Annotated in this window: 41 protein-coding genes and 1 tRNA gene; 21 read left to right on the top strand and 21 right to left on the bottom strand. The window is 41.8% G+C overall.

All coding sequences use genetic code 11. From position 1 onward, the window contains the following. Positions 1 to 164: 164 nt before the first annotated feature. On the bottom strand, positions 165 to 848 hold the full coding sequence (locus tag JMX91_RS11395) for a cupin domain-containing protein (protein WP_201549226.1): 684 nt from the start codon (positions 846 to 848) through the stop codon (positions 165 to 167). A 92-nt stretch (positions 849 to 940) separates the two neighbouring features. Further along, entirely contained in the window at positions 941 to 1,804 is an 864-nt protein-coding gene (locus tag JMX91_RS11390; protein WP_057760594.1) for a universal stress protein, read from the bottom strand. A 391-nt stretch (positions 1,805 to 2,195) separates the two neighbouring features. Here JMX91_RS11390 and JMX91_RS11385 point away from each other — a divergent pair, with 391 nt between their 5' ends. From JMX91_RS11385 to JMX91_RS11355, 7 genes are all read left to right on the top strand, one after another. Then, on the top strand, positions 2,196 to 2,729 hold the full coding sequence (locus JMX91_RS11385) for a DUF2058 domain-containing protein (RefSeq protein WP_102078489.1): 534 nt from the start codon (positions 2,196 to 2,198) through the stop codon (positions 2,727 to 2,729). 455 nt (positions 2,730 to 3,184) lie between these two features. Next, complete coding sequence (locus JMX91_RS11380) at positions 3,185 to 3,589, top strand: hypothetical protein (RefSeq protein WP_201549225.1); 405 nt, start codon at positions 3,185 to 3,187, stop codon at positions 3,587 to 3,589. 363 nt (positions 3,590 to 3,952) lie between these two features. After that, positions 3,953 to 6,001 carry an FAD-dependent oxidoreductase gene (locus JMX91_RS11375; protein WP_265089199.1) on the top strand — a complete coding sequence of 683 codons (2,049 nt, stop codon included), beginning with the start codon at positions 3,953 to 3,955 and terminating at the stop codon, positions 5,999 to 6,001. A 196-nt stretch (positions 6,002 to 6,197) separates the two neighbouring features. After that, the gene (locus JMX91_RS11370; RefSeq protein ID WP_201549223.1) at positions 6,198 to 7,496 is read left to right on the top strand and encodes an ABC transporter substrate-binding protein; all 1,299 of its coding nucleotides are present in this window, start codon (positions 6,198 to 6,200) and stop codon (positions 7,494 to 7,496) included. After that, positions 7,493 to 9,256, top strand: coding sequence for an ABC transporter permease (locus JMX91_RS11365; RefSeq protein WP_201549222.1), 1,764 nt, complete (start codon positions 7,493 to 7,495; stop codon positions 9,254 to 9,256). The genes JMX91_RS11370 and JMX91_RS11365 overlap by 4 nt, the downstream gene beginning before the upstream one ends. A gap of 115 nt (positions 9,257 to 9,371) precedes the next feature. Further along, complete coding sequence (locus tag JMX91_RS11360; protein WP_201549220.1) at positions 9,372 to 10,004, top strand: ATP-binding cassette domain-containing protein; 633 nt, start codon at positions 9,372 to 9,374, stop codon at positions 10,002 to 10,004. Between the two features lie 80 nt (positions 10,005 to 10,084). Further along, complete coding sequence (locus JMX91_RS11355; RefSeq protein WP_201549218.1) at positions 10,085 to 10,711, top strand: CDP-alcohol phosphatidyltransferase family protein; 627 nt, start codon at positions 10,085 to 10,087, stop codon at positions 10,709 to 10,711. A gap of 43 nt (positions 10,712 to 10,754) precedes the next feature. Here JMX91_RS11355 and JMX91_RS11350 read toward each other — a convergent pair whose 3' ends face one another. The 6 genes from JMX91_RS11350 to speB form a co-directional block, all read right to left on the bottom strand. Further along, positions 10,755 to 11,366 (bottom strand): TetR/AcrR family transcriptional regulator, encoded by a 612-nt coding sequence (locus JMX91_RS11350; RefSeq protein ID WP_201549216.1) that lies wholly within the window; start codon positions 11,364 to 11,366, stop codon positions 10,755 to 10,757. 248 nt (positions 11,367 to 11,614) lie between these two features. After that, complete coding sequence (locus tag JMX91_RS11345; RefSeq protein WP_227679395.1) at positions 11,615 to 13,126, bottom strand: aldehyde dehydrogenase family protein; 1,512 nt, start codon at positions 13,124 to 13,126, stop codon at positions 11,615 to 11,617. Positions 13,127 to 13,281: 155 nt separating this feature from the next. Next, positions 13,282 to 14,688 carry a YjiH family protein gene (locus JMX91_RS11340; protein ID WP_057760612.1) on the bottom strand — a complete coding sequence of 469 codons (1,407 nt, stop codon included), beginning with the start codon at positions 14,686 to 14,688 and terminating at the stop codon, positions 13,282 to 13,284. Next, positions 14,669 to 16,507, bottom strand: coding sequence for a D-lactate dehydrogenase (dld, locus tag JMX91_RS11335; protein WP_201549214.1), 1,839 nt, complete (start codon positions 16,505 to 16,507; stop codon positions 14,669 to 14,671). The genes JMX91_RS11340 and dld overlap by 20 nt, the downstream gene beginning before the upstream one ends. 103 nt (positions 16,508 to 16,610) lie before the next feature. After that, on the bottom strand, positions 16,611 to 18,314 hold the full coding sequence (locus JMX91_RS11330; protein ID WP_201549212.1) for a 5-guanidino-2-oxopentanoate decarboxylase: 1,704 nt from the start codon (positions 18,312 to 18,314) through the stop codon (positions 16,611 to 16,613). Between the two features lie 149 nt (positions 18,315 to 18,463). Continuing rightward, entirely contained in the window at positions 18,464 to 19,432 is a 969-nt protein-coding gene (gene speB / locus JMX91_RS11325) for an agmatinase (protein ID WP_201549210.1), read from the bottom strand. A gap of 212 nt (positions 19,433 to 19,644) precedes the next feature. Between speB and JMX91_RS11320 the strand changes: the two genes are divergently transcribed. Continuing rightward, complete coding sequence (locus JMX91_RS11320; RefSeq protein ID WP_227679394.1) at positions 19,645 to 20,547, top strand: LysR family transcriptional regulator; 903 nt, start codon at positions 19,645 to 19,647, stop codon at positions 20,545 to 20,547. Positions 20,548 to 20,563: 16 nt separating this feature from the next. Here JMX91_RS11320 and JMX91_RS11315 read toward each other — a convergent pair whose 3' ends face one another. From JMX91_RS11315 to JMX91_RS11305, 3 genes are all read right to left on the bottom strand, one after another. Next, positions 20,564 to 22,354, bottom strand: coding sequence for a potassium/proton antiporter (locus tag JMX91_RS11315; protein ID WP_201549208.1), 1,791 nt, complete (start codon positions 22,352 to 22,354; stop codon positions 20,564 to 20,566). A 275-nt stretch (positions 22,355 to 22,629) separates the two neighbouring features. Further along, positions 22,630 to 22,965 (bottom strand): GlpM family protein, encoded by a 336-nt coding sequence (locus tag JMX91_RS11310; RefSeq protein WP_227679393.1) that lies wholly within the window; start codon positions 22,963 to 22,965, stop codon positions 22,630 to 22,632. A 190-nt stretch (positions 22,966 to 23,155) separates the two neighbouring features. Beyond that, complete coding sequence (locus JMX91_RS11305) at positions 23,156 to 24,826, bottom strand: alpha-keto acid decarboxylase family protein (protein WP_201549206.1); 1,671 nt, start codon at positions 24,824 to 24,826, stop codon at positions 23,156 to 23,158. A 260-nt stretch (positions 24,827 to 25,086) separates the two neighbouring features. Here JMX91_RS11305 and JMX91_RS11300 point away from each other — a divergent pair. Next, a tRNA-Gly gene (locus tag JMX91_RS11300) sits at positions 25,087 to 25,161 on the top strand. A gap of 476 nt (positions 25,162 to 25,637) precedes the next feature. Here the strand turns inward: JMX91_RS11300 and JMX91_RS11295 are convergent. Continuing rightward, positions 25,638 to 25,874 (bottom strand): helix-turn-helix domain-containing protein, encoded by a 237-nt coding sequence (locus JMX91_RS11295; protein WP_201549205.1) that lies wholly within the window; start codon positions 25,872 to 25,874, stop codon positions 25,638 to 25,640. 122 nt (positions 25,875 to 25,996) lie between these two features. On the opposite strand from JMX91_RS11295, the gene JMX91_RS11290 reads away from it, so the two are divergent. From JMX91_RS11290 to JMX91_RS11275, 4 genes are read left to right on the top strand one after another with little or no spacing between them, the layout of a single operon-like run. After that, a complete protein-coding gene (locus tag JMX91_RS11290; RefSeq protein WP_045456309.1) occupies positions 25,997 to 26,212 on the top strand; it encodes a hypothetical protein in 216 nt (71 codons plus the stop codon). Between the two features lie 26 nt (positions 26,213 to 26,238). Beyond that, positions 26,239 to 27,483: an Arm DNA-binding domain-containing protein gene (locus tag JMX91_RS11285; RefSeq protein ID WP_201549204.1), complete on the top strand. Its 1,245-nt coding sequence runs from the start codon at positions 26,239 to 26,241 to the stop codon at positions 27,481 to 27,483. Beyond that, on the top strand, positions 27,480 to 27,773 hold the full coding sequence (locus JMX91_RS11280; protein WP_201549203.1) for a hypothetical protein: 294 nt from the start codon (positions 27,480 to 27,482) through the stop codon (positions 27,771 to 27,773). The genes JMX91_RS11285 and JMX91_RS11280 overlap by 4 nt, the downstream gene beginning before the upstream one ends. A 10-nt stretch (positions 27,774 to 27,783) precedes the next feature. After that, the gene (locus JMX91_RS11275) at positions 27,784 to 28,095 is read left to right on the top strand and encodes a hypothetical protein (RefSeq protein ID WP_227679392.1); all 312 of its coding nucleotides are present in this window, start codon (positions 27,784 to 27,786) and stop codon (positions 28,093 to 28,095) included. A gap of 187 nt (positions 28,096 to 28,282) precedes the next feature. Here JMX91_RS11275 and JMX91_RS11270 read toward each other — a convergent pair whose 3' ends face one another. The 7 genes from JMX91_RS11270 to JMX91_RS11240 form a co-directional block, all read right to left on the bottom strand. Continuing rightward, positions 28,283 to 30,916 (bottom strand): DUF262 domain-containing protein, encoded by a 2,634-nt coding sequence (locus tag JMX91_RS11270; protein ID WP_201549202.1) that lies wholly within the window; start codon positions 30,914 to 30,916, stop codon positions 28,283 to 28,285. Beyond that, positions 30,916 to 32,742 carry a DUF262 domain-containing protein gene (locus JMX91_RS11265; protein ID WP_201549201.1) on the bottom strand — a complete coding sequence of 609 codons (1,827 nt, stop codon included), beginning with the start codon at positions 32,740 to 32,742 and terminating at the stop codon, positions 30,916 to 30,918. Before JMX91_RS11265 ends, JMX91_RS11270 begins: the two co-directional genes overlap by 1 nt. Positions 32,743 to 32,871: 129 nt before the next feature. Further along, entirely contained in the window at positions 32,872 to 33,435 is a 564-nt protein-coding gene (locus JMX91_RS11260; protein WP_201549200.1) for a PD-(D/E)XK nuclease family protein, read from the bottom strand. 36 nt (positions 33,436 to 33,471) lie between these two features. Then, entirely contained in the window at positions 33,472 to 33,918 is a 447-nt protein-coding gene (locus JMX91_RS11255; protein ID WP_201549198.1) for a DUF1810 domain-containing protein, read from the bottom strand. A gap of 50 nt (positions 33,919 to 33,968) precedes the next feature. Beyond that, a complete protein-coding gene (locus tag JMX91_RS11250; protein WP_201549196.1) occupies positions 33,969 to 34,643 on the bottom strand; it encodes a hypothetical protein in 675 nt (224 codons plus the stop codon). Between the two features lie 27 nt (positions 34,644 to 34,670). Further along, positions 34,671 to 35,762, bottom strand: a complete 1,092-nt coding sequence (locus tag JMX91_RS11245) for a helix-turn-helix transcriptional regulator (protein WP_201549194.1) — start codon at positions 35,760 to 35,762, stop codon at positions 34,671 to 34,673. Between the two features lie 53 nt (positions 35,763 to 35,815). After that, on the bottom strand, positions 35,816 to 36,673 hold the full coding sequence (locus JMX91_RS11240) for a PP2C family protein-serine/threonine phosphatase (RefSeq protein WP_201549192.1): 858 nt from the start codon (positions 36,671 to 36,673) through the stop codon (positions 35,816 to 35,818). A gap of 185 nt (positions 36,674 to 36,858) precedes the next feature. Here JMX91_RS11240 and JMX91_RS11235 point away from each other — a divergent pair, with 185 nt between their 5' ends. The 8 genes from JMX91_RS11235 (at position 36,859) to JMX91_RS11200 (ending at position 43,599) form a co-directional block, all read left to right on the top strand. Further along, positions 36,859 to 37,509 (top strand): hypothetical protein, encoded by a 651-nt coding sequence (locus JMX91_RS11235; RefSeq protein WP_201549190.1) that lies wholly within the window; start codon positions 36,859 to 36,861, stop codon positions 37,507 to 37,509. 141 nt (positions 37,510 to 37,650) lie between these two features. Then, positions 37,651 to 38,004, top strand: a complete 354-nt coding sequence (locus JMX91_RS11230) for a WG repeat-containing protein (RefSeq protein ID WP_201549188.1) — start codon at positions 37,651 to 37,653, stop codon at positions 38,002 to 38,004. Positions 38,005 to 38,060: 56 nt separating this feature from the next. Continuing rightward, positions 38,061 to 38,720 (top strand): WG repeat-containing protein, encoded by a 660-nt coding sequence (locus JMX91_RS11225; protein WP_201549186.1) that lies wholly within the window; start codon positions 38,061 to 38,063, stop codon positions 38,718 to 38,720. Between the two features lie 216 nt (positions 38,721 to 38,936). Further along, the gene (locus JMX91_RS11220) at positions 38,937 to 39,890 is read left to right on the top strand and encodes a WG repeat-containing protein (RefSeq protein ID WP_201549184.1); all 954 of its coding nucleotides are present in this window, start codon (positions 38,937 to 38,939) and stop codon (positions 39,888 to 39,890) included. Between the two features lie 91 nt (positions 39,891 to 39,981). Next, entirely contained in the window at positions 39,982 to 40,758 is a 777-nt protein-coding gene (locus JMX91_RS11215; protein WP_201549182.1) for a hypothetical protein, read from the top strand. A gap of 34 nt (positions 40,759 to 40,792) precedes the next feature. Next, positions 40,793 to 41,518, top strand: a complete 726-nt coding sequence (locus JMX91_RS11210) for a hypothetical protein (RefSeq protein WP_201549180.1) — start codon at positions 40,793 to 40,795, stop codon at positions 41,516 to 41,518. Positions 41,519 to 41,557: 39 nt separating this feature from the next. Beyond that, complete coding sequence (locus JMX91_RS11205; RefSeq protein WP_201549178.1) at positions 41,558 to 42,823, top strand: CAP domain-containing protein; 1,266 nt, start codon at positions 41,558 to 41,560, stop codon at positions 42,821 to 42,823. A gap of 182 nt (positions 42,824 to 43,005) precedes the next feature. Next, on the top strand, positions 43,006 to 43,599 hold the full coding sequence (locus JMX91_RS11200) for a hypothetical protein (protein ID WP_201549177.1): 594 nt from the start codon (positions 43,006 to 43,008) through the stop codon (positions 43,597 to 43,599). A gap of 312 nt (positions 43,600 to 43,911) precedes the next feature. Here JMX91_RS11200 and JMX91_RS11195 read toward each other — a convergent pair whose 3' ends face one another. Beyond that, positions 43,912 to 46,389, bottom strand: a complete 2,478-nt coding sequence (locus JMX91_RS11195) for a type I restriction endonuclease subunit R (protein ID WP_227679391.1) — start codon at positions 46,387 to 46,389, stop codon at positions 43,912 to 43,914. Between the two features lie 30 nt (positions 46,390 to 46,419). Continuing rightward, positions 46,420 to 46,591, bottom strand: a 172-nt coding sequence (locus JMX91_RS11190) for an IS3 family transposase (RefSeq protein WP_201549175.1), incomplete at its 5' end; no start/stop codon positions are given.

Below are 46,591 nucleotides of genomic sequence, written 5' to 3'. Positions count from 1 at the left end.
TGTCATCGAAGCTTTTCATGCTACCAGCCATCTGCTGGGCCAGTTTTTTAATGTCGTTTTGGTTAGTCATTGCTTATTCTCCTGTTAATGGATTATAAGCAGTTACACAGTTTTTAGGAAACTCCCTGTATGTTTTAATAACTAGCTATTAATAACGAAGTCATTCAAGCCTCTTCAATGTCTAAACCGATGACATGGTTAAGATGGCCAGTTTTTAGATATATTGTTGCGCCCTCTGCTCCTGCCTTTATTTGTACATTTGCATCTATCGGTAGGCGTATCCAACTATCCTGTTGATATACCTGCTCACCTTCTATTAGCTTGCCTGCTACAACTAATATTTCTGCACCGCCATGAACTGTCTCAGTGAATAATAACTCGCCTGCATCGATACGCTGTAGACTAACGTGCTCTACCCCATCGGAAAAAAGCGGGCAGATAGTACGGTTGCCTTGTTGCTGCCAATTAGCATCATTATAAGTGTCGATAGCCACGTGCTGCGTTTCGTCAGACGACATTTGCCGTAACTTGACGAAAATAACAGCACCTTCGTCACTATAAGGCCGATGACCTGAAGACGGTGGATTACGTAAATACCAACCTGCTGGATAATGAGTGTCATCTGCAGAAAAAGTGCCTGATAATACCAATATCTCTTCGCCGCCTGGATGCAGATGGTGCGGAAAGTAAGAGTTTGGCGCATAGCGTACAAGACTAGTAGCGCGAGCCTTCTCCGCGCCTACACGATCAAGCATGACACGCTCCACACCATTTTGTGGTGACTTAATCCATTGATGTGCTTCAGGAGTCAGTGAAGCACGTTGTGAAAAATCTGCATTAATTAGCATAAAGTATTCCAAAGGTATTAAATGATTAGGGCGTACCCACAATATAAAGCTGAGGATACGCCCTAGACGATAAACACAAATATATGACGTTATTACCGCACTAGAATAACTGGTGATAACGTGCTAGCGATAATTTCTGTCGTTGTACTTCCGAGAAACAATTGCTGCCATTTCGAATGTCCGTACGCACCCACCACCATAATGTCGACATTGTTCTCTACCTGAAACTTTAACAATCCGTCCACCGCATCAGAAGCAGATAAGTGATGTGCTTCAACGACAAACCCAGCATCTTCTAACTGTGCGGCGGCGGCGCTCATACTTTGCTTGGCGGCGTCGTTATGATTGCCTACCATCACGATATGGCCTTTTAGACCTTTTAATAGTGGACTTTTTGACACCATTCGTGCTGCTTTAATAGAGGTTTTACTACCGTCAAAGGCAATCATATAGGAGCTTGGCTCTTCAAATTTCTCTGAGCAAATCAATATAGGAATATCTGACCCACGAGCGACCGTCTCGATCTGACTACCAATATTAATCCGACTGTTCTTATGATCCTCTCCGCGGCGTCCCATCACAATCGCACGATTTTCTTCTTTGAAATGCTCAATACTAGGAAGCAACTTGCCGTGGCGTTGATAAACGCGAACATTGACATCAGCGAAACTGCTTTGAATGTGGCTTTTTGCATCTTGTACCAATGCATTACTATAGCTGTTGACGACTTTTGCTCTTTGCTCATCCAATTGGGACAACTCTTCTAATAAAAACTGACGGCTATTTATGCCTATAGCACCTGATAAATCCCGTCTAGTCGATGCTGGTATGTCACTGACATGCAATAATCCAACAGGTACGTTTAGTTTACTGGCATACCACGCTGCATAGTCACAAACCGATTCAGTCACTGCCGAGCCGTCAATACAGGCCAAAATGTGCTGTGATGTTGTCATAATCTGTCCTTAAATTTAATTATTTAATCCTATACAGCTTGTTAGTTCTGACCAAGCTATGCTCTTTGGTTTATGTTCTTTGGCTTATGTTCTCTGACCGGGCTATGTTTCGTTTACTTCATAATAGTTATCTTTTAAAAATTATCTTATAAAGTACATTTACCTCTTCATTTGATAATAACCAATTTACACGGCTTCATCCAGCGATGTGTGCAACCCTTTTGCAATAATTGCAATTTGTTACTAACAGCCTTGTACTTGGCTTACCGCAGGCTGATATCTAGCTATATATAAAGTCTTATCATCGTCTGACCACATGCGCTAGCAAAGTTTGCTACAATGTATTTTTTAGCATTTATGATTTCGGTATCGTTATTTAGGTGATTGGATTATGGCAAAAAATGCCCTACAGGCTCAATTATTAAAGGCTGGATTGGTTGATAGCAAAAAGGCCAAAAAAATCAGCAAACAAACGCAACATGCCAAGCGTACTGGTGACTCAGAAAGCGTCGAAGCAAAAAAAGCGTTGGCAGAGGCGCAAGCTCAAAAGCTAGAAAAGGATCAAAAGCTTAATCAAGAAAAACAGCGCGTATTGGAAGAGAAAGCATTAAAGGCCAATATCGTCCAAATGATTAAGCAGCATCAAATTACTGAGACAGAAGGTGAGGTTAGCTATCAGTTTGTCGATGAGTCCAAGGTAAAAAAAATCGCTATCACTCAGAAACTCTATGATCAAATCGTGGCCGGTCATGTGGTTATCGCACGCTTGGAAGAGAGCTACGCGCTATTGCCTCGTCCATTGGCGGATCGTATCGATTCAAAAATGGAAGGCTTTATGGTTGTGTCAAACGACACTGCTGAAGAAGCATTGGCAGAAGATGATCCGTATGCCGCTTATGTGATTCCAGATGACTTGATGTGGTAAGGCATTATTTTACTGCTGTTGGCTTTACTATAGTGTTATAAGCATCCCCTCAAAAGCCCTTTATAGAACTTATGTTCTATAAAGGGCTTTTTGCGTTTATATGGGTTATGCAAATCTTTATAGCGCAAAATAAACGTTAAATGTGTCGATAGGCTCAATCAAACGTACACAAATCGGGCTTCTTTAACCTAACATTGCTGGTTTGGTTAAAGAAAGTAACCCAACCCTGTAATTGCCAGAACATGGATATAATCAACTTGAACAGTTATTCAATAACCACTACAATGCGTTTTTAGTACATTTTGTGGTAATACTTTGTTTATTTTTGAGTAATCACTCAACATTGTTCATATTTTACCTATGTTTGTTACCTGATAGTTCGGTGCCATCGTGCCCGTTTTATTTGCTTAATTTGTTCCAATTCACTTTTACTTTTTCTCAAACAGAGATAATCCATGCCAAAACATTTGCCACTCTCACTACTGTTTCTTCGCCTTGGTGTTTTCATCGTATTCTTCTTTTGGACACTCGACAAATTCGTAAATCCTGAGCATGCCGTCAATGTATTTGCTAAATTCTACGCACTAGAAAACTTGGGCATCACTATTGTTTACCTGATTGGTAGCTTACAAATCATTCTTATCTTCTCGTTTGTCATAGGTCTATTCAAAAAATGGACATACGGCATCATTTTATTACTACACGCCGCTTCTACATTTGCATCTTTTGGTCTTTATCTAACGCCTTTTGATAACTTATTGTTCTTTGCTGCATGGCCAATGCTGGCAGCCTGTTTAGCGCTGTTTTTAATGAGAGACTATGACACCCTAACATTGGGTAAAAATACGTCTCCAGTATAAATGCCAGCGGCAGTGCTTATTGCTACAGTAGTATAAACATCAGACAGCAAGACATAATTTATATACTATTAAGACTGCCGACTTAAATTTTTTATCGTAGTTGGGCGATTCAGACAATTCGATTTGATCGCCACGTTACTCAACTATAGTTACTTAAGTATTGTTACTTAAGTTTAGTTGTTCAGACGATGAGTATTCTACAGTTTGTAGTAATAACTACGATTTTAGCCTTCGCTCCCTTATTTGGCCGGACTTTTCATGATTAAAAGAATATTTTTAATACTATTAATATTGATATTAGCGGCAAGCTTTTTTTATTTTGACCTAAATCAATTATTGACGCTTGATGGCTTAAAAGGGTCGATGGCGCAATTTAATGAATACAAAGCGCAGTCACCGCTATTGATTATCGGTGGGTTCTTTTTGCTCTATGTCGTGGTTACTGCCCTCTCCTTACCGGGTGCTGCGATTTTGACATTGGCAGCTGGTGCTTTATTCGGCTTGGTACAAGGTTTGCTCGTTGCCTCATTTGCATCGAGTATTGGTGCTACCATTGCCTTCTTGGCATCGCGATATTTACTGCGTGACACCATCAAGCAGCGCTTTCCTGAGCGGTTGGCAGCTATTGATGCAGGCGTCGAAAAAGAAGGCGGCTTTTACTTATTTACCTTACGCCTAGTACCCATATTTCCATTCTTTTTGATTAACCTATTGATGGGTGTAACGTCTATTAAAACATGGACTTATTACTGGGTCAGTCAAATCGGCATGCTGGCTGGGACGTTTGTCTTTGTCAATGCAGGGACACAGCTGGCACAGATAGACAGCTTATCGGGTATTTTATCTTTCAACTTAATTGTCTCGTTTGCTTTATTAGGTTTCTTCCCATTAATAGCAAAAGGAGTGTTGAACATGTTTAAAAAACGCCGTGTTTATAAAAACCACACCAAACCTAAAAAGTTTGATCGCAATATGATTGTGATTGGCGCAGGCGCAGGCGGATTGGTCACAAGCTACATTGCCGCAGCGGTAAAAGCAAAAGTCACACTGATTGAAGCAGGTGAAATGGGCGGCGATTGTCTAAATTATGGCTGCGTACCAAGTAAAGCCATCATTAAGAGCGCAAAAATCGCTGATCAAATTCGTCATGGGGAAAACTACGGTCTAGAGAACACCGTACCGCAGTTTTCATTCAAAAAAGTGATGGCACGCGTACAGCAAGTAGTGGCTGATATTGCCCCGCACGATAGCGTTGAACGTTATACCAATCTGGGCGTCGATGTGGTCAAAGGCTATGCTAAATTGATTGACCCGTGGACAGTAGAAATTCAGCTAAATGGCGGCGGCATGCAGACCCTAACAGCGCGCACCATCGTCATTGCCACTGGTGCCCGTCCATTTGTACCACCTCTACCAGGTATAGAAGAAACGGGCTACGTAACCAGTGACACGCTATGGACCAAGTTTGCTGAACTAGAAGAAGCTCCGAAAAAGCTAGTAGTACTGGGCGGTGGTCCAATCGGTAGCGAGCTTGCTCAAAGCTTTGCTCGATTGGGTTCTAATGTGACGCAAATTGAGATGAGCGATCGCATTATGGGTAAAGAAGACCTCGAAGTCTCTGCCTTTGCTCACCAGTCGCTCACTGATAGCGGTGTCAATATTTTGACTTCGCATCAAGCAATGCGCTGCGAGATGCGTGATGGTAAAAAATACATTATCGTCAAACACAATGAAACAGAAATCGATATCGAGTATGATGAGCTTCTTTGTGCCGTTGGTCGTAGCGCACGCCTCGAAGGTTATGGTTTAGAGGCGCTAGGTATCGAAACCAATCGTACTATCGTGACCAACGAATATCTCGAGACGTTATATCCCAATATCTTTGCTGCAGGCGATATTGTCGGTCCCTACCAGTTTACTCATGTCGCTGCCCATCAGGGTTGGTACGCTGCAGTCAATGGCTTATTTGGCAATCTGAAGAAGTTTAAAGTAGATTATCGCGTCATTCCTTGGGTTACGTTTATCGACCCCGAAGTCGCTCGTGTCGGTATCAACGAGCAAGAGGCCATTGATAAAGGCATCGATTACGAGATTACTCGTTTTGAGTTTGAAGAGCTGGATCGCGCCATTACGGATAGCGCAGCTAAAGGCTTTATCAAAGTCATCACACCAAAAGGTAAAGACAAAATACTGGGCGTTACGGTAGTGTCTGAACATGCAGGCGACCTAATCGCTGAGTTTGTACTGGCCATGAAACACGGTCTGGGTCTTAATAAAATATTGGGCACCATTCATAGCTACCCTACTTGGGCAGAAGGCAACAAATACGCCGCTGGTGAGTGGAAACGTGCTCACGCCCCTGAGACCGTATTAAGTTGGTTAGAAAAATACCATACTTGGCGTCGCGGTTAATTAATGATAGTTAGTTAATATCAGTTAATTAAGGGCAGTTTGCTGATCAACGTCATTAAATGACGCGACTGGTAGCAAAGTGTTAAAAGACTCCAATAAAGCTGGTTTAAATTTCGTAGTATCTGTTTGGTTTGACATGGCAGACTATGAAATCTTTACCAGCTTTACTAACATTTAAATCATAACGGAAACTTGAATGCGCGTTATTACCACTTTACCGATGCTCAAACGTCTTACGCGATATAGCACCTACGCTATGGTGATGAGCATTTGTATTGGTATATCAGCGAGCACAGCATCGCCAACTACTGCCAATATTAACCAAGACTTATCACCTTGGCAGCAGATAGAAGCCCAAGGCAGCAACCAAGACGTTTACTTTTATGCATGGGGCGGTGATCCACAAATTAACGCCTATCTACAATGGGTCGCCGATCAAGTCGATGATAAATACAATATCAACTTAGTCCATGTTAAATTGAGCGACACCAGTGAAGCAGTCAGTCGTGTACTTGCAGAAAAATCTGCTCATAATGACGATCAAGGCAGCGTTGATTTGGTCTGGATTAATGGTGCTAACTTTGCCACCATGAGTGAGAACTCATTGCTACTTAAGCAATGGGCAAACAAGCTGCCCAATTTTGCGTTGACTGACCCAGAGAATAATCCAACTGTAAATTTCGACTTTGGTGTGCCGACCAACGGCATGGAAGCACCGTGGGGACAAGCCTCTCTGACGTTCTATTACGACAGCTTATCGACCAGTAAACCGCCAACAACGCTAACTGAACTGACCACTTGGACAGCACAAAACCCTGGCCGTTTTAGCTACCCCAAACCGCCTGATTTTTTAGGTATGAGTTTCTTAAAGTACGTCTTAGTTATGCTGCATGAGCAACAAGACGCTCAAACGGGTAAAGACATTAGTGCGCAGCTCAACTTGCCTGCCACTGAAGAAAACACCGCACTCGTATTAGATCCACTATGGGCGTTTTTGGATGACTTTCATCCAACCTTATGGCGTAATGGCGAGCAGTTTGTACAGACAGGTGCGCAGATGCGGCGCTTGGTCGATGATACGGAGCTGAGTCTCGCGTTTACCTTTTCAGCACCAGAAGTTCCTGCAGCCGTGCAGCGCTATGACTTACCCCAGAGCATTCGCAGCTATGCCATGAGTGACGGCAGCTTAAGCAATACTCATTTTGTTGCTATCCCTTATAACGCTAGCCATCCTCAGGCGGCACAATTAGTAGCCAACTTTTTGATGAGTCCAGAAGCCCAAGCAAAAAAACAAACCCCTTCGGTATGGGGTGACAAAAGCGTACTGGTTCAATCTACACTTAGCCCTGCACAACAAGCATTATTCAAAACCAAGCAGCCCCATCCAAGCGCCCTGCCCTTTGATAGTGTCAAACGCACGGTAAGCGAGCCGCATCCAAGTTGGGTAGAGGCCATCCAGCAAGGCTGGCAAGCACGTTATGGGGTGAGTCCATGAGCCCAGGTTTTGATAAAATAACGAAAAAAGGTGATAGCCCTAGACCGATTACGCTTGATAAGAAAGACCTGTTTACGCGTATCGTGTCTTTTAGTCCCAAACTCTTAATTCTCATACTAATACTACCGGTACTCTGTGGCCTCATCTGTGTACTGTTGCCTGCCCTGAGCTGGCTTCCTGCCCTAGAAAAAACGACCTTGAATCTACAAGGGTTTATAGACCTGTGGCAAACGCCTGGCATCATGCAGATGGCTGCATTAAGTCTTGCTACAGGACTTATCAGCACCCTACTCGCTTTTGTCATTGCCCTGATGATATTGGCCGCGTTTTTTAACAGTGTTTGGTTGCAGCGTATTGAGCACTTACTAAGCCCTATCTTGGTCATTCCTCATGCAGCTGCAGCCATTGCCGTTGGGTTTTTGATTGCGCCGTCTGGTATGTTTGCACGGCTCATCTCCCCGTGGCTAACTGGTTGGGAGATGGCACCCGATGGTATGTTTCCGCATGATCCATACGGTATCAGTATCATCTTGGGTTTAACATTAAAGGAGCTGCCGTTTTTATTATTAATGGCACTGGGCGCGCTTGCTCAGCCTGAGCTTGGCAAAAAATTGCGCCAACAATATACCGTTGCACTCAATTTAGGTTATTACCCAATTACTGCATTTTTTAAGGCGGTATTGCCCCTGTTATATCCTTTTCTACGTTTACCGATTTTGGCCGTGTTGGCCTATGCCAGTGCGAGCGTTGAGATGCCGTTGATATTGGGCCCTAACACACCACCAACGCTTGCTGTCTCTATCATACAATGGTTCAATGATGTTGATCTTACTCTACGTATTAAGGCATCAGCAGGCGCATTATTACAACTCGTACTGACAGCAGGTTTAGTCGCCTTTTGGCTGGGTGGCGAAAAAACGATCAAAGCAATATTTAGTGTTTCGTCAGTTAATGGCAAACGTCATTATGCAGACGCTATCTGGCAAAAAGTCACCGCTATGCTTACCGTAGGCGTGATTGGTTTTATGCTACTGTCACTTGCTGGTCTTGTGTTATGGGCATTTGCAGGATTTTGGCGGTTTCCTGCGATGCTACCAGAGCAATTCGTGCTACTACATTTTCAAAGTGCCTTTACCCAAATGAGCACACCATTGGTCAATACGCTTAGCATTGGGGCCGTCAGTACTGCCTTTGCTGTTTTTCTGACTTTGCTATGCTTGGAAGCTGAGCAATTGAGTGCTAAACCACTGTCACACTTCACCAGTTTTATTATTTACTTACCGCTCTTGGTACCAAGTATTGCGTTTCTATTCGGCTTAGTATGGTTACAGCAGTTGGCCAATTATCAATCAGAATTTTTTAACGTGGCGTTTGCCCATCTTTTATTCGTGCTACCGTACGTGTTTTTATCACTGGCCAGTAGTTATCGACGCTTAGACTCACGTTTCGCTCATGTGGCCGCCAGCCTTGGCGCTGCTCCTATTAAGATATTCTTTCAGATAAAGCTGCCGCAGCTATTTGCTCCTATTTTAATTGCCATTGCTCTCGGTCTAGCGATCAGCTTTGGTCAGTATTTGCCAACTCTATTGGCGGGTGGCGGACGTATTGCCACTATCACAACAGAAGCGGTGACACTGGCGAACGGAGCCAGTAGGCGCACTAGTGCCGTCTATGCCATCATGCAAATGGCGCTACCGCTCATCGGTTTTATATTGGCTTGGGTGCTACCTAAATACTTCTTTAGAAGTGGCACGCGGTAGCAGGTTGACCACGAATAAGAAAAGTAGTGAAAGTAGCTGTTATGAAAAAACTAGCCACTAAAAATACTCAATATTAAAATAATCAGTCGTAAAAAACGCAAATAAAGGGTTCCTGATGCCATCATCTTTACAGATAAAAGACTTACAACTGTTTCGTCAAAACGAGCAGTTATTGAGTATCAATGAGCACATTGCTGGTGGCGACATCCTAACCGTGATGGGCCCTTCTGGTAGTGGCAAGTCCAGCTTACTGAACTGGCTAACAGGCACTTTAGCGAACGATTTTTCCGCGACGGGTACTGTGTGGTTAAACGATGAAAACGTGACTCACCTGCCAGCGCATTTACGCCGTATTGGTGTACTGTATCAAGACGCACTGCTGTTTTCGCATCTATCCGTTGCAGGCAACATTGCTTTTGCCATGCCAAAAGGAAATAAAAAACAGCGAGTTGAAAAAATAGCGCAGTCTTTAGCGCAAGTGGGTTTAGAAGGGATGGGAGATCGTCATCCTGATAATCTATCAGGTGGTCAACAAGCACGTGTCGCCCTACTGCGCACGCTGCTGAGTGAGCCCAAAGCGATACTACTTGATGAGCCGTTTAGCAAACTTGATACCCAACTGAGAATGGATACGCGGCAATTGGTATTCGATCAGATTCGTACTCATAAGTTGCCTGCTATTATGGTCACGCACGACCAAAGTGACGCTGAAGCAGCCAATGGCAAAGTTATCTATGTAGGACGATAATTTTAGATATCAGAGTCAAATATCAACGCTAAATACCCAGTCAAAGTATCAAAACAAGCAAAATATAAAAGGCAGCTCGCATGCTAGACAAGTTTATTACGCCCGTCATCAAGCCGCTGCTAACCCCAATAGTAGCGACATTGCATAAGCTCGGTATTACGGCTGATCAGCTTACGGTAGCTGGATTCTTGGTTGGTATGTTGGCATTACCACTCCTCGCGTTTGAGCTATGGTATGGCGCGCTAGCAGTAATTATATTGAATCGTATCTTTGATGGGCTGGATGGCGCAATGGCACGCTACGCACAGCAAAGCACAAGCGCTGGCGGCTACTTAGATATAACCCTCGATTTTTTGTTTTATGCCGCTGTGCCACTTGGGTTTATTTTGGCCAACCCTGAACAAAACGCTATTGCAGGTGCCTTGTTATTAGCGGCATTTATCGGTACAGGTTCGAGCTTTTTGGCCTTTGCCATCGCTGCAGAAAAGTTTGCACTAGACAAGCCTCAGTTTAAGTATAAAAGCTTTTATTATCTTAATGGTCTCACAGAAGGCACTGAGACTATTGCTCTGTTTATTGCTCTCTGTATTTGGCCGCAACATTTTGTGCTACTTGCTGGCATCTTTGCTATTGCCTGCGCTGTTACTATTTTTACTCGTATACATGGTGGGTATCATACCCTCAAGCAGCTCGAATCTACCAAGTAAGCGTCTGAGATATACGCCGTATCAAAACCCAGACATCATACCGCTAAGCATTTACCGAATCATCGAGTCGCAGTGCTTCTATAGATAAGGCCATATCTTCAGCAAGGGCGTGTACCGTCGAGCTCTCTATGTCACGCTGTGCAAAGGCACGTAATCCCATGACTTCTGCTTGTAAGCGGCGTCCAAGCCTAACCGGGTCAAGCTCACTATCCATCTCACCGACATTCTGCGCTTCTCTAAAGCATTCTATAAATCGCGTCTCCATACCTGCCAACAGCATTTCCACCTTGGTTAACGCTGTCTGCTCACGCGTACCCAGCTCTAGTAAGCTCTTGACCAACATACAAGCTCGGCTCGGTAACGCCTTATCACGAATCCCGCCAAGCTGACGTATATAAGCGGCTAGTCCTAATAAAGGCGTTTCATGATGGCTCAACACTCGCTCAAGCTCGGTCAATCCTAAACGCGCATAGTATTCTAGCGCTTCTTGAAACAGGCCTTCTTTATTACCAAAAGCGGCATAGATACTACCTGGGCGCATATCGAGCGCTTGCTCAATATTTTTTAGAGACGTGGCATGAAAGCCCTTTTGCCAAAAAAGCTGTAGCGCACGCTCCAAGGCGTCATGACGGTTGTAAAGTGCGGTGCGTGACATAATGTGCCCCATTTAAAAAGCCGTGACCTCATATGAAAATGGGCACGGCTATAAAACTTGAATGATTGCTCAATTTTATCCTGAATGGGTGCGACAGTAAAGTTAATATAAGAAACGGTCTGGTAAACAAAGGTAATGCTAGGGCGCGATCTAGCTATCAACAATCAGTCAACAGTCAGTCAACAGTCATGCTGATAGCTAGTAAATGGCCTCTACAGTGGCTAATGACAATCTAGTTAAGAATCCAATTAATCGGTCAACAATACATGTTTGCTCTTCTGATAAGCGGACAAACCATCACTGCCCAACTCACGGCCGATACCACTTTGCTTAAACCCACCCCACCCTGCTTCTGGCAGTACGATTTGTTGCTCGTTAATCCAGATATGCCCGGCTTTTATTTGTAGCGCCATCTCAAGCGCAGCAGTCTCATCGGCGCTCACGATGGTTGCTGCTAGAGCAAACTTGCTGTTGTTGGCTAAGGCAATTGCCTCTGCATCGTCGGTAAAAGTAGTACTCACCAATACAGGGCCAAACACTTCCTCTGTCCATAACTGACTGGATGTTGGTACATCCGTATAGACAGTTGGCATCGCAAAATAGCCCGAGCCACTCACTATCTCGCCACCCGTTAGGCAAATAAGCTGTTCGGCAGTGGCAATGTCAAAGTACTTTTTCACTTGGTTCAGTTGCTGCTCGCTCACCAATGGACCCATTTGCGTCTCTGTCGCAAAACCATCACCAATCTGCAGACTTTCCGTTTTGACTTTTAATGTGTCAAACAGCTGCTCAGCGATATCTTGATGTACAACCAAACGCGACGTGGCCGAGCATATCTGACCTGCATTGGTAAATATACCGCCAATGATTAAATCACAAGCGTAGTCAATATCAGCATCTGCACAGACCACAATAGCAGACTTACCACCCAACTCTAGGCTAATGTCTTTAATGCCTTTTGCTGCTTGAACCATCACCTTTTCGCCGACTACATTACTACCAGTAAACGATACTTTGTCAATCAGCGGATGGCTGGTCATCGCAGTGCCCACTTCAGCAGTACCCGGTAAAATATTAACCACGCCTTTAGGCAAGCCAATTTCCGATAAGATATTACCTAGCATAAGCTCTGGTAATAATATCACCTCAGACGGTTTTAATAGTACGGTACAACCTGCCGCTAGTGCCGGTGCTAGCTTCCAAGAGGTTGTCACCATCGGGAAATTCCAAGGCGTAATCAGTGCACAAATACCTACTGGCGCATACGTCTTTAACAAGCGTATGCCTGACTCAAGCGTTGAGACCTTAGACCACGTTGCCTGATCTGTGATGAGGTTGGCATAATAACGGTAGCAAGCAATGGCATCGCCGACGTCTATCTTTGCTTCTTCAATTGGCTTACCGTTGTTTAATACAGACAGCCCAACCAACTTATCGAATTGCTGCTCCATAGACTCTGCAATTGCATTTAGATAGCGGGCGCGCTCACTTACACTAGTCTGTGACCAGCCAGCAAAGGCTTCATCAGCCGCTGCAACTGCCTGCTCTACATAGGCACTGGTACATAAGCGCGTCGTTGCAATCACCTCGCCTGAATTTGGATCATACAACGCATGGTTATTTGAATGATTAGAATCGGTCTCAGATACTTCAATCGTAACCCAGTCACCATTGATATAAGCGGCATTTAATACAACTTCGTTTTGAGCCGTTTGTATGGCAGTTTCTCTGGTTAAATCTGTAGAGTTCAGCATTTCCATAATGGTCAATCGCCTTATATTTTTGATCAAATTGTTTTTATGTGCGTAACGTTCATAATGTGATTGGCTAAATGGTCGGTTTAACTGACTACAGAAAAACCGACCATTTGTATATTATCGTCAGGCTAGACGCCTTGTGAATACTAGACGCGTCACTAATACAGTAGATGCGCCACTGAGGTGATAACTACCAAGCTGATAAGCGTACGAAGGATAAAGATTAAAAATAGCTCTAATACATTTAGCTTAATATTTGACTTCAAAATCAGCGCACCTACTTCAGACATGTAGATAATCTGAGTAATTGAAGCAGCACCAACGATAAATCGTGTCATCTCACTTTCAATGCTTTTACCGACTAGCGCTGGCAAGTACATATCCGCAAAGCCCATAATCATGGCAGGTGCAGCCTTTGCCGCCTCTGGAATCTGTAACCACTCAAGTAATGGTACAAGTGGTGTCGCGAGCCAATTAAAGACTGGCGTGTATTCTGCTAAGCCCAGACCGATGGTACCAATCGCAAAGATAACAGGAATCAGTCCAAAATAGATATCAAACAGATTGTGTACGCTGCGTTTGAACACTTTACCTAAGCTTGGCATAGAATGCGCGCGAGTAACCGCACGATTGACTGCCCACTGGTACGTTGTATATTCAGCAGGGATGCCTTCATCTAGCATGCTTTTGCCAGAGTGATACGTATCAGGCTTGAGTGATAATGGCGGTATACGCGGCATGATAATCGCAGCGATAAAACCGGTTAGCGCAATGGTCAGATAAAAGAAGACGAAGTTATTGTCTACACCGATGGTTTTGGCAACCACATAGGTAAAGGCGATAGAAGTAACGGAAAATGTGGTCGCGATAATGGCGGCTTCACGCTGACTATAGAAGCTTTTGTCATACTCTTGCATGGTGACTAGCAAGCCGATAGATGCTGCACCAAACCAAGAAGACATTGCATCAACCGCAGAACGACCAGGTAGTTTAAAGAGTTTGATAAATACTTTACTGGCCAAAGTACCCAAAAATTCCATCAAGCCAAAATCAGTCAAAAATGGCAGTGATAAAATGGCAAAGAAAAACAACGGAATCAGAATAGGAATCAAATCTTCGAAAATGACGCCGCCCGTATTACGATTGATAATAAACTCGGGGCCGACTTGTAGGAAAATCATCCAAACAAACAACATACCTAAAAAACGCGTGGACAGCCAAAACCAATCAACATCAAAGAGCTTTTTTACCAGTGAATCTTCATGCAAATTAGGCTTTAACGCTTTGACTGCCAGTGCACCAAGAGCGGAGATAGTCACTATCGCCATCGCAATATAGGCCACAAATCCACCTAACACGGTTTGTAGCGTATCGGTCAGTACACCTAATAAAATTGTGACCTTACCATCCCACTCAAACGGTATGATAAAAAGTGCAATACCCAGTGCTGAAAACAATAGGAACTTCCACATTGCTGCACGCCACTGTCCTGCTTTTGGCGTTTCTGGATCAACCGTATTATTCCCTAAAATCGGCTGCTGCGACTTATCCATATAACTCGTCATTTAATTTCTCCTTAATGGGCGATGATTGCCAGTTTTTCCATTTCTCTGTCTGACCAATACCTGGGTTAAGCGAATTGGTTGGATCCAGTTTTTTATAAAAATAATGTAGCTCAGTTTTAGCAGGATACACATGCCCTACATTGTGCTCAGCAGGATACTCAATATGACGTTTATCATAAAATGCCAGCAGCTCATCCTTGAATTGCTTGGCATTGGTCTTAGGCTTCAATAAATAGTCTTGGTGCATGACATGACAGAAAAAATGCCCCAAATAAAAGGTTTTGCTGACTTGTTTTTGCAAGTGTTCAGGTAGATTCTCGTCCCAATCTACGGCATTTCTAGGTAAGGCAATATCGGTCGATAGCAGCTCGCCAAATTTATCTTGATTTAAATTATGATAACGAAACATGGCAGCGGTCGCGGCACTGCGAAATACCAATAATGATTGCGATTCAAGCTCTGTACACACATGCAACGCACCTTTATACTGCTGCATATGATTTTGCAAAAATGTCTGCGCAGCGACGATATTGTTGCCATCATTTTTATTAGAATCTTTATCTGAATTTTTATTAATGCCATTATCAAAGTCGTTAACAAAACCATCTGCGACTTTTATAATCAAATGGTATTTATATGATAGCGCCTGCGTACTCAAAGTAGCTGGTAATGACGGTGGCATAAACCTAGATGTTAGTTGCAGTACTCGATCTGGTAGCGTCTTTGGAAGCTGCCATTTATCTAGATAGTAGCCAATCTTTGCTTGTAGTCGATATAGCGACCCTATCTGACTAGCAGGAAGCTTACGCATACTCAGACAAGTGTCTCGGCCATAATGCATCGTGATGTCGTTATAGTCTTTGTGCATATACTCAGCCAACACGGGCAATTTCAACTCGCTTTTTAACCATTGTTTTCTGAGTGTGGTCAAGGTGTCAGCGTCGTTGGTCGAGATATAAAATGTTTGCTCTTGCTTGGGCTTGGCAAAGGTCGCTACCCTTACCGCAAATACAATGACCTTGCCAGCTGAACCAGACGCTTCGTACAGACCGTTGGGATCATTGTTAAATCTAGCAGGTGTCTTTGCCTCACAATCACGGACTGTGTGTTGATAATGATGGTTGGTGCAGGCGTTACTGCTGCTCGTACTATTTGAGACCTTACTAAATGTGCCAGCTTGCAGGTTCTCTAGCATTTCCTCTGGCTGTGTGCCCAAATCCAGTCCCAGATGATTGATTAACTCAAACACTCCTGATGCATTGCGCCTGGCAAATAACGCCATCTCAGTATAAGCAGGTCCACGCTGCACTAGCATCCCGCCTGAGCTATTGCAGATGCCGCCTATCACTGATGCACCAACACAACTAGAGCCCAGTACTGAATGCGGCTCACGCCCTAATGGCGCAAGGGTAGACTCTAATTGCTGCAAAGTAGCGGCTGGCAAAGCAACCAGTTCTGCTGCATCATTAAGTAAATGCACACCGGCTAGTAACTGCATAGAGATTACGACTAGTGGACGATCATAATCTCCATTCGGAGTTGAACCACCTGTTAAGCCTGTATTGGCCGCTTGAGCAATGATAATCACATCAAAAGCGGCACAGATATTAATGACGCGCCATAGTGCCACAAGAGAGTGCGGTATCACAACTGCGACGGTAGCGTCTGTGACAGCCTCAATCGCACCTTGCACATAAGACTGCTGTTGGCTAGATTTTGTCAATACATTGGTCGTACCAACGACAGCAGCAAGCGCCGTCAACAAACGCGGTATTTGCTCATGTCTACTTTCTGACATTTCTCTAGCATTGGGCGTCATGAACGTGCTTCCTTGCGTAACCAGCGTTTGTCATTTTTTTGTCTTTTTTAGACCTGTGACTATCGGTCTCGTGATTATTCGTGGCGTTTGAGCCAGTATTACTTTAACTAAAATAAGTCACTGTCTTAGCCATTTCTTTTAGAAAGTCGTCTGCTTCATCAATCTCATAAATGATTGGTTGTTTACCCTTAGTGTCTGTCTTTAATGCGTCTAGCAATTGCTGCTTATCGGTTATTCTGCGATAGCCAGCGCCAAACCCTGCTGCTAATGGCTCAAAGTTTGGCGTTTTGATATTGACGCCAATCAATGGTAGGCCGCCCTCTTCCATATAACGACGTATCTCACCGTAGCCTTGGTTGTTCCATAGCAAAACGATCAATGGCAGCTCAAGCTCGGCTGCGCAGATGAGCTCAGCAATCGTAAATTGAATGCCGCCATCACCCATTAGACTGATGACAGGTAGATTTGAGCCAACCATGGCCCCGATAGCAGCAGGCAAACCATAACCTAATGTGCCAAAACCCGTTGATGAGTTGAACCATTTACGCGTCGCCAAGGCTTCAAGACCAAGGTTACCGCTATAAACAGGCTGCGTTGAATCACCAACGAAAATGACGTCTTCTACCTCATCTCTAATCAGCTTCAGTAATGCATTTTGACCCGCAAAGTCTGTCGTTACATCCTTTAAGATGGCCTGCTTTGCCTCATTGACACGTGATAATGCTTGATGATCGAATGTCTGCCCTTCTAAACGACTACATAAACCACTAATCGCCATCTGTGCGTCAGACAATACCGCGATATTGGCTCTAAATGGACGCTGCAATTGCTGAGCATCACAGTCGATACGTACTAGCGTGCCGTTGATTTTAAACTCACCATTAAAGAACACATCATAGTCAGTCTCACCAAGCTCAGTACCAATCGCTAATATCCAGTCTGCTTCTGTAATCACGGCTCGGCCTGCGTCTAATGACTGGTTGCTACCCAAACTTAACGGATGACCAGGTGGCAGCAAACCTTTGGCATTAATGGTCAAAAACGTTGGCGCATCTATCAATTCTGCCAATCGCTGTGCATCGTGATCGACATCGACACAGCCGCCCCCATAAAGTATTACAGGATTTTTCGCGGTTTTTAATGTTTCGACAATCGAATCAAGCTGAGCTGGATTCGGCAATGGTCTTGTGACCTGGGGTAGGCTCAAGCTATTTGCTACAGCATTTAACTTAGGCGGCTTAGCAACATGACTCGCATCAGCGGTGATGACATCGATAGGCAGCTGAATATGTACAGGGCCAGGACGTGCGCCATTAAATAAGGCAAAAGCTTCTGCGATGACTTTCGGTAACGATTCAGGTTGCCAAACGGTCTTACTCGTCAATGCTACTTTGCTAATCATGCCTTGCTGATCGTGAAGCTCATGTAAATGCCCTTCGCCACTACCCGTGTCTTTGACTTTATTGACACTAGAGATCACTAGCATCGGTATCGAATCGGCCAATGCCTGCGCCATCGCCGTCATAATATTGGTCATACCAGGGCCAGTGATGATAAAACATACGCCAATCTTGCCAGAGGCACGATAATAGCCGTCTGCCATAAACCCAGCGCCTTGTTCATGACGCGGTGTCACATGACGAATATTGGTATTTGGCAAACCACGATACAGCTCTACCGTATGTACACCAGGGATACCAAAAACAGTCTCTACACCATAATACTCTAGCCACTGCACCAATAGCTCACCGCAGGTCAGTGATGATGTGTCAGACAAAGAAGAAGGCGTTTGCGTTAATTGGGTCATGGGTCAGTCATCCTAAAAAATTTCGCTGAATATGCAGATAATTATCAATACCTCAAAACAACCTTTGTATTTTTTCTTTCATACCGATTATTAGTCACTAATTACTGGCTGCAAAGGCTGCTCATTATAGAGGTAATAAATGATGTCAATTAATAAACCGCCTTAACCTTGTCGTCATAGCGTACGCCCGGTAGGATACATAGCATCTCAAACAATAAGTTCGCCGCCAATACCGAAGTGTTACCAAATGGATCATACGGTGGTGATACTTCGACCAAATCACCGCCCACCACGTCTAGGCCACGCATACCGCGTATGATTTCGATACCTTGAGTAGAGGTCAGACCACCGATTTCAGCAGTACCCGTACCTGGGGCAAACGCCGGATCGATACCGTCGATATCGAAGCTCAAGTAAACAGGACCATCACCTAGCTTCTCGCGTACTTCAGCCATGAGCGGCGCCAATGACTTGTACCAGCACTCCTCAGCAGGTACCACACGGAATCCTTGCTCAGTTGACCAGTCAAACTCTTCAGCGCTATAGCCTGTACCACGTAGGCCAATCTGTACCACACGATTACCATCGATGAGGTTTTCTTCAACAGCACGGCGGAATGGCGTACCATGAGCGATTTTTTCGCCAAACATATCATCATTGATATCAGCATGAGCATCGATATGTACCATACCGACAGGGCCATGTTTTTTGGCAAGAGCACGCAGGATAGGCAACGCGATAGTATGATCGCCGCCTAGTGTTAGAGGAATCGCACCGTGTTTGACGATTTTATCGGTATAGAATTTTTCGATGATATCAACACTTTTTAGCAGGTTGAAGGTATTGATAGGCACATCGCCGATGTCAGCGACTTGTAATGACTCAAAGGGCGCAGCGCGAGTGGCCACATTGTAGGGACGAATCATTCTTGACTCATCACGAATCTGTCTAGGACCCAATCTTGCACCGCTACGGTTGGATGCACCAATATCCAAAGGTACGCCAACGAACGCCACATCTAACCCTTCAGCATCGGCTTGAGTTGGCAGACGCATCATAGAAGCGAAACCGCCAAATCTTGGCATATCGTTGCCGCTTAATGGTTGATTGAATGTCATAAGTTACTTCCTTGTTCTATTTGGTTTAAGTACACAATTTGCTACATGCCATTGACAATACATAAATATAAGAGAAGGAACCATGGTAAAATTTAGAAGTAAACTTCTATTTTTTCGTAGTAAAGTGCGCTTATAGGTCACTATCAGAAGTTTATGAAAAGAAGTATCAATTAAAAAAAGATGATATTGATTTAATAAATAAGGAGCCGCTTTTGATATTGGATGAACTGATAAAGATAGACATCAAAACACTACGCAGCTTTATGGCTATCGTAGAGTGCCAAGGCGTGACGGCCGCTCAGTCGCGTTTGAATGTCACTACTTCTGTGATCAGTGGACACTTAACCCACTTAGAAGATCGCTTAGGAATGACGCTGTGTCACCGTGGTCGAGCAGGATTTAAGCTAACAGAGGACGGTGCCGCTGTTTACGAGGCATGTTTGGGCTTTACCGAATCAGTCGCCAGCTTTCAACATCAGCTGCATTATATTAAACAATTAGACTCAGTTCACGGCGGGCACATCAGGCTTTGCTTGATTGATCAAATGCCCAAGTTTTTTTATGACGCGCTTAGACAACGTCTAGCCAATAGCTACCGTAATAACCCGTTAATACACTTTTCTATCGACGTACAAAGCCCTGAGAGCATGTTAGAAAAGCTCTTAAGTAATGAGAGTGACATTGGCGTGGGATACTTTGGCAGCTTTCCACCTTTACTGACCTTTAAGCCAGCATTTGTTGAAAAACAAGTGGTCTGCTGTGGTCGCGAACATAGATTGTTTTACAACTCAGACGGATTAACTTTTGAGGATTTAGAACAGAACTATCCGTGGATAAAAAGAGGCTATGTGGTAGAGCACCATATTAATCATATTCGCCCCAAGACATTAAGCGCGACTACTTATCACATGGAGGCGACAGCGCAGCTTATCCTTGCAGGCCACCATGTTGGCTACTTGCCGCGTGATTTAGCGAAGCGTTATGAGGGTATGGGCCTTATGAAAATACTGCTGCCTGATGAAGCAAGCTATGATGTCGAGCACCATTGGGCATATCGAGAAAATCAGCCTAAACAAGCGGCTGACTTTTTGAATAAGATGATGAACTTGTTATAAGATACCACTAGGTTTATTACACTACTACAGACGGTTGTTGGTACTTTAGACCAATGGTTCTTAGCTTCCCTTTGTCACCGACTTCCTTGATGACCAATGACCACTCGTCACTCACCACAACGGTATCGCCTGACACTGGCGCAGTACCTAAATGTGATTTCACGTACTCAGCTACCGTCTGCTCCCACATATTTTTTGCGCTGTCTTCGTCGGACGTTTTGAGTGTTTTTACCAATGTCTCAGATGCCATGATTCCTGTAAAAAACGGCAAATCTCCAAGCTTAACACTGGGTGATAGCAACCAATCGCCATAGAAATCATCGATAGCTTTGCGATCTAATGTTGTGTCATTAAAAATCTTAGCGATTTTGCTCGCGTGATTACCTCTCATGGCATACCAGACACTATCGCCGAATTTTAGCTTTGTGTTGTCATCGACTACTACGATTTGCTGATTACGGACTAGCGCAAAGACACTGATTTCATCTGGATTGATGCCTTTAGAGATACCCATAGGATGACGCCCAATGGCAAATGCACCTGACTTTGCCTCAAACTCATATAGCGTGATACTGGCCTTATCGGATACCCAGACCTCGTGTTCTTCTTTTGGGTCTTTATTGGTTGGAATACGTACTTTAAATAGATTGGCCATCGTCGGGATAGTTGTGCCTTGCAAAATCAATGATAAGACCACGACACCAAAGGCAATATCAAACAGCATAAAAGCGTTATCTATCCCAGCCATGACAGGTAAAATTGCCAAGGTAATAGGCACTGCACCGCGTAAACCAACCCAAGAGATAAACCCAATCTCTCTGTCTTTAAATTTGAAAGGTTTGACACTGGTATAGACGGCAATAGGACGCGCCACAAAGATCATAAAGAGCGCGATTGCAACCGAATAATGCCAGACATTGAGGACGTTTGATGGAGTGACCAATAGTCCTAATACCACAAATAGCACGGCCTGAGACAGCCAAGCAAAGCTGTCCATCACGCGCATGACATGCTCTGTCGAGCGCACCTTGTGGTTGCCGATTAGCACACCAGTGAGGTATACCGCCAAAAATCCACTGCCGCCAATAAGATTGGTCGCGGCGAACACAGCCAAGCCAGCGGAGAGGATCAAAATGGCGTACATCCCTTCTGCCAAATGCACCTTGGGCAATAATCGGGATAGAAAATAACCGAACAATAAGCCCATGCCTAGCCCAAAGCTCAGCTGCTGTAGTAATAAAACTAAAAAGCCAAATACTGTCTGACCATCAGGATCTACATTTAGGGCAATCAAACCAGTGACTAATAAAATAGCTAAAGGATCGTTGGCACCAGACTCAAGTTCAAGCGTTGCTTGTACACGGTCGTTAAGCTTGACACCGCCATTACGTAATAGAGAAAATACGGCGGCGGCATCGGTTGAGCCGACAATCGCTGCCATCAGCAAACCAAAGCGCCAATCGACATCGAGCAGCCAAGTGACAAATACCCCTAGCACCATGACTGTGACCAACACGCCCCACGTGGCCAGCGTGATCGCAGGCTTTAGACCCACTCGGAACGATTTAAAGGACGTACGTAGACCACCATCTAGCAAGATACAGGCTAAGGCTGCCTGCCCAACGAAATTGGCTAGCGCATATTGAGAGAACTCAATACCCAAGATACCCTGCTCGCCTGCCAACATACCCACTATCAAAAACAGCAACAACAATGGTACGCCTAAGCGCGCCGATAATGTACTCGCCATGATACTGGCGAAAATTAGTACTGCGCCTACGAGATACAGGATATTTAAGGTATCCATTTTTTCTGAGCCCTATTTTTTATTATTAAGAATAGTAATTGATTGCGATGGGGTTTTCGTTATCTTGCTGTTAGGAGATATTACACCAGTGAGCCTATCATAAGCGGCCATTATTCAAAATATGAATGACAATTATTTATAATGATATTAGCATCACCATCAGAACTAGCAGCCAATATTAAATCAATAAAAATACTTCAATAAAAAAGTTCAAATATTAAAAAATCTTATAAAATGCTATTGCTATGATAAAAGGTTTTGTATGTTGCTGATGCTTAACCTTGAATGTATTGCCATATCAGTACCAGAATCGCAGCCGCAACCGTCCAAGCGACTACGCCTAATAGCAATGCCTTATATAAGCTCATATAACTGATGCTAAAAAACACCACAAAGGTATAAATCAAATGCGGTATGACGCCAAGCATACTGAATATCAGCGCGACCTTTAAATCAGCGGGACTGCGCTCAGTACCAACAATAAAGTGACTGATTAACGTAAAAGTGGGGAATAGCGGCGCAAGTGCCGCCAAATAGAAAAATCGGGTTTGGGCGAACATTTGAATCGCCAGTACCATCAATGCGCCGATAAGCATTTTTAACCAAATCACGACGGGTCTGTCTCCTGTTGACTATCAAGGCTGAACGTAGCCCAATCCGCCATAATACTAAAGTCTGCAAACTGACATAAGAGCAATTGCTGATTAATTAATCCGTATGATAAAAAAATGCAAAAAACCCCATCTAGCTAAGTTGCTAAATGGGGCTAGTACTTTTATTAAGAAAGCTTTTACGAATTACTTAATCCTTTTTTGGCTTTAGTGCGGCGCTGATGTCTGCTAGCAATGGCGGGATATCGTGCTTGTCTGCAATTACCTCAATCATTATAAGCTTATCGGTAGTCGCAGCAGCTTTGTCGAAAGCAGATTTTAGCTCGCCTGCCGTCTCTGCTTTGAGTAGTACACTATTTTCTTCTGTCGCGCCAAATGCTCGCGGCATAATTTGCCAATCGCATTTAGGGATATCGTTATAGTATTGGTTTTCACCATGAATCGCACGCTCTACCGTATAGCCGTCATTGTTGATTAAGACGATCACAGGATTGATGCGCTCTTGAATCATTACCGCCAACTCTTGAACAGTCAACAATGCTGAACCGTCACCAACTAATAACACACTGCGTTTAGCTGGCGATGCGATTGCTGCGCCCAAGCTGGCAGGCAACGTGTAACCAATTGACCCCCACATTGGTTGTCCATATGACGTCACCCCTTCTGGCAAACGCACATCACTGATACCAAAATAGGCTGTGCCTTGTTCAGAAAACACCAAGTTATTGTGATCTAAACGGTCAGCGATAATATGCCATAAATCATCTTGGCGGATAGCCTCACTGTCTTTGCCTTTTTGTTCGTGCGGCTTAACTTCTTCACAGAAAGGTTTTGGCACGATGTTAATGCCAGAGGTCATCACTTCATGCAGGGCTTGCAACGCATCTTTTAGCGCAATCGGTGCAAAGTTCTTACCACTGATAGAAGCACGCTCATAATGCAAGTCTACGACCACATCTTCATTGATATCTTGGCTAAACCCTGCGGTAGTAGTGTCAGTATATTGCACCCCTACTTTGATAAGGCATTCGCAGTTTTCTACCGCATCTTTGACAATTGGACGCGAAGCAACACCCGCATAAGTGCCTGCCCAACGATCACTATTCTCATCGAGCAGCGTCTTGCCCCAAGATAGCGTGGTATAAGGAATATCGGTATCAGCGATCAGTGCTTTGAGCTGTGACTGCAATCCCAAACGATGTACCATCAAATCTGCCATTAGTGTTGTGGTCTTATTTGGTAAAAACTCGGTTAGTGCTTGCTTGAAATCTGATAATGCCGCTTGGCTAGTAATGTCTTCTTGACTATCGATCAGCTTGGTCGTCGGTGGATAGATAGGTTGACGCGCAACGTCTGGTGATAATAGTAAGTAACCTGGGCGATGCTTTTTGAGAATCAAGCGAATCACTCTATCAATTTCTGAAGCAGCATTTTCAGGGGTAAGCTGCGCTCGTGCCACGGTTACTGGCTCGACCATCTTAATAAAATGATTGAACACGCCATCACCAAGCGAGTGATGAATACGGCGCTTTGAGTCTTGTAGTGCTGTGCTTGGTGCACCTACGATATGCAACACTGGCGCATACTCAGCAAAAGAACCTGCAGTTGCGTTAATCGCTGACAGCTCACCTACGCCAAAGGTTGTCACCATGGCGGCAAACCCACGCTCGCGTGCATAGCCATCGGCAGCATAGCCAGCATTTAGCTCATTGGTATTACCCACCCAGCGTAGCTTGTCAGAGGCGAGAACATTGTCCAAAAAAGTTAAATTAAAATCACCAGGTACGCCAAATATCTCAGATGCGCCCGCTTCTGCGACACGATCAAACAAATAATCAGCGATGGTATATTGTTGACTCATTTTTTATCCTTATGACTTATCTTTGTAAGTATTGATAACTGTGAATGTAATTACGGTTAAATTATAAAGTGCGTCCCAGCTTATTTATGTACTACAAAGCTTTTGGAATACATATTATAATAAACCGTTATAACATATATCTATGGCCAGAAGACACGCCTATTTTAATAACTTTAATTTTTTTCGTCATAGGTGTTGACACCTAAAAAAAACTGCGTATAATACGCCTTCATCAACTGACGATAGTTAATTGATAATTAGCGGGAATAGCTCAGTGGTAGAGCATAACCTTGCCAAGGTTGGGGTCGAGAGTTCGAATCTCTTTTCCCGCTCCAAATACTTAAAAAGCCTCACTTAACAGTGAGGCTTTTTTTTGTCCAATTTTTAAGGCCTGTAGAAGATATTCCGAAATATCTTTTCTAATTCAGTTAAGTCTAGCTACTCAATCAAAAAGCCCATTTTCGGTGCGGTGCCCATTTGGTGCCCAAACCGTGCCCTGCCCTAAAACTGCATATGCGTATCTGACCACAACCTAGCTATTTTTGGTTCAAAAATCATCATGACACCTAACCTAGTAAATTTGGCCCTATGCTAATTTTTGAACCCAACCTCAATTCAGGAAAAAACGTGTTTCTCAGAGGTATAATTTTTCTAAAATGCATTTTGGTTTTATAACATCTAAGATTAATTATCGTTTAAACAGTGATGACCACAACCTAATATTTGAAAAAAATTGGGACGAGTAGAATATTTATCGGCGCTAAGTTTGATGATTTTCAAGACACTCCAAAGAACTATTCTATTAAGCATTCTAACTTTCTTCTGAACTCCCTTCCTCACAAACTTCATCTTCTTCATAGAGGATAATATCGCCGGGTGTGCAATCTAAAAGCTTACAAAGCTCATTTAATGAATCAAAGTCTATTCTAGTGACTTCATTATTGTACATTCGATACAAAGTAGATCTTCCTAGTTTAGACATCCTGTCAGCATCAGCTACACGGATGCCTCTTTGTGCAAATAAAACAGGTAAATTGAGCTTAATCATTTATAAAATCCCTAAAGTGATAAAAAAGTGCTTGCAAGTGATAATATTTATAGATAATATGTACTCATTAGTGATAATTAATCATTCACTAATAGTAAATTTATTTCACATGGAGAACTATTATGTCACAGACTTATCTCACTACTCAAGAATTAGCCGAACGTATTAAATACGATGCACGTACTATCCGTAACCAACTTAAGGACACTGTTTTGATTGAAAACATCCATTACATTCGTCCTTTTGGCGGTCGCAAGATTTTGTACGTTTGGGAGCGTATCGAAGAGGATATGTGCAAGCCGGTTATGAGTGCCATCAACGGTATGGCTTTACAGTAAGTTTTATTTAAACAAGGAGTCAAATAATGGCGTCAATAAGATCGAGACGTGGCAAGCTATTCGTAGATTTTCGATATATGAATATGCGTTGCCGTGAGACGACTAATCTCACAGACACTCCAGCTAATCGAAAGAAGCTGGCTAAAATTATCGAAAAAATGGAAGCAGAAATTACCCTAGGCATCTTCGACTATACTGCTTACTTCCCAAAGAGTGAACGAGCGCAGGAGATGACGACACTGGCTGATAGAGCCGGATCTTGTATCAGTCGCAATCCGACCTTTAACAAGTTTTCGGAAACGTTTTTTGAGGAGAAAAAGATTGAATGGCGGCCGAGCTATCGGCAAAAGATAAAGATTATTTTGGAAAAGTATTTGTTACCTGAATTTGGTGGTAAAGCGGTACATGCCATAAAAAAATCAGACTTGCTGACCTTCCGTAGCTCCCTCGCCAAAGTTCGTTACGGTAAAGATGGTCAGTCAAGTCTGTCAGTAGCACGAATCAATCAGATTATGATACTACTTCGTATGATACTAGAAGAAGCATCAGATCGCCATGAGTTTGAGATGCCTTATAAAAATATTAAGAATCTTAAACAAGCTCGTCCGGATGTGAATCCTTTTACGCTGGCTGAGGTATGGCTGATTTTAAAGAATGTTCGAGCTGACTATAAGCCCTACTATACCATTCGCTTTTTTACAGGAATGCGTACCAGTGAGATTGATGGGCTTAAGTGGGAGTGCATTAACTTTGATCGTCGTGAAATCAGCATCAGAGGAGCGTTAGTCAATGGTGAGATGGGTCCAACAAAGACATTAGGCTCACAGCGTGATATTGCGATCTCACAGTTAGTCTACGATGCGTTGCAAGAGCAGAAGGCACGCACCTATGGCAAGTCAGAGTTCGTATTCTGCAACTCACAGGGCAATCCGATGGAGTACCGTAATGTGAATAGACGGGTATGGAAACCCACACTTGCCCTACTCGGACTTAAGCACAGGCGTGCTTATCAGACTCGGCATACAGCAGCGACGCTTTGGCTCGCTGCTGGTGAGAATCCTGAGTGGATAGCACGGCAAATGGGTCATAGCAGTACGGAGATGTTGTTTCGGGTCTACAGCCGCTATGTCCCTGATATTACCCGTCAAGATGGCTCAGCGATGGATAACTTACTACTTGCGAGTAAGGAGAAGTTAACAGGCGCATCGAATAGCTCTGGAGCTGAAGCACTCATCACTAACGCACAAACTGACAAGGAGACGTCACAATGAAAATCATCAATTATGAGGAACTGTTTGGTGAGTTTAAACCTGACGGTGCGATCAGTGAAGACGCGAATGTTATCGCTAATGCATTGATGCGTGAGTTGTACGTTTCATCGGGTCATAACTTAGCTCGCTTCTTAGGGGTAAAGCGGTGCTTTAATAATGATATGGCGATGCGTGTGTGGGTGCAGAAGCGCTTGGATTCGAGTCTTGGTTATGTAGTTGAGGATATGCGTTGTCAGCTTCAGAGCGAGCTTTATGAGCTATTACCGCACTCTGACTATGGAAGCTACTGAGGAGAATATTATGAGTGTGAAACTTCAACCAAATATGACACAGAGTCCATACAATATCAAAATATGTGAGGATTACTGGGCATATGATAATCAGAGCGGCTTTATTAAACATGTGAAGACGCTTTGTGAAAAGTATGAGGTAAGTTCTCAAGTACTCTTTGAGACAGTCGCTCAGTGTTATGCTTACTTGGACGATGTTATATGTGAGTACTGCGGTTATGCTTGTCCAATTGAAGTACCTGCTGATATTCGTTATATGCGCGCAAAAGATGGTTGGTTATGCGCAATATGTGAGCATGCTTTATGGCGGACAAGTAAATAAGTGTTAACCCTCAAAAAAGCCAGACAGCTTTGAGCTGTCTGGCTTTTTTGAGGATTATACCTTTTAAATACTGTCCAAATTTAGTGTGCCACTACAGTCTTTAAAATCGCCTAGATAACGGTATCCGAGTATGTCGGTAAAGAATCGTACAACACGGTTTTGGATTAGTCTTTCTATATTGGTAACGTTACTCATTCTCAATACTCATCAATGAGCTACAAGTTTGAATAAGCTGACTAATCACGTCATCTACTGATGTTAATGAGCTAATCTTGTAATGCACTGCTTCATCACCTGTTTCCTCGTCCTTAGTATATTCGCGTTGGAATCCATTATTTTCAATGACATCCGTGACTTCTATAGGATAATCGTTTAATAATCCATTTTTAAACCTAACTATGAAGTTATTTGGAGATTTGGTAATTTCGAAGTGGTAGTCACTATCCGCATAATACCAACCTTCTATCTTTAGACTTGCAGGTATGGTACTAGACATAACTTCCTTATAATTTAAATGTTCAAACGGTTTTACTATGGACTTATCTTGTCTTAGTTTAATGTCAATAACGCGGGTATAAAGTTCATATTGTGTATGGTTGCGTTGGGCTTCTTTAAATAAAACAAACTCATTATCATTTCTAAGAATGAACCCTTGCTTACAATCTTTGAAGAGCTCAGGATGTTGTATCAGATGTTCACGCCATTTAACTAAACTATTGCTAGCCAGTGCTTTGTCACAAATTTTCTGTAGTGAACATTTAACATCGTGAACGTCGAAATCCTTATCGTCTAATACAGCTTTTATATATGACTGTCTTTCTTCGATTTTATTACTTTTTTCTTCTCGCTTCATATAAGCAGAGCCAATGCGTAGTAGTCTTTTCCAACTATGATCACGATCAATGTTATGTTTAGTAGAGCGACTGCTTAATAAGTTATAACGATCTTGTCCTCTTTGAGTGAAGTATTCCCCTTTGCTTAACACAGCGCGTTCCCATATATAATTAATGTCGGAGGAGTTGTGTTGAAGTAGGTCAAAAACGGCTCCCGCTGACTGGGCGTAATTCTCAAAATTAGCAAAATATATACTATTTTGATCCATTTCCCACTTGCAATCACCATGTTCTCTGTAATACTCTAAAATACCTGAAAAGTTCAGTAGGAAGCCGATTTGGCCGTCAAAAAATGGATATTTCTTATCACTATCAAAAAATGTCTGTTTTTCAGCTTCTAAAATCGCCTGTTTCCACTGATCTGATCTCAATATCAAATGAGCTTTAATCTTCTCCTCAACAAGCTGATCTTCTGAAATTCTACTCAAGACAAGCCCAGGTCTATTAGTCAGTGTATCCAAAATAGGAGAGTCAAACTCACTTAGCTTTTCAATCGACAACAGGGCTTCTAAAAAATCTTTTAAAGTATTGAAAATAGTATTTTCAGTTAAGTTATAAATGACACGTACCCATTCAACGAGCTCAGATTGAATGTCATCATTATTAACACTATTAGCTGATTTGAGCTTTTTCGAAATGAAACGATAAAAAGCATAGAATCGTAGCTTTTCGGGATAACTAGTATTATCTGCTAGTACCTTTTCGAACATAGACACTTCTGAATAATGTGTCTTATTGTATGCGTCAGGTAAGTAAGGCTTGAGATGATGGTTGTGATAGTTATCTAGATCGAGCAGGTCTAAAAGACCAATGAGGTTAGTTACAAAATCAGGTGTAAAACAATTTAGTTTAGTGTACTGAGCTATTGTTAAGTGCTGCAACTTGGCTTTTTTTCCAAAAAAAGTATTGAGCTTATCCTCACTTTTACTATCATTGTTCTTAGTATCGATAATATATTGGTATAGAATAATTAAGCGAATGAAGTTCATAAGCTCATCATCATAGGAGTCATGGTTATCACCAACAGTCCTATACGTCCAAAACAGATCTGCCCAGTCGGTGTCGATCTTATGGATAAAGTACTCATAACCATTGACTACACCACCTCTAGCTGCTAAATCATAAGTAGGCAGTTCTTCAGAAAACGACTTTATAGCTTGTTGTAGATTAGCTTTGAAGTTTTCAAATGGGGTGAGGGGCTTACCTCGCGCGTTCATTTTGATATACAATTCATCAGACAATCCAAACTTGCTCAAGGGCAAAAATTGGAAAGTGATACAAGGGTTATCGCTATCCACAATCCGCAGGTACAAATCTTCATCATAGAGTGCAAATCTTTCCTCAATCGCCTTTAGCATGTTAAGGCAAGCTTGCACTGTAGGGTCTTGTTTCCAAGCTGAAAAAAACCAAGTACTGTCAGTAATGAGTTGGTCAATAGTATAATCATTGATTTTGCTAGATTCGGTTGTTTGATCTACATTAAATTTAGTTAATGCATGGTATCGCTGCTGGATAGTACCGTTAGATAATAAAGCATCAAAAAATTCTGATGAACTTGGACGGGTTTTATAGGTAAAGCGTGAACTACCTTCTAAAGTAAAGCGCGCTTTAAACTCTGTTAAATGGTTATGTTTTACTGCCAAAAACCAATGTAATAAAAATAAAGTTGTAAGACGCTGCTGGCCATCTAGTACTGAGAGTGTGTCAGTGTTGTCAATGTCGCCATATACAAAATCTAAATTTAGAGACGGTTGATCATCATAAGCCTTATCTATGATCAGAGCTGAAAACAGAGAGTCTAAAAAAGCATTTCTAACTTCTGACTGATCTTTGCGACCTTGGGCATAATCACGCTGGATAATTGGAACTTCAATAAAATTTACTATATCTAATAGCCCATTAAAGGTTACTCTTTCTCCCATGTTCATTATTGAGCTCCATTTTTAAAAAAGTATTCTGTTATGGTTTCTACGATAGCATCTTGATGGTTTTGGCTGTCTTCTGAGCGCCAGTAAAGCATATTGTCTAAATTTTGACTGTAATATTTCAAAAAGACATTTTTGGTACATAAGGGCACATATATAGCCTTTTTATCAAGCTCAATAATATGTTTACGTTTAATCGGAAAGATGGCGTTTTTATAACTGCGATTGGTGTATCTATCAAGCAAAGTTAGATTGCCGATTGAGTTATCTACTACTTCGCCATTGCTAGGATCGTAGATCTCTATGATACTCTTATAAACATTCTCAAACTTATCTTGTTGAAAGGTTTGTGCCTGAAGGATTTGGTTAATTTCATTATTGATACGTTGCTTTTTATCTTGATCAGCTTCATCAAGATAAAAAGCGCTTGTATCAACTGTTGAGTTGTCTAAATAGTCTTTAACATCTATTAGCCATTTCTTTTGATTGCTAATGCCTTCAGGCATATCTGAGGCTATTGAACGTATATGTTCAACATCCCAATTCTCACTTTTATACCTATCAAATTGAAAGCGAGAGTTTGATTTGGGGTTGCTCAATAAGCTGACAGTATTAAAGAGTAAAAAGATACGGCGAATCTTACTCAAGTTCTTAGACTCATAATCAAGCTCTGATAAGTGATCATAAACTTTTAATTCAATTTCATCAGATGATGACAAGGCATCGAATTTAGCATCAAAAGTAAGGTTAAAAACTTGACCTATAAGTTTATACCTTAGATGTTGCTTATCTCGGCTATCTTTACTAAGTCGCATAATTTCAGGAATCGTTTTTCCCTCAGTTATTAAATAGCCGATTAAGTGGAATAGTTCGCGGTCATTAAACCACTCTTCTAATGCCATCATTAAACGCTTTATGTTTTTCCATTCTTGAACCATATCAAAGTTATCTTCTTTTAGCAGCTCATTAAATTGCAAAAAAGTGTTTAACTCATCTTTATTATTTCCCATTTCACTATGATCTGATGCTCTAAGAGTAAGCAATAAATCAATGCGATTTGACTCAAGGGTTTCATTGCTTAAAAAATACCAAAAAGCATCGTTTTGAAGGCTTTTTTCAATGGCATCCCATTCTTGGGAGAGCGTAAGCTGCAATAGGCTTTGGGCGTCCTTCGACTTCGATTCTAGAGTGAAATTGCTTGATTTTAAGAACAATGCCTTAATAAGCTCTGCACTTACCAGCGGTATTTTTCCGACATTAAGTCTTGAAAAGACTTGGGTGGGTACCTCATAGTCACTGAGTTCATACCAAATTACGTTTACACTTTTATTATCTGAATTGAGTAAAGGCATCTCTATAGAGTTATATTTGTCTGAGTCTTCTTGCTCATCAAACCATGATTTGATGGCTTCTTTAGCTTTATAAATATGGAAAAAGTCGATATTATCTTTAGCCTGATCTTCGTCGATATTTGCTAAAAAATCAGAAGATTTTGTTCTGGTTTCATAACTAATCTCATAACGTGTCTTACTTGATGGTGGAAGTATATCTTTCAAGCAGGTTAAAATGATGTAAATAGTGGTTAGTCGCTGTTGCCCATCGACGATTTCCCAAGAGTCATCTCCACGCTTTTTGATGACAACAGGTTGCAAGCAGTAAAACGTATTCTCTTCGGAGTTAAGTGAGGTCAGATAAAACTCCCTAATATCTTCTAATAAATCTTGAACCTGTTTTTCTTTCCAGCGGTAACCCCTTTGATAGGCAGGGATGTAGAACTTCTCTTGTAATAAGCTACTAATGGGTTTTAGCATTAATTTATTATCTGACATCGATCTATCCTTATTGTTATGGTTTTAGTATGCTAACCGCACTTTCTTAATAACTGCCGCATCATGTCTTGCTTGGTGTATTTTATTTTCTCTAGCCATCCTTGCAGTACTTCATTTTCTATATTCATATCAGAACTGATTGCTTGTTATCCAACTTTCTAAAGTTTTAGTATCAACGCTATACTCACTTGGCACGTCATTATTTTCATTCAGATAAATAATATGTCGATTGATATGCCCTTTTCCTTCAAGTTCTTTATAGTAGTCAATTAATTGATTATGTTGATCTACTGCATAAGGTTTGTTTTCGATACAAATACCGTAGCTGTCATCACCCACCTGACATCTTAAGTAAATATCCATACGACGCCGGGTGTTACTTTTCCCCGTCACTTCTTCAAGAAAAACCTCTGTTTTCTCAAGGTTATTAAGAAAAACCTGCCAGTTATCGTCTTTATATATAACAGGCAAACAATGCTCCACAAATAATCTTAAAAAGCTTTCTTGCTGAGCATGACTCCCTTTAGGATCAAGCAGAGCTGCTAAAATACGACTAAGTCCTAACTCATCGGTATTGATATAATCAAAAGTACTAAAATCTGGTGAAAGCTGGCGGCTATAGAGTGCTTGCGCCGTCTCTAAAGCGTTAATCTTTTGGCTCACATCACTTATCAAACTTTGCACGGTACTCATACTCATCTATCCTCTTAAAATCACACTCGGTTTTATTCACTTATATTTCTGGTCATTGATTTGCTTTAGCATCTTGATAGTGTTTATATCGTAACTGCCAGCGCAGAACTGATATAAAAGCTGCTCAAATACACACTTGTTACCAGCGGCAAAGGCAAATAACGTTAGCGAAGAGTGCAGCTTCAAGTGATCCGGTGAACCAAAGACATCTAAAGCGCTTTTGTCAGGATGCAACAGTAATAATTCAGCACATTCTAGCAACCGTGCACCCAGCACATCATGCTGCAAATACTCTTTTGCTTGCTCCAGACTTTCTATTGCAAATCGACGAGACATTTTACTGTGCCCTAACCCTTTCACCTGTGGAAAGACAAACCACATCCAATGCGTGCGCTTACGACCGTAGTTCAGCTCTTCAATCACTTGTGAATAGATAGCATCTTGAGCTTGGATAAAATCATTAAATAAACCTTTATCTGTCATTCTCTGCACTCCTTACGATTTAATTAATGAGCATTTGCCTACCTGCCACGCTAACCAGCCACATATATCGCCCCCATCCAATAATGGTCAGGTTTATCAATCATCCTATTACCGTAAAACACTTCTGCATCATCATAAATCCGACTTTTAACAGCAGTTGTGATACTAAAAAACTCATCAAGAGGTAGCTTATGAACGCTTTCAAAATCAAGCATCATATACTCGATACTAAGACCTTCAGGAATTTGATTGAGCAGATGATTAACGGCACTTTTTATTTGTTCTGAGTCTGGTATACCCGTTACCCTAGCTTGTATAAAATTGGCAGGCTTCTCAGCCCCGCAGGATCTTTTGATATCATTAACATCTATACCAACCTTATCCCGATCAGATAGTACCGATTCAAATACGCTTATCACCTGCTCGACTTCATCCGCTTTGCAAGTAATGATCCCGTCTATTACTTCGAATCTATCAATTTGCTTATCTGTGGTTTGTAGCGCAAACAATGTGCAATCGACTTGTTGCTTTAACGCTAGCAGTGACTGCTCATCCCAGCCATCTTCGATAACAATAAACCCAACCTCAGACAAGAGGTAGCTATCTGATTGTGGCGTATATAAAGTAGCTAAAGGTATGGACTCTATCTGAAGCTCATCATTACGTTCTTCGTTGATATCGTTTTTTATAGTCTGTTTATCTTTAAAAATACTATCTACTGTCATACTCGGCTCCTCTTTAAAGTGAAATCATTAATTACGGTTATAAAGCTGCATCCCACTTTCTAGGCGCTCAAGAATAACTGCCTTTAGCTCTAATGGTTCGATGACGACGGACAGTTGCGACATACTTACCAGCCAATCTTGCAGACGAGTAGTATTGGCAACCGTAGCGCTGACTTGATTCCAAGTGTCATCGATAGTAGTAATTTGCTGATCTATCGATAAGGGACGCTCATAAAGATGCTGACAGGCATACCTTTGTACCTTTAAAATCAATTTAATTCGGGTATCGTCGGTCGGCTCTAACCTACCTAGTTTGCGCAGATTCTGTAATGAAAAGGCATCTCGCCTTACCCAGTCAGGTATTGGCTTATCTATGACTACTGCCTCGGTAATACGGTTGACCGCAAAGTTGCGATGCGCTTTTAACAACTGCTTATCATCAATATGATCATCTACCGGATTAAAGCCTGTGAGATAGATCATATTGTCAATAAAGATCAATCCTTTGGGATACACCACTCTTGCAGCTGGCTGCCCTTCCCATTTATTTTGATAGACTATCCGTAATTGACGACCTTGTAGCAGAGCCTGATGAATACTGCCAAAGACATCACTATCAAGCTTTGGTGCTTGCACGACACTAGGCAAGGTGATGAGATAATCTTGCCACTGTCCTAACGGACTGTGATGAAAGTTATCTTTATCCTGCCGTCGTAGTTGTGTGAGCTTATCTGTAATCTCTTGTTTAAAAGATAATGGTAAGTAGTTTGCGGTATATTTATCAAGCATCTCCCAAAAGAACACGGTTTGCTCGTTAATAACATCGATGCTAAAGCTGGGTTCAATATAAAACCGTGCTGTCTTGCCACTGATATTATTGCCCCATGCTGGCACTCGGACTAAGGCATCACTATAAAAGATATCGTTAAATATTTGATTTAAGCCAATCAGATCGTTCTCTAGGTTTTTGCGCTCATTTGTATAATTATCAACATCATCACCGTAGTTTTGCATAAGCTCAGTGAGTGACACAGCATCAGTTTCACTCCGAGGCAAACATTGATATAAAGCAAACAGACGTGCTGACTTTGTGTAGCTGGCGATTGGATGTGTAGGCATATTAGTTCTCTATTAGACTGATGAAGTAATCAATTTATTATTAAAATACATTTTCAATCAAAACGAACCAAAATTGCAGTGCCATTGTCATAAGCATTGCCATCGGATTCATAAACTTGGTTCTTGAGACTGATTAACCAAGTTTGTAAATCGGTTTCAGCACTGACAAATTGCCAATGACGACTCGGCACCAAGTCATGAATGCCATCCGTACAAACCAAGATACAATCGCCGCTATTGATATCAATTTTGCAAGAGCTACCTTCTGGTACTTCACTGCTTAGATAACTTTTGTCAGCCGTTAATGCAAAGCATTCAGTAATGCTATATAGACTCCCTGCCATACCTTCTCGGTTATAGTCAGAGAACTTCGCTTGGCTACCTTGCTCTTGTGCTTTCTGGTCAATGAGCTCATTCAATAGGTTATGATCTCGAGTCAGGCACTGCCATTGTGATGCACCTTTAGGTAGCCAATAAATACGACTGTCGCCCACATGCGTTATCGTCGCCTTTATGGTTCCATCACCATTCAACTCACAGGCAACCATCGCGAGAGTTGCCGCCGCACCATAGCGCTTAGATGAATGCTTGGTTTGGTTAATAAGCTGATGAATATCATCTGACGTAATATTCTTCTGATCGTTCCATAACCGTCTGATCGCCTTTACCACCGCCTTTGAGCAGTGCTGCGAGTGATTAGAGCTTGCCACGCCGTCTGACACTGCTAAACAAAATGGTGATGCAACTGATGTCACTGCCATAACACCCAAACCTTCTTGATACCAGTTATCTAAAAAGAAAAAAGCGTCTTGCTGCAGGTTATTACTAGCATTCCCTAGAAAGGTAATTGCACAGGTCTGTGCAATAGAAAGAGTTTCTTTTAAAGGACAATGGTCAAGAGAAGCAGCCATGATGGTAAGCCTATATGTTTATCATAAAAGCCAGTATAGCGGTCAACCTGTAACTTTGTTTTACAGGTTGTATTTTTTTAGGATTTTATTCGAATAAATTTATTTAAAATTAAACTAATGTTTGTATATAAAATAAAATAAATTATTGCTAATATGTAACTCTTTTATTTTATCGGACATATGTTATGTATCAGAATAAATCTTTTCTTTTAAGTGTCAGCTTAGTAGCTGTAGCAAATTTATCAGGCTGTGCTGAAGTAAGCACATTAACAAAGGATTTTAGTACATCTGTTGGTCAAGGTATCTCTACCATAGTTAAAGATATTAACACCAGTATAACTACACCTACTTCAGTAAAGTCTCAAAATCAGTATGCTGCTTCAATTCCTCCGACAGATATGGTTTTTTTGATGGGTTGGATGGAAGATGCTTGTCAAGGTAGTGTCGCACCATATAACAAAATTTCAGATCGTTATTATGCCTTTAAAGACACCGTGATTGATATGGATAACTCACGTGCCCAGCTTTATTCACAATGGTCACCAGAATATCGTGATCAGATTCAAAATGTTATAAAAAGTACAGATGGATCCTATGTAACTTTCTCACTGCCATTGAAGAATGCCTATTATAGAAAACAACCTTTAAAAGCTATAGAAATTGGCTACCGTGAGGGAACTGAAGGCGCTCATGCGAAATTAGTCTTTACTCAATCTGCGAACGTTACCGCAGTTGTCTCAAACTTTAAAACTCGCAAAGTCGAAGGTATGGGAGGTATGTACAATAGTGGCGCTACCTATAACGCTAAAGAAAGAAGTCTAAACTGTGAACTTTAGGCCAGTACTCATTAAAACATACAACAAGTAATTCTAATTTCTGACGTATCTTCATTAAAAATTTGTTTATTAAAACATATATTCCTACATCATTACTGTGTTTTGAACAAACAATATTAGAAAGTAAAAAGGACCACTAGGATGTTACGAAAAAAGGTGATTACCTTAACAGTTATAACAAGTCTCTTATTTATTGGTTGTAGTAAAAGCGAGTCTGTTCCAAGTACTAGAAATGCTAACGAAGATATCAGTATCAAATCAACTAACGTAGAAGATGCGTCAAATATAGAGCCAAATATAGAAGTAGCATCAGGAACGGAAGAGACATCAACTACAGATTCTGTTTCTAAACTGGTTCAATACGTAGTCCCCAATGGTGAGTACTCAGAACAATGCGGGTTCAAAAACAACGAAGGTAAAATCGTTGTAAAAGCAGAATATGATTTCTGCGGTACGTTCCATGAGGGCATGGCCTATCTACTCAAAAAAATCTAAAGTCTGACTCTGACGGAGGCTATTACCTTGGATACACTAATAGCTCAGGTGAGCTTGTGATTCCAGTGAATATTGAAGCAGATTATGGGTGGATGTTAGATGCTAGAAACTTTAGCGAAGGCTTGGTCGCTATTTTAAATAAAGACCAATGGGGATATATGAACAAAGAAGGCAAAACTGTAATCCCCTTTGACTTTGACAGCGCTAGTGACTTTGCTAATGGCATTGCCACAGTATCCAAAGACTATAAATATGGTGCGATTGATCGTTCTGGTAAAGCGGTACTTGAGTTTAAATACAGTCACCTTGGTGATTTTAAAGAAGGCCTAGCATCCTTCAGTCCAATGAATTCAGATAAGCAAGGTTTCATCAATACGAAAGGTAAAGAAGTCGTTGCCCCAATTTGGAATCAGACAATGTATTTCTCTGAAGGACGAGCTGCTGTTGCTAAAGGCGATTATGAAAATGCCAAGTGGGGATTTGTTGATACCTTAGGCAAAGTCATCATTGAACCTAAATATGATGGCGTCTTTGTTGATCCAGGTGGTGATTCTCCCGATGTCATCGGTGGCTACTTTGAGAATGGCACTATAGATGTTTATCAAGAGGGCGAAAATGGACAAGTAACGGCTATTACTATTGATAAGAATGGCAAAGAGCTGAAACGTAAAGACTATGCGAGCACCTTAGATGTACTAGAGTCAATGTATAACTAGACTACAAGAAAAACTCTAAAGTATTTAGTTGTTTAGAGCTCTGTTCTCATCCAATAGGAATAGCCATCTAAACCTTTTCTGATTTAAGCCCTTATTTGCTAAGGTTTTATTAGAAACTACCGTTCGTCGGATCGATATTTAGACGCCAAATTAGTCGATATAATTTCAAATACAAATCGAGACCAACAAAAACTTTAATTACAAGGAATGCAATTCATGACTTTACCCCCTACCCGTTTGCTACCCCTAGCTGCCCTACTAACCTTTGCTACGTATATTCTTCCCGCTCAGGCTTACGTAGATAACTGTAAACCGCCTAAGACAAATTATGCTGAAATTGCTTGTACCGCAGATAGCAAATACTTTGTCGGGTACAACTCTGATTATAGTGTTAGAACCTTATTAGATGAGCAAGGCAAAGCGCTAGTAAGCTCAAAAGGCTATGACGATGTAGACTACTACAGTATTAGCAATGGCGTCTTTGCAGTGATGAAAAATGACAAAGTCGGCTATATGAATACCCGAGGTAAGCTTGTGGTACCAACCATCTACGATACTATGCAAGACCCTAATGATAAATACGATGAGTCATGGTCTGAGCCCGTATCTGACGGACGTATATTAGTCTCTAAAAACGGCAAACTGGGTATTATCGATACATCAAACAAAATTGTCATGCCCTTCACGAATAAATATCCTTCTATAGAGTCATTTAGTGAAGGTATGGCACCAGTAATGTCAAAATCTTATAAATGGGGCTTTATTGATAAAGATGGTAAGGAAGTTATTAGGCCTCAGTATGACGGTATAAATGGTAATTTTGGCGGCGTCTATGGTTTTTCTCAAGGCTTAGTTGGCATGAAAAAAGGTAAGAAATGGGGCTATATTACTAAAACTGGTAAAGTCGCTGTACCTTTCGTATACGATGAAATACGTCCGTTTAGTGAAGGTCTCGCCGGGGTATTAAAAGATGGTAAATGGGGGTTTATTGATGGTGCAAATAAAACTGTGATTCCTTTTAAATACTCTGATAGTAATGTCGAACGATATAGTTCTAACTTTATGGGGGCCACTTATTTTATCTTTAATGAGGGTACAGCCCAAGTTGCGACCATCAATCAGAAACAAATATGCATCAATAAATCAGATAAAAAGATAGCCTGTCAATAGATTGATACTGCTTTAGCAGCTCAAACCAGTTCTATCAATCTGTGTCTTTAGCATCACTATTTAACATCTTTTTAATTTTAAGGAACTTTGCATGCAGGCCAATCATATTTTATCTATATTCGCAATAAGTAGCTTAATGGCTATATCGGGATGTTCTGAAACCACTTCAGTAGAGGAAATGACAGAGGTCACTACTCCTGAAGAAACAGCACCTACAGAAATAGTCGCCACTGATTCAACGGCTATTGCTGAACCTGTAGTAGAGATTGAAGAAGTAGAAACTGTCGAAGCTATTGAAGAAAACCCGCCTAGATTTGCTAACGTTACTGACTATTTAGCATTGAAATCTAATACAGACTGGAGTTGGGATTCGTTAGCAGATACTCCTGACATTAAGGAGTGGTATAGCAAAACGCCTACCAAGAACGAATACTCACCCGAGGATCCTAGTTATTCTATTAGAGGAGGTCTTGACGATTACGGTGGCATGGTAGTTTATGGTACCAAAAAGCAGCCAGAGATAATAACTATTGGTTCAGGTCAAGCGGTTATGGAAGATGAGACTGGCAGCGCTGTATATAAACTCGAAGACATATTTAGAGCCAGCGAGCTTACCCGAGTGAAATCGAACTGCGACACAGGCGAAAACGAGCTATTTTCACAACAATTTTATAAATGGCAAAAGCCAGGGTATCAACCGCTTTATATCTACTCAATCATAGATCATGCAAATGCAGGTACCTCAAGTAATGTTGGTATTGCCAAAAGTTTGGATAAGTTCTTTGAATCTGATTATAGTAGCGCCCTTATGGACTTGAGAGCTTTAGATGCTGACTATAACGATATTACTTGCACCTTTGATTTTTAATATCTTTTTAATTTTAAACTTAAAGGAATGAACTATGAAATCGAAAAATACGTTATCTGTGTTGGTTATTAGCAGTTTTATAGCCTTATCTGGCTGTGCCGAAAGTAAAACGATAGGTAGTACCGTAGGAAAAGGAGCTTTGAGTCTTGTTGATAGTTTTGCTACAGGCGTACAAAAAGGTATCGATGAATCTTTCTTAGGTAGCAACAGTAAAGCAGTAAACTCTACTAACAAAGTCAAAACTGCTACCACCATTGCCACAAAAACATCAAATACTATTACAAGTAAGGATATGGTTTACTTATTCGGCGGGATGGAAGATGCTTGCGCAGGTGAAAACCCAGCTTACAACGGTGTAAGGAAAAACCTGTCTGCATTTACCGAGAGTTTTCAAGGTAAAAAAGGGTATGACAATTTCGTCAAACCTAGATCTGAATGGTTACTAGAATATCGTGACATGATCAAAGAGATTAAATATAGAGATTTTTACGATAACGAACTGTCCGGTGATTTCGGTGAGTACAAAGTGATATTTGAGAACGGTGTGAAATATCGTGGTCAACCTTTAGAGCAGTATATTTACAAATATAGAAGGGAGTCACACGGCAGCGTTGAAAGCCTTAAATTCTCATCTAGCGCCAATATGATGGCTATATGGCCAAATTTCAAAAGTCGCCCATTTGATAGCTATGGCGATGTCATAGATATGGGCGCAGTCTATACACCACAAACAAGAACTATTGCCTGCGAATTTGAATAACTGTCATTTGAAAAAACTGTTTCTATTAAGGATAGTATAATGAAAAAAACTTTAGCAAGCCAAGGTGTAAGCAGTGTTGTATTCCTAAGTTTATTCCTTGCAGCTTGTGGCGGAGGCGGCGGTTCTGATGGTGATTCTGATAAAAATACGACAACGCCACCGCCAGTAGTAGAAACTCCAACTGACCCAGCGCCGACCAATCCAACACCCATTGATCCCTTACCTACGGATCCAGTTGACCCAAAACCTACTGACTCAATTGATCCAGTTGAGACGGATTATACGCAGGTGCCTATTAGCTCTTTAGGAAACAAAGAGCAGGTAGGAGCAAGCCTACTAGCATCTAATATGATTAGTATCAATCGTCAAGCATGTGGTCTTGGAGGTGTTTCGCATGATGAAGAGTTGGCAGCAATCTCTCGTAAACACGCAATGTACTTACAGTACTTGTACTCGAACGGCAAGGTAAACTACAACCCACATTACGAGCACAAACTGGTAGGATTTGAATCAATTTCAGGTGATGCTAACCCCTACTTTACAGGCGGTACACTTACTGAGCGCATCAAGACATCTGGTTACACAGCATCAGGTCTTGTGATTGCCGAGAACATCACTCAAAAAGAGTCTTTCAATTTTAACGGTATGGTTAACACGCCAAATCGAGAAGCTAAAGACTTTATTAAGGATTTGTTTGCTGCACCTTATCACTTGCAGTCGCTTGTTGACCCGCGCTTTGATAAGACAGGCACAAGTGTTATTACTTACACACCATTTGGAAAGAGTCCGACTTTAAATAATGGATTTGTATTGGTTAATAGTTCGTCTGGAACAACAACCAATACAAACTACCCTGAAAACGGGTTAATCACATATCCTTGTGAAGGTGTTATAGACACATCTACGGCATTATGGAATGAATCCCCAAGTCCGGTAGCGGGTACAGGTCGAAACTTACGTACAGATCCTATTGGGCACCCAGTTTATATATTTGCACCAGAAGCAGATACAATCAAAGTTAGTAATATCAAGTTTTACGACACTGTTCGCAAGACTGATGTGCCTATTGATTTGATTGACGATGAAAATGATCCTCAAAAAGGAACAGTATACGATCTTCCAGAGAACAAAGCGTTCATTTTGCCGATTACCGATAGCTTGAATAGTTGTGGCGTTACCTCTTCAAGAACAAACTGTGGTCTTTATGCTAATACCAAGTACATAGTAAGCTTTGATTTATTGCTCGATGACAAGGCTTTGCAAAGGAAGTCATTCAGCTTTACAACAGGCGATACAAATTACTAAGACTTAACCGCCCCGAATTGTCGACGGCTCAACTTTCTGAGAGTATATGACAATACCGGAGCGGTTCAGTTATCTAAATTAAGTAGACTGCTGTTGATAATTTTTAGAGACTAAACTACAGTATTGAGGGTGTCTTTCTTGTTTACTACTTAATCAAAATATATTTATTAAAGGGGATTTTTTTGAAAAAAATAATACTATTATCAAGTTTATTAATTTGCAATCTAGCTGTAGCATACGATGATGAAAGTTCGGAATACAAAGTCAGCCCGAACGAGTTATACAATGCTAAACATGAGGTGCTTGATAAAGCCAAGCAGTATGCACAATCAGTGGCTTGCATGACAACATTTGATGAAGACTCAGAAGGAGAAATGACGACTGCCAACAATGTCTACCCTTTACAGTACAGAAAGATGTACAGTGATAGCGGTGTGTCAGGTAGCTTTTTAGTCTTATGGGGAGGTGATGTAGGTTGTATGGGCGGCAGTGGCACCTATAGCTACTCACTAACAGAGTTCCAGAGAATGTCTGATACAAGACCGTTTACCGTGCTAAATACAGACTTACTAGAAGAGCTTTATGAACTTAGTGAGATAAATACAAGGTTTATTCAAGATGTTAGTTATAATGATCGAACAAAAATTTTAGAAATAGTATCTTATGCTTTTGCACCTAATGACAGCAACAGTTCTCCTAGTTATAAGTACCGCTACAACTTCACAAAGTCAGATAGTGACGCATGGAGTTTATCAAAGAAAGTTAGGCTAAATTGATAGAGCGCTAGCCTTAATAATCTAAATAATCCCTTATTGGACGTTTCTTAAACTGAGAAGCGTCTTTTTTAAGGCGATTGCTCATCTCAAATTCCCATTCTTGCTGAGATTGTCCAACCGGGCTAGTAGGAGTAAATATAGGATTACGAGTAATACGTCCTAGCTGTTTGTCATTTAGATCTTCAACTGAACCACCCCGACTATATCGAAGACTGATTTACTTGAGTCAAGCAGCTATGCCTGACATAATTAAACTATCATAATACTGCTTTTCAACCCCAAAGAGGTAATACTAAATTCGTGTAAATATAGCTAAACCACCCGATTTTTCTTAAAGTTCTCAGCCTGCTCAAATATCTCTTTATAGACCTCTTTTGAGTCCACAGGTGGATAGCCCCATTCATCGAGCAATACCATTAGATCAAACTGTAGCTCAGCTCGGATATCCTCTTTTTTGTTCCAGTCAGTGTATTTAGCCTTCTCATCGATGAGCTTTTTCACTTCTTTTGACAGCTCAAGCAGCTTGTCTTCTGGATAGGTAAAGTCATACTTATGCGCCAGTGACAGCAGGATGTCGTAAAATGCTTTTTCTTCAAAGTCGATACCCATCTCACCAAACGATGCCATCTCAACCCGTAGCTCGTTATATAGCTTGATGATCTCATCAGAGAAGTCGCCAATGACTTCAGCACGTAATACATCTTGCTCGTCACGGTCGTTATACTTCTCAACCAAGGCATTCATCTTCTTACTGAAATCAACGCCCTTCACCTTATTGGTCTTTTTCAGCTCACCAATGGCTTTAGCGAGCAGCTGCTGCAGTAACTCTAGCTTAGTATTCGGCTGCTTGATCACTTCAAGCTTAGCTAGGTAGTCTTCATCGAAGATATCGATTTCACCGTCGGTGTTATCACCGAGCTTAAAGATCTCCTCAACGCCATCACTCATCAGCGCGTCTTTGACCAGGTCACGTACCTTTTGGTTCATCTGCTCAACGTCAGGTGCGCCGCCAGTCGTGATTTTAAAGATGATGGTACGAATGGCTAGGTAGTAATGAATCTTGTCTTTATGCGCCTTGGTGAGCGCTTCACTACCCACGCAAATATCATAGGCAGACTTCAGACGCTTGGCCAAGTCCATAAAGCGCTTCTCTAGCTTTTTAGATTGCAGCGCAAAGTCAGCAGCCGCATTTAAGCAATTGAGCTGCTCTAATGGCTTGCCGTTAAAGTACAGGGTGGAGTCGAACTTATGATAGACGGTATCTAGTAGATCCAAATGGTCTTTCACCACCACGACTGACTTTTGGATATCGTCTAGGTTTTGAACCTGACCACTGGTGTAATGTGAAAGCGCCAGATTCATCTGCTTTTTGATGCCGATGTAATCAACGACTAAGCCGCTTTCCTTGCCTTCAAACTTACGATTGACCCGTGATATGGTCTGAATCAAGCTGTGTTTTTGTAGGGGCTTATCAATATAGATGGTATCTAGGAATGGCACGTCAAAGCCTGTAAGCCACATATCAACGACAATGGCGATCTTAAAGTTAGATTTGCCGTTTTTAAACTGACGATCCAGCTCTTTGCGATAGTCTTTATTACCCAGATTGTCCCACATGCCTTTTGCGTCATCCTTGTTACGAGTCATGATCATCTTGACGCGCTCCATAGGCATGACATTTTTCTTGTCGCTCTCTGACAAGGTTGATCCTTCCTCGCATGCTCTTACTTCATTCCAGTCAGGACGCAGCGCTATGATGTCTTTATATAACTGATAGGCAGCTTCACGGCTGCTACAGACAAACATCGCCTTACCTTTTTGCGTCGTACCCTCTTCTACTCGCGCCTCATAATGTGTCACAAAGTCTTCAGCGATGGCTCTGATCCGATCAGGGTCACCAAGAATGGTGGACATGCTCGCCATGGCTTTTTTGCTTTTCTCTATCTGGTACTCATTAGTGCCAGCGTCTGCACTTTCTTTATAGTATTTCTCTACCTCATCAAGCTGCTTGCTATCGAGTAATACTTTGGCAGCGCGACCTTCATAGACAATACGTACCGTGATTTCATCGAATACCGACTCAACCATGGTATAGCTATCAATGACTGGACCGAAGACATCAAGAGTGGCATCAATCGGTGTACCAGTGAAGCCAACATAAGTGGCATTGGGCAATGAATCATGTAGGTACTTAGCGAAGCCGTAAGTCTTTTTCACGCCATCTTCAGTGACGGTGACCTTTTGCTGGAGATTAATCTGGCTGCGGTGCGCTTCATCTGAGATACAGATGACGTTGGTACGCTCGGTCAATAGAGCTAAGTCTTCAGTGAACTTATGGATGGTGGTCAAGAACACACCGCCACTTTTGCGCCCTTTTAACTGTTCGCGTAGATGCGCTCGACTTTCGACACTAATGATATTGTCATCACCGATATAGGTCTTAGCATTGGTAAAGGTTTCAGACAGCTGACCGTCTAAGTCGGTGCGATCAGTGATTAATATAATGGTGGGACTGCCAAGATCCACGTCGCGCATCAGCAGACGTGCGAGAAACAGCATGGTATAGCTCTTACCACAGCCAGTCGCACCAAAGTACGTACCGCCCTTTCCATCTCGTAAAGCATCGCTCTCATCAAACTTGCCGTTTACATCAAGCACTTTCATATGACGTTTTATATTATCAAACAGTTTGGTGGCAGCATAATACTGCGGGTAACGACAGACTATCTTTTCTTCCTTGCTTGATTTATCAGGCACATAGATGAAGTTGCGGATGACCCCTGCTGTCAATCCCGTAGAACTAAACTTGGGAGATTTTAGTTACGCAGCCTGACGATAAAAGTCAAACCACAGCTGTCTTGGCGATTTATAGCCCAAACCCTTTTGAATCCTAGTCTGATTGTAATACAGCTCGATATATTTGATGATGTCAGTAATGGCTGTGAATCGTGTTTTATAGTCCTTATGATATATTAGCTCATTCTTTAATATG

Origin of the sequence: Psychrobacter sp. Pi2-1 (assembly GCF_904846645.1) — a bacterium.
GTDB lineage: Bacteria > Pseudomonadota > Gammaproteobacteria > Pseudomonadales > Moraxellaceae > Psychrobacter.
This window is presented reverse-complemented; position numbering and strand designations above follow the sequence as displayed.

What these genes read in the sequence shown, in the direction of transcription:
- JMX91_RS11395 (WP_201549226.1), bottom strand. Translation starts at nt 848, where the DNA reads ATGCTAATTAATGCAGATTTTTCACAACGTGCTTCACTGACTCCTGAA.
- JMX91_RS11390 (WP_057760594.1), bottom strand. Translation starts at nt 1,804, where the DNA reads ATGACAACATCACAGCACATTTTGGCCTGTATTGACGGCTCGGCAGTG.
- JMX91_RS11385 (WP_102078489.1), top strand. Translation starts at nt 2,196, where the DNA reads ATGGCAAAAAATGCCCTACAGGCTCAATTATTAAAGGCTGGATTGGTT.
- JMX91_RS11380 (WP_201549225.1), top strand. Translation starts at nt 3,185, where the DNA reads ATGCCAAAACATTTGCCACTCTCACTACTGTTTCTTCGCCTTGGTGTT.
- JMX91_RS11375 (WP_265089199.1), top strand. Translation starts at nt 3,953, where the DNA reads ATGGCGCAATTTAATGAATACAAAGCGCAGTCACCGCTATTGATTATC.
- JMX91_RS11370 (WP_201549223.1), top strand. Translation starts at nt 6,198, where the DNA reads ATGCGCGTTATTACCACTTTACCGATGCTCAAACGTCTTACGCGATAT.
- JMX91_RS11365 (WP_201549222.1), top strand. Translation starts at nt 7,493, where the DNA reads ATGAGCCCAGGTTTTGATAAAATAACGAAAAAAGGTGATAGCCCTAGA.
- JMX91_RS11360 (WP_201549220.1), top strand. Translation starts at nt 9,372, where the DNA reads ATGCCATCATCTTTACAGATAAAAGACTTACAACTGTTTCGTCAAAAC.
- JMX91_RS11355 (WP_201549218.1), top strand. Translation starts at nt 10,085, where the DNA reads ATGCTAGACAAGTTTATTACGCCCGTCATCAAGCCGCTGCTAACCCCA.
- JMX91_RS11350 (WP_201549216.1), bottom strand. Translation starts at nt 11,366, where the DNA reads ATGTCACGCACCGCACTTTACAACCGTCATGACGCCTTGGAGCGTGCG.
- JMX91_RS11345 (WP_227679395.1), bottom strand. Translation starts at nt 13,126, where the DNA reads ATGGAAATGCTGAACTCTACAGATTTAACCAGAGAAACTGCCATACAA.
- JMX91_RS11340 (WP_057760612.1), bottom strand. Translation starts at nt 14,688, where the DNA reads ATGACGAGTTATATGGATAAGTCGCAGCAGCCGATTTTAGGGAATAAT.
- dld (WP_201549214.1), bottom strand. Translation starts at nt 16,507, where the DNA reads ATGACGCCCAATGCTAGAGAAATGTCAGAAAGTAGACATGAGCAAATA.
- JMX91_RS11330 (WP_201549212.1), bottom strand. Translation starts at nt 18,314, where the DNA reads ATGACCCAATTAACGCAAACGCCTTCTTCTTTGTCTGACACATCATCA.
- speB (WP_201549210.1), bottom strand. Translation starts at nt 19,432, where the DNA reads ATGACATTCAATCAACCATTAAGCGGCAACGATATGCCAAGATTTGGC.
- JMX91_RS11315 (WP_201549208.1), bottom strand. Translation starts at nt 22,354, where the DNA reads ATGGATACCTTAAATATCCTGTATCTCGTAGGCGCAGTACTAATTTTC.
- JMX91_RS11305 (WP_201549206.1), bottom strand. Translation starts at nt 24,826, where the DNA reads ATGAGTCAACAATATACCATCGCTGATTATTTGTTTGATCGTGTCGCA.
- JMX91_RS11295 (WP_201549205.1), bottom strand. Translation starts at nt 25,874, where the DNA reads ATGATTAAGCTCAATTTACCTGTTTTATTTGCACAAAGAGGCATCCGT.
- JMX91_RS11290 (WP_045456309.1), top strand. Translation starts at nt 25,997, where the DNA reads ATGTCACAGACTTATCTCACTACTCAAGAATTAGCCGAACGTATTAAA.
- JMX91_RS11285 (WP_201549204.1), top strand. Translation starts at nt 26,239, where the DNA reads ATGGCGTCAATAAGATCGAGACGTGGCAAGCTATTCGTAGATTTTCGA.
- JMX91_RS11280 (WP_201549203.1), top strand. Translation starts at nt 27,480, where the DNA reads ATGAAAATCATCAATTATGAGGAACTGTTTGGTGAGTTTAAACCTGAC.
- JMX91_RS11275 (WP_227679392.1), top strand. Translation starts at nt 27,784, where the DNA reads ATGAGTGTGAAACTTCAACCAAATATGACACAGAGTCCATACAATATC.
- JMX91_RS11270 (WP_201549202.1), bottom strand. Translation starts at nt 30,916, where the DNA reads ATGAACATGGGAGAAAGAGTAACCTTTAATGGGCTATTAGATATAGTA.
- JMX91_RS11265 (WP_201549201.1), bottom strand. Translation starts at nt 32,742, where the DNA reads ATGTCAGATAATAAATTAATGCTAAAACCCATTAGTAGCTTATTACAA.
- JMX91_RS11260 (WP_201549200.1), bottom strand. Translation starts at nt 33,435, where the DNA reads ATGAGTACCGTGCAAAGTTTGATAAGTGATGTGAGCCAAAAGATTAAC.
- JMX91_RS11255 (WP_201549198.1), bottom strand. Translation starts at nt 33,918, where the DNA reads ATGACAGATAAAGGTTTATTTAATGATTTTATCCAAGCTCAAGATGCT.
- JMX91_RS11250 (WP_201549196.1), bottom strand. Translation starts at nt 34,643, where the DNA reads ATGACAGTAGATAGTATTTTTAAAGATAAACAGACTATAAAAAACGAT.
- JMX91_RS11245 (WP_201549194.1), bottom strand. Translation starts at nt 35,762, where the DNA reads ATGCCTACACATCCAATCGCCAGCTACACAAAGTCAGCACGTCTGTTT.
- JMX91_RS11240 (WP_201549192.1), bottom strand. Translation starts at nt 36,673, where the DNA reads ATGGCTGCTTCTCTTGACCATTGTCCTTTAAAAGAAACTCTTTCTATT.
- JMX91_RS11235 (WP_201549190.1), top strand. Translation starts at nt 36,859, where the DNA reads ATGTATCAGAATAAATCTTTTCTTTTAAGTGTCAGCTTAGTAGCTGTA.
- JMX91_RS11230 (WP_201549188.1), top strand. Translation starts at nt 37,651, where the DNA reads ATGTTACGAAAAAAGGTGATTACCTTAACAGTTATAACAAGTCTCTTA.
- JMX91_RS11220 (WP_201549184.1), top strand. Translation starts at nt 38,937, where the DNA reads ATGACTTTACCCCCTACCCGTTTGCTACCCCTAGCTGCCCTACTAACC.
- JMX91_RS11215 (WP_201549182.1), top strand. Translation starts at nt 39,982, where the DNA reads ATGCAGGCCAATCATATTTTATCTATATTCGCAATAAGTAGCTTAATG.
- JMX91_RS11210 (WP_201549180.1), top strand. Translation starts at nt 40,793, where the DNA reads ATGAAATCGAAAAATACGTTATCTGTGTTGGTTATTAGCAGTTTTATA.
- JMX91_RS11205 (WP_201549178.1), top strand. Translation starts at nt 41,558, where the DNA reads ATGAAAAAAACTTTAGCAAGCCAAGGTGTAAGCAGTGTTGTATTCCTA.